The organism is Bacillus solitudinis, assembly GCF_002797395.1.
Taxonomy (GTDB): Bacteria; Bacillota; Bacilli; order Bacillales; family Bacillaceae_D; genus Halalkalibacter_A; species Halalkalibacter_A solitudinis.
This window is the reverse complement of record NZ_KZ454943.1, coordinates 2,302,156-2,359,826: the sequence shown is the minus strand read 5'-3', so window position 1 is coordinate 2,359,826 and position 57,671 is coordinate 2,302,156. Positions and strand designations below refer to the sequence as shown.

Annotated in this window: 42 protein-coding genes, 10 tRNA genes, 4 rRNA genes and 1 riboswitch; of the genes, 8 read left to right on the top strand and 48 right to left on the bottom strand. The window is 40.3% G+C overall.

The genetic code is table 11. The annotated features are described in order from the left end of the window. Positions 1-921: 921 nt before the first annotated feature. The 10 genes from CEF19_RS11390 to CEF19_RS11340 all read right to left on the bottom strand — a co-directional run bounded on the left by CEF19_RS11390 (position 922) and on the right by CEF19_RS11340 (position 16,285). Positions 922-1,149, bottom strand: coding sequence for a hypothetical protein (locus CEF19_RS11390; protein ID WP_100406157.1), 228 nt, complete (start codon positions 1,147-1,149; stop codon positions 922-924). Positions 1,150-1,771: 622 nt separating this feature from the next. Further along, positions 1,772-1,912, bottom strand: a complete 141-nt coding sequence (locus CEF19_RS23140; RefSeq protein WP_157801079.1) for a DUF2521 family protein — start codon at positions 1,910-1,912, stop codon at positions 1,772-1,774. 421 nt (positions 1,913-2,333) lie between these two features. After that, on the bottom strand, positions 2,334-5,078 hold the full coding sequence (locus CEF19_RS23135) for a carbohydrate-binding protein (RefSeq protein ID WP_157800936.1): 2,745 nt from the start codon (positions 5,076-5,078) through the stop codon (positions 2,334-2,336). Positions 5,079-5,535: 457 nt separating this feature from the next. Beyond that, positions 5,536-6,816: a TIM-barrel domain-containing protein gene (locus CEF19_RS11370; protein WP_100406154.1), complete on the bottom strand. Its 1,281-nt coding sequence runs from the start codon at positions 6,814-6,816 to the stop codon at positions 5,536-5,538. A 154-nt stretch (positions 6,817-6,970) separates the two neighbouring features. Then, positions 6,971-8,167, bottom strand: coding sequence for an ROK family transcriptional regulator (locus tag CEF19_RS11365; protein ID WP_157800935.1), 1,197 nt, complete (start codon positions 8,165-8,167; stop codon positions 6,971-6,973). A 190-nt stretch (positions 8,168-8,357) separates the two neighbouring features. Further along, positions 8,358-9,221, bottom strand: coding sequence for a peptidylprolyl isomerase (locus tag CEF19_RS11360; protein WP_157800934.1), 864 nt, complete (start codon positions 9,219-9,221; stop codon positions 8,358-8,360). Between the two features lie 21 nt (positions 9,222-9,242). Next, positions 9,243-10,076: a hypothetical protein gene (locus CEF19_RS11355; protein WP_100406152.1), complete on the bottom strand. Its 834-nt coding sequence runs from the start codon at positions 10,074-10,076 to the stop codon at positions 9,243-9,245. Positions 10,077-10,105: 29 nt separating this feature from the next. Further along, a complete protein-coding gene (locus tag CEF19_RS11350) occupies positions 10,106-11,896 on the bottom strand; it encodes a glycoside hydrolase family 66 protein (RefSeq protein WP_100406151.1) in 1,791 nt (596 codons plus the stop codon). A gap of 114 nt (positions 11,897-12,010) precedes the next feature. After that, complete coding sequence (locus CEF19_RS11345; protein WP_100406150.1) at positions 12,011-13,618, bottom strand: alpha-amylase family glycosyl hydrolase; 1,608 nt, start codon at positions 13,616-13,618, stop codon at positions 12,011-12,013. 117 nt (positions 13,619-13,735) lie between these two features. Further along, positions 13,736-16,285 carry a glycoside hydrolase family 31 protein gene (locus tag CEF19_RS11340; RefSeq protein ID WP_100406149.1) on the bottom strand — a complete coding sequence of 850 codons (2,550 nt, stop codon included), beginning with the start codon at positions 16,283-16,285 and terminating at the stop codon, positions 13,736-13,738. An 808-nt stretch (positions 16,286-17,093) separates the two neighbouring features. Between CEF19_RS11340 and CEF19_RS11335 the strand changes: the two genes are divergently transcribed. Genes CEF19_RS11335 through CEF19_RS11325 form a run of 3 tightly spaced genes read left to right on the top strand, consistent with a single transcriptional unit; the run spans position 17,094 to position 21,603 of the window. Then, positions 17,094-18,749: a cache domain-containing sensor histidine kinase gene (locus CEF19_RS11335; protein ID WP_198510273.1), complete on the top strand. Its 1,656-nt coding sequence runs from the start codon at positions 17,094-17,096 to the stop codon at positions 18,747-18,749. 1 nt (position 18,750) lies between these two features. After that, positions 18,751-20,313, top strand: coding sequence for a response regulator (locus tag CEF19_RS11330; protein WP_100406147.1), 1,563 nt, complete (start codon positions 18,751-18,753; stop codon positions 20,311-20,313). Between the two features lie 18 nt (positions 20,314-20,331). After that, positions 20,332-21,603: an extracellular solute-binding protein gene (locus CEF19_RS11325; RefSeq protein ID WP_157800933.1), complete on the top strand. Its 1,272-nt coding sequence runs from the start codon at positions 20,332-20,334 to the stop codon at positions 21,601-21,603. A 729-nt stretch (positions 21,604-22,332) separates the two neighbouring features. Here the strand turns inward: CEF19_RS11325 and groL are convergent. Beyond that, entirely contained in the window at positions 22,333-23,973 is a 1,641-nt protein-coding gene (gene groL, locus CEF19_RS11320) for a chaperonin GroEL (protein ID WP_100406145.1), read from the bottom strand. A 50-nt stretch (positions 23,974-24,023) separates the two neighbouring features. Beyond that, positions 24,024-24,308: a co-chaperone GroES gene (gene groES, locus CEF19_RS11315; RefSeq protein ID WP_100406144.1), complete on the bottom strand. Its 285-nt coding sequence runs from the start codon at positions 24,306-24,308 to the stop codon at positions 24,024-24,026. Between the two features lie 271 nt (positions 24,309-24,579). On the opposite strand from groES, the gene CEF19_RS11310 reads away from it, so the two are divergent. Together CEF19_RS11310 and CEF19_RS11305 are read left to right on the top strand one after the other, a co-directional pair. Beyond that, positions 24,580-25,305, top strand: a complete 726-nt coding sequence (locus CEF19_RS11310; RefSeq protein ID WP_100406143.1) for a CPBP family intramembrane glutamic endopeptidase — start codon at positions 24,580-24,582, stop codon at positions 25,303-25,305. Then, positions 25,302-25,517: a YdiK family protein gene (locus CEF19_RS11305; RefSeq protein WP_100406142.1), complete on the top strand. Its 216-nt coding sequence runs from the start codon at positions 25,302-25,304 to the stop codon at positions 25,515-25,517. Before CEF19_RS11310 ends, CEF19_RS11305 begins: the two co-directional genes overlap by 4 nt. Positions 25,518-25,595: 78 nt before the next feature. On the opposite strand, the gene thiC is transcribed toward CEF19_RS11305, so the two are convergent. The 8 genes from thiC to CEF19_RS11270 form a co-directional block, all read right to left on the bottom strand. Continuing rightward, entirely contained in the window at positions 25,596-27,377 is a 1,782-nt protein-coding gene (gene thiC / locus CEF19_RS11300; RefSeq protein ID WP_100406141.1) for a phosphomethylpyrimidine synthase ThiC, read from the bottom strand. 131 nt (positions 27,378-27,508) lie between these two features. Continuing rightward, positions 27,509-27,625, bottom strand: a riboswitch (TPP riboswitch). A gap of 70 nt (positions 27,626-27,695) precedes the next feature. Next, positions 27,696-28,031, bottom strand: a complete 336-nt coding sequence (locus CEF19_RS11295) for a hypothetical protein (RefSeq protein ID WP_100406140.1) — start codon at positions 28,029-28,031, stop codon at positions 27,696-27,698. A gap of 71 nt (positions 28,032-28,102) precedes the next feature. Next, entirely contained in the window at positions 28,103-28,210 is a 108-nt protein-coding gene (gene cydS / locus CEF19_RS24265) for a cytochrome bd oxidase small subunit CydS family protein (protein WP_406565349.1), read from the bottom strand. A gap of 1 nt (position 28,211) precedes the next feature. Beyond that, the gene (locus CEF19_RS11290; protein ID WP_100406139.1) at positions 28,212-29,237 is read right to left on the bottom strand and encodes a cytochrome d ubiquinol oxidase subunit II; all 1,026 of its coding nucleotides are present in this window, start codon (positions 29,235-29,237) and stop codon (positions 28,212-28,214) included. Between the two features lie 12 nt (positions 29,238-29,249). Beyond that, positions 29,250-30,581 (bottom strand): cytochrome ubiquinol oxidase subunit I, encoded by a 1,332-nt coding sequence (locus tag CEF19_RS11285; RefSeq protein WP_100406138.1) that lies wholly within the window; start codon positions 30,579-30,581, stop codon positions 29,250-29,252. A 421-nt stretch (positions 30,582-31,002) separates the two neighbouring features. Further along, entirely contained in the window at positions 31,003-31,758 is a 756-nt protein-coding gene (gene tatC, locus CEF19_RS11280) for a twin-arginine translocase subunit TatC (RefSeq protein WP_100406137.1), read from the bottom strand. A gap of 17 nt (positions 31,759-31,775) precedes the next feature. Continuing rightward, positions 31,776-31,967 carry a twin-arginine translocase TatA/TatE family subunit gene (locus CEF19_RS11275; RefSeq protein ID WP_100406136.1) on the bottom strand — a complete coding sequence of 64 codons (192 nt, stop codon included), beginning with the start codon at positions 31,965-31,967 and terminating at the stop codon, positions 31,776-31,778. 19 nt (positions 31,968-31,986) lie between these two features. Further along, complete coding sequence (locus CEF19_RS11270) at positions 31,987-32,625, bottom strand: redox-sensing transcriptional repressor Rex (RefSeq protein WP_100406135.1); 639 nt, start codon at positions 32,623-32,625, stop codon at positions 31,987-31,989. Between the two features lie 184 nt (positions 32,626-32,809). On the opposite strand from CEF19_RS11270, the gene CEF19_RS11265 reads away from it, so the two are divergent. Then, the gene (locus tag CEF19_RS11265) at positions 32,810-34,732 is read left to right on the top strand and encodes an ABC transporter ATP-binding protein (protein WP_100406134.1); all 1,923 of its coding nucleotides are present in this window, start codon (positions 32,810-32,812) and stop codon (positions 34,730-34,732) included. A 28-nt stretch (positions 34,733-34,760) separates the two neighbouring features. On the opposite strand, the gene CEF19_RS11260 is transcribed toward CEF19_RS11265, so the two are convergent. From CEF19_RS11260 to CEF19_RS11220, 9 genes are all read right to left on the bottom strand, one after another. Continuing rightward, positions 34,761-36,911 carry a hypothetical protein gene (locus CEF19_RS11260; RefSeq protein ID WP_100406133.1) on the bottom strand — a complete coding sequence of 717 codons (2,151 nt, stop codon included), beginning with the start codon at positions 36,909-36,911 and terminating at the stop codon, positions 34,761-34,763. 305 nt (positions 36,912-37,216) lie between these two features. Beyond that, positions 37,217-38,233: a tRNA (adenosine(37)-N6)-threonylcarbamoyltransferase complex transferase subunit TsaD gene (gene tsaD / locus CEF19_RS11255; RefSeq protein ID WP_100406132.1), complete on the bottom strand. Its 1,017-nt coding sequence runs from the start codon at positions 38,231-38,233 to the stop codon at positions 37,217-37,219. Next, positions 38,220-38,687, bottom strand: a complete 468-nt coding sequence (gene rimI / locus CEF19_RS11250) for a ribosomal protein S18-alanine N-acetyltransferase (RefSeq protein ID WP_100406131.1) — start codon at positions 38,685-38,687, stop codon at positions 38,220-38,222. Before rimI ends, tsaD begins: the two co-directional genes overlap by 14 nt. Continuing rightward, positions 38,684-39,385 (bottom strand): tRNA (adenosine(37)-N6)-threonylcarbamoyltransferase complex dimerization subunit type 1 TsaB, encoded by a 702-nt coding sequence (gene tsaB / locus CEF19_RS11245; protein ID WP_100406130.1) that lies wholly within the window; start codon positions 39,383-39,385, stop codon positions 38,684-38,686. The genes rimI and tsaB overlap by 4 nt, the downstream gene beginning before the upstream one ends. Beyond that, the gene (gene tsaE, locus CEF19_RS11240; protein WP_100406129.1) at positions 39,382-39,837 is read right to left on the bottom strand and encodes a tRNA (adenosine(37)-N6)-threonylcarbamoyltransferase complex ATPase subunit type 1 TsaE; all 456 of its coding nucleotides are present in this window, start codon (positions 39,835-39,837) and stop codon (positions 39,382-39,384) included. Before tsaE ends, tsaB begins: the two co-directional genes overlap by 4 nt. A gap of 5 nt (positions 39,838-39,842) precedes the next feature. After that, the gene (gene thiL, locus CEF19_RS11235) at positions 39,843-40,832 is read right to left on the bottom strand and encodes a thiamine-phosphate kinase (protein ID WP_100406128.1); all 990 of its coding nucleotides are present in this window, start codon (positions 40,830-40,832) and stop codon (positions 39,843-39,845) included. Positions 40,833-41,053: 221 nt separating this feature from the next. Next, a tRNA-Met gene (locus tag CEF19_RS11230) sits at positions 41,054-41,127 on the bottom strand. Positions 41,128-41,182: 55 nt separating this feature from the next. Beyond that, positions 41,183-41,298, bottom strand: a 5S ribosomal RNA gene (gene rrf / locus CEF19_RS11225). A gap of 81 nt (positions 41,299-41,379) precedes the next feature. Beyond that, entirely contained in the window at positions 41,380-42,531 is a 1,152-nt protein-coding gene (locus CEF19_RS11220; RefSeq protein ID WP_100406127.1) for a trans-sulfuration enzyme family protein, read from the bottom strand. A 145-nt stretch (positions 42,532-42,676) separates the two neighbouring features. Between CEF19_RS11220 and CEF19_RS11215 the strand changes: the two genes are divergently transcribed. Both CEF19_RS11215 and CEF19_RS11210 read left to right on the top strand, forming a co-directional pair. Next, on the top strand, positions 42,677-43,393 hold the full coding sequence (locus CEF19_RS11215) for an MgtC/SapB family protein (RefSeq protein ID WP_100406126.1): 717 nt from the start codon (positions 42,677-42,679) through the stop codon (positions 43,391-43,393). Positions 43,394-43,473: 80 nt separating this feature from the next. Next, positions 43,474-44,076 carry a DedA family protein gene (locus tag CEF19_RS11210; RefSeq protein WP_100406125.1) on the top strand — a complete coding sequence of 201 codons (603 nt, stop codon included), beginning with the start codon at positions 43,474-43,476 and terminating at the stop codon, positions 44,074-44,076. A 137-nt stretch (positions 44,077-44,213) separates the two neighbouring features. Here the strand turns inward: CEF19_RS11210 and CEF19_RS11205 are convergent, their stop codons facing one another. The 19 genes from CEF19_RS11205 to CEF19_RS11115 all read right to left on the bottom strand — a co-directional run bounded on the left by CEF19_RS11205 (position 44,214) and on the right by CEF19_RS11115 (position 57,594). Next, positions 44,214-44,339 carry a hypothetical protein gene (locus CEF19_RS11205; protein WP_264755131.1) on the bottom strand — a complete coding sequence of 42 codons (126 nt, stop codon included), beginning with the start codon at positions 44,337-44,339 and terminating at the stop codon, positions 44,214-44,216. A gap of 354 nt (positions 44,340-44,693) precedes the next feature. After that, positions 44,694-45,884: a cytochrome P450 gene (locus tag CEF19_RS11200; RefSeq protein WP_100406124.1), complete on the bottom strand. Its 1,191-nt coding sequence runs from the start codon at positions 45,882-45,884 to the stop codon at positions 44,694-44,696. Beyond that, on the bottom strand, positions 45,881-46,885 hold the full coding sequence (gene bioB, locus CEF19_RS11195) for a biotin synthase BioB (protein ID WP_100406123.1): 1,005 nt from the start codon (positions 46,883-46,885) through the stop codon (positions 45,881-45,883). The genes CEF19_RS11200 and bioB overlap by 4 nt, the downstream gene beginning before the upstream one ends. A gap of 2 nt (positions 46,886-46,887) precedes the next feature. Continuing rightward, positions 46,888-47,583, bottom strand: a complete 696-nt coding sequence (bioD, locus tag CEF19_RS11190) for a dethiobiotin synthase (protein WP_100406122.1) — start codon at positions 47,581-47,583, stop codon at positions 46,888-46,890. Further along, a complete protein-coding gene (gene bioF, locus CEF19_RS11185) occupies positions 47,580-48,731 on the bottom strand; it encodes an 8-amino-7-oxononanoate synthase (RefSeq protein ID WP_100406121.1) in 1,152 nt (383 codons plus the stop codon). The genes bioD and bioF overlap by 4 nt, the downstream gene beginning before the upstream one ends. After that, positions 48,715-50,082, bottom strand: a complete 1,368-nt coding sequence (bioA, locus tag CEF19_RS11180; protein ID WP_100406120.1) for an adenosylmethionine--8-amino-7-oxononanoate transaminase — start codon at positions 50,080-50,082, stop codon at positions 48,715-48,717. The genes bioF and bioA overlap by 17 nt, the downstream gene beginning before the upstream one ends. After that, positions 50,063-50,845: a 6-carboxyhexanoate--CoA ligase gene (locus CEF19_RS11175; RefSeq protein WP_100406119.1), complete on the bottom strand. Its 783-nt coding sequence runs from the start codon at positions 50,843-50,845 to the stop codon at positions 50,063-50,065. The genes bioA and CEF19_RS11175 overlap by 20 nt, the downstream gene beginning before the upstream one ends. A gap of 696 nt (positions 50,846-51,541) precedes the next feature. Next, positions 51,542-51,657: ribosomal RNA gene (gene rrf / locus CEF19_RS11170) — 5S ribosomal RNA — on the bottom strand. 158 nt (positions 51,658-51,815) lie between these two features. Then, positions 51,816-54,753 (bottom strand): 23S ribosomal RNA (locus CEF19_RS11165). A gap of 190 nt (positions 54,754-54,943) precedes the next feature. Then, a 16S ribosomal RNA gene (locus tag CEF19_RS11160) occupies positions 54,944-56,496 on the bottom strand. The 16S, 23S and 5S rRNA genes sit together here with 9 tRNA genes alongside, the layout of an rRNA operon. Positions 56,497-56,697: 201 nt before the next feature. Further along, positions 56,698-56,774, bottom strand: a tRNA-Ile gene (locus tag CEF19_RS11155). A gap of 51 nt (positions 56,775-56,825) precedes the next feature. After that, positions 56,826-56,899 (bottom strand) — tRNA-Gly (locus CEF19_RS11150). Between the two features lie 18 nt (positions 56,900-56,917). Then, positions 56,918-56,994 (bottom strand) — tRNA-Pro (locus CEF19_RS11145). Between the two features lie 29 nt (positions 56,995-57,023). Continuing rightward, positions 57,024-57,100, bottom strand: a tRNA-Arg gene (locus tag CEF19_RS11140). Positions 57,101-57,105: 5 nt separating this feature from the next. Further along, positions 57,106-57,192 (bottom strand) — tRNA-Leu (locus tag CEF19_RS11135). Between the two features lie 48 nt (positions 57,193-57,240). Continuing rightward, positions 57,241-57,322: transfer RNA gene (locus CEF19_RS11130), tRNA-Leu, on the bottom strand. A gap of 15 nt (positions 57,323-57,337) precedes the next feature. Further along, positions 57,338-57,414, bottom strand: a tRNA-Asp gene (locus tag CEF19_RS11125). A 7-nt stretch (positions 57,415-57,421) separates the two neighbouring features. Beyond that, positions 57,422-57,497 (bottom strand) — tRNA-Val (locus CEF19_RS11120). Positions 57,498-57,519: 22 nt separating this feature from the next. Next, positions 57,520-57,594 (bottom strand) — tRNA-Glu (locus CEF19_RS11115). Between the last annotated feature and the right edge of the window lie 77 nt (positions 57,595-57,671).

The window sequence follows — 57,671 nt, the reverse complement described above, 5'->3', positions numbered from 1 at the left end:
GTTTAAAAAGCACAAGGCTGAACAAGAAAAGTTAAAAGAAATGTTCGGGAATTTCTATTACGATAATGATTATGTATTCGCAAACGTAAACCGACACCCAATCTACCCGATCCTCACAAAGTTTATTGGAACTAGAATTGATAGACTATCAAAGTTTTTAAAATCAACTATGAACCTCTACAACCATAAACATACACACAGCTCTGCTTTTGGCAGAGGCAAGGGCTTCACCGATTCACTGGAACAAATCATGGAAACGCCTTGTCTCCATGTAACACAAGAAATGAAAAAAGAAGCCTCTCAAAAGTTCAGTGAACTTATGAGAAGCCTCCATTAATATCCTCAATGTTAGCAAAATGTTAACATTTCACTCTCACCTTACTAACAAACCCTTATCTATCAAGGGCTTGGGGGGCAGATTACATCATGCCGCCCATAAGTCCTCCGCTTTGTAACATGTTTAACGCAAGTTAACGTATGTTGATTAACTCGCGTCATACAAACGTATATGTAGGATTTGTACTGTAACATCTTTAACGTAAAATAATGGCTTATTACGGTCCTATGTTACCCTTTCGTTACCCATTTTAATCGAGCCTACCATTAGTTTGTAGGCTTTTATTTTGCACCGATACACCGATGCTATGTTACTCTTATAGAATAAGTTAAAGCTTTTAAATTGGCGACACGGTGTCCTCAACTACTTAATCATTTTAAACCATTTCTATAGCCTAATATAGTAGCAAACACTTTTAAGACCGTATTTTTTACGTTCTTTGATTTGTTTATTAAATATGAAGAAACTGCGAAAGAAATAATTTGCGAAAAGTCTTATTTTATAGGGATTTTTTGCTTTTTATAAAAAACGGATAATACATCCTAATATATGTTTCGTGGTCAGAATGTGGTCACGAAATCCGGTTATTTTACTTGTTCTTTAAGAACTTCTTTTAGCAATTCAATAGCACTTTCTTCTGATGGATCGTTTGTACCTAGTTCACCACTGAAAGCTTTAGATAGGATAGATTGTTTTAAGTTATCTAAATTCTTGTTATCGTTTATTAATTGGTATACTGTATCTTCTTTCTCTAACAGAAACTTTATTCTTTTTACAATTTCATGTTGTTCTTCAAACGAAGGGATGGGCATAACTAAATTTCTACTTTGAGAAACCGAGATATTACTTTGTCCAACACACCTCTAGTTTCATTTATAACACCCTTTAGTGTTTCATCATATTGCAAGCAATAGTATATAAACTCGGGTAACACATATTTAATTGGTCTAAATCTAACTATTGCTTGATTCATATTCATCTCAGGGTATTTTATCAGGTATAATAGCAATTTTCTTTAAAGGAGGACCAACAATGTTCATTATTACATCTCTTGAATGCAGTATAGACTTTTTCAACTTCGACTCGTGTATCCATCTAGGTATAAATTGTGGCTTATACGAAAAAGCTACTTTATTGTTAACAATGTTATATACTTTAAGGAATGGTACCTCACCTTTTTCAGATATATCTCTTGAAGGTGTACCACCACAATTAATGTTATAACAAAACATATTAGCTTTTAGAGATATCCAACCCTTGTCATCAATATCTTTTTCATATCGAATTCATTGAACATTGTAGTTATTTCTGATATTTCTCTTTTGCTTTCCTAATAAAATTCGTTCTTCTTGAATTAGCTCGTACCTTTGTTTTGCAGATTCGAAATCTTGGTTTCCCTCTCGCCACTTCGCTGTCAACTCACCACGAAAAGCCTTATCCAAATGGGTGGGAAAGAAAATGAAAAGGAACAACAGGTTTAAAATACTCTTTTATGTTTGCTTGAAGATTCTTTAACGAAAGATGGCGTAATACACTTCGCTCAAATTTCCATTGTTTTCCTCTCCATTTTCTGATAGCACAGTAATAGCAGACATCAACCCCCGCTCCTTTCCTTTGTTTTCTTTTAGTATGACGATTGTAAACTAGAGCACGCTATAGAAAACTTGTCGATATTGTCCAATCATGAACCACAATTATTCAAAAATGTATAACTTGCATTTGTAAACAATGCTTTCTTTTTCATTCAAAACAAATGATACAAAAAATTCCCATTTGGCTTAGATAACCTAAAAGGGATCACGACCAACACAAATCACTATAGGAGCTCAGCAAAAAATCAACTTCTTAAAACACAAAAAAGACTCCCAACCAAAATGGTTGAGAACCTTCTAAACGTATAATATTAACGCTATTTCTTATATTTAAATATAAATATGAAGGAAGTGGGAACAAAACGATTTATACAAAGCCTGATTTATTACTGCTTCTAAAAGCCTTAGTTCTTCTCCAACCAAACTTTGTCGACATGTAGCCATGCATCCGGATCACCTTCTGCATATACACCAATTTTCATTACTTCGTCTCGTGTAAGGCTGATATTATCAATTGTTACTTCAGTCCAATTAGAATGATCCGGGAAGAGAATATTTTTGTATGTTTGACCGCCTTTATCTATATAAAGACCGGCAGAATCAAAAGAACCACTTCGACGGATTTTTGCTTTAAGGGTATACGTTCCCGTTTGTAATGACTCATAGCGGAACAAGTCTGATGTGAATTTAGAAGAACTTGTGATGTCTGTATATGCGTTATTGTTTTCATGTTTAATTTTGGCCAAAGCCATATTAGATACTGTCCATCCCCTGAACTCATCTTGAAAGTTAGAATTTTGTAAAGAGACTCTCGTAACTGTTACATCATCCACCTGAAGAGATGTTCCGCCAGGTGAATCCATATAAAATCCAACATCTATTTTTCCGTTCGTCACATTAACCTTAGTAGATACCTCTTGATATTCCGACGTTTTTGGAATATTTACGTAAACATCGGATTCCCCGTACTCAGTTACTTCCATTCTAGCTGTAACAGGTTCTGTACCTTGACGCTTCACTTTAGCGCTAACATAATAGGTTCCATCGTCTAAACCAGTAATGGTTTGATGTACACTTTGCTTGTAAGCTGATGGAGAGTGAAAAAACAGTTTATACTTTCCGCTATTCACATCATCAGAATCGACGCCATATGCTGCTGATTGATCAGTTGGACGCCACTGTGTCCAATCACTTATATCGCCCGTTTCAAAACCATAATTATTAACTACATTCCCCCAATGAGGCGTAAATTCAATATAATCAAGATTAAAAGCACCTTTATCTGAAGGGGTACGTTCAATCGTAATCAAATTTAATCCTTTCGTTAATGTTAATTCTACATTTTTATTTCCCCAAGAACTCCAGTTTGATGTGGCTGGAAGGGAAACAAATGTATCCTCTGTAATCGTTTGGTTATAACCATCTTTCACATTGACGGTCGCAGAACTTTCTCCACCCGTTCCGTTTGCATATTTGAAGTTGAGCCAATACGACCCAGACTCTGGTGCCTCGACGGCAAAGACAACTTTTGGTCCTTCCCCGTTCGTTTCTGCAGGAGCCTCAAATTTATCAACAAACCCAAAACCCGAATGTCCAGTATGGTTATTATTAAAGTTTGTTCCAATCCAAGAAGCGACTTCTGCTTCATATTTATGACTATTTCGTGGGATCACTTTTAGTAATTTCACATCGTGCGGTTCAATCTCAGCAGAGTAATGATCCATATATCCAAGATCCTTATGAGCCCATAAATCACGGACCGCTGCTTCCCCACTCAATCCTAATTCACTACTAAAATCAATGCTTTTCGTTGTTTTTTGATCGGATCGGTTAAATAACCCGACGACCCATTCGCCATTCGGTAGTTGACCTACCCACCGTTCCGTATCACGGCTTGTTCCCTCCTCATACCCTTCCCCCGGATAGAAAGGATTAGAATTTTTATATATTGGCTTTGCGACAAGACCAAGCTTATTTAATTCAATAACCTCAGAGTTTTGATAAAAGCGCTCATTGTTTGATCCTGTGTCGTTAATGGTGTCATATTGGTCAGCGATAGCAATAGGAGATCCCCCCAATGTGAATAGGGAAATCGTTGTTCTTCTTTCGTTGTCATTAATCGCTTCTGACCCATATTTATTCATCCGGATAAAGTCAGCATCGAGTGTCATTTGACCCCGGCCTCCAATATCAGAAAATCCAGTTAGACCTTGGAAAGGATTTTTCCATTGAGACCACGCATCTTGCCATGTTTGACTGCGTCCACTTATGTGATCCCATCCTCCATGAAACACATCTTCATCAATGCGAATCATATCGCCATACTTTACTTCTACCTCTCCATGATTTTGCAAATACGGCATGACAAGGCTTACGATCAAATCTTCACCAGCAGCTTCGTGAATCCAGCGAAGAGCTGTTTCATATTCGTCCCAATGAGCGTTCCCCACTTGTTTATTTAACCCGCCATCAAAGCCTGTTTGATACCATGACAAGAAATCAATCCTAAGAAAGCTGGCTCCTGCATCTTTAAAATACTGAACATATCCTTTAATATAATCCTCCGCTCCAGGCTTTGTAACATCGACCCAATAAAGAGAATTTTCACCTTGATCCGTTACAAACCGATCACCCGGCAATGTCTCTCCATTCCAATCTGTTGTTGTTGTTTCCGTATTAACAATATCGCTTACTTTTAAATCAGGATTATGAATGACCGTTTTAGAATCGTCATTCACCGCTGCTGGAGTGACCCAAAGTGGATTGTAATAAACTCCATATTTAAGTCCTTTATCATGTACATAGTCACCCCACTCTTTCCATGTGTACTGCCAATTATCGTTATGTTTTAACACATAACCATTGGGTGTTGTCTGTGTTGATCCCTCAATCCATCCATCCAAACTAACCATGTCATATCCATAAGGAAGAAATTCTTCTGCTACCCAATCAATATTATTCTTCCAGCGGTCTTCTGGAATCGCTACATTATTTTCATAAGGATTCTCATACGCCATCCAATACATAGGTCCAGATCCATGACGAGTGTGTTTACTATCTCTAGCCAAAACAGGGTCTATCGAATAAATAAGTACCATAGAAAAACAAATACAAATTAATAAAGATTTGTAGATTTTATTTACCATCATTTTGTCCTCCTGATAATAATTTCACCTATTTGCCATACGACTATTTTTTAGAGTAAAGGTAACAAAAAAATGAATTGGCGTTCCTTTTCATTCAAACATTCTAATGAAAGCGATCATTTTAATTAACAATAAAACAGGTCATTATGTTAAACGCTTTCATTTATGCGTGTTGTCTATAGTCACCTCCTTTAAGAGATTTACGATTGGTAGTTTTATCCTTCGGTGAGTGAAATAAGTGGCAAGTTGCATTACAGTTGTTAAAAAAAGAGCGTATTCTTTTATGCGACAATAGATTTTTTCATATTTTCAATGGAGTTCAAACCAGTGCTCGATATCGACCTATTACTCTTTCAAAAATTCAAAATTAATGATTTCGTTAATCATGATCGAATAATATTTCCTTATGATGACCAAAGCCCGGCCCAATAGCCGGGCTTCTTAACTTGAACATTGTTTCCTATTTTTTAACCGTAGTCCGTATCTTGACTTTGTCTTTGTTCTTGCTAGCTGCCTTCAAATTTCCTTTTTTACTCGTTGTCGTAATCACTTGTGCTTCAGAAGTAGATACCTTTGCCGTTTTCACAAATAACATATCTGTTTCAGTTTCGTAGTACCAAACATCGTTACCTGCTTCTACTGCTTCTTTTGAATCAACGAGTGTTAATTTTTTTCCGTTTCTTTCAACGAATTGAATTTCGTTTTCATCGTCTGCATTTACTTTTATTTCTACAGTCCATGTTCTGTGTTCCATCTGTCCATCAAATTTGCCTTTCATGGCGGCAATTTCAAGAGTGACATTCCCCGCATTAGATACTGTCGTAAACTCTGTATCAGCCGATTGACCGTTTTCATAGTGATAGGTTTGCCCGTCATCTTCATATAAGATAAAGCTGGCAGCTTCTCCATTTTGTTTTGGATAGACTTTCACTGTCATCGCTGATGCAGGTTTTTCATTTGTATAATGTTGAACCTCACGCTGCGGAATAATTGCACCTTCTTTCACAAATACCGGAATCGTAGACAAATCAGCATCATACTCTATCGTTTGCCCTCCCGCAAATGATTCCTGTGTACTCCAGTCATACCATGTCCCTTCTGGAAGATAAATACTTCTCTTAGACATGCCTTCTAATGAAATCGGTGCTACGAGCATATTTGGACCGAACCTCCATTGGTCTTCAATCCCATACACGTTTGTATCCGTAGGGTAATCCATGACAAGCGGTCTCATGAGCGATACATTTCCATCCGTTGTTTGTTTCGCTGCTGAATAAATGTAAGGAAGCAGTCGGTAACGCTGTTCAATGCTTTGTTTGACAATGCTTTCTGCTTCTTTACCAAACGCCCAAGGTTCTCTTGTATTGCTTGGATCATCACATTCGCAATTATGGGCACGGAAGATCGGCATAAAAGCTCCAGCTTGCATCCAACGTGTATAGAGTTCAGCTGTTGGTTTTCCGTTAAATCCACCAATATCCGTTGTGAAGTAAGGCATACCTGACATCGAAGAGCTCAACCCTAATTGCATATTGTGCCTAAAGGACTCCCAGCTTGCATCAACATCTCCGCTCCAAATTGTCGTTAATCCCTTCCTTTCACCTATTTCATCCTTCATAAGTAGTAAATTTCTTTTGTGCAGTTCTTCTTCTAATAAAGAGATAAAATCAGAATTAAGCTTTAATGCCAGGGCTTGAGTATAAGCATAAAGTAAAAATTGATCACTTACCTGCTGAATCATCGGTAACACTCTCCTTGAAAAAAGAATATACTTTCAAACGACATTAAAAATGGAAATTATCCTTACAATGGAAGCATAGGCAACAGAAGGTATATACTTTATTCAGTGAATGAAGTAATTGAACACAAGGATACAACAGCAGTCGTTTCCTTTATTATTTATAAATAGGCACTTTAAATAAATGGCTCACAACCAGCGCGCACGCTCCAATCAACCATACGTCCTCTCCTAGCTGTGAAGTTTCGAATTGAAGTTTACGAGGATGCTTGATGAAAAAATGGACGGCTAATTCTTTATGTAATCCTTTTAGTAGAAAATCATTTTCTCTCAATCCTTCCCCACCTAAAATGATGGCTTCTGGATTAAATAGATGTACCATATTCTTAATACCTAAAGCGAGATTTTCTCCTTGCTTCTCTAGCAGTTCCTGTGCATATTGATCTCCTCTTTCAGCTGCCTTCACAATACTCTCTGGTGTAATCGGGTTAAATGACCCCATTAATGTAGGAACACCAATTGAGACCATTCGTTCAGCCTCATCTACAAGGTACGCATCTGAAGCATATAATTCTAAACAACCTCGCTGCCCGCAATAACAGAGGCGGTCTCCCTGATTAATCGTGATATGCCCTAACTCTCCAGCTCCGCCAAAGTCTCCTCGAAACAATGTATGATCAATGACAATTCCTGCCCCAACACCCGCTCCTACTGTAACACCAATGAAATTTCGATAGTCTCTTCCTGCGCCTATCCATTTCTCCGCAAGAGCGAATACGTTCGCGTCATTATCGATAATCAAAGGGACATCGAAGTGCCTGCCGATCGGCTTTAAATCTCCATGATCCATCTTTAATATCGGTGAATAGACCACTTCATTATTTTCCTGATCTACTAACCCGGGTGTTGCAATTCCAATCCCCACCACTTTTGAATCGCTTTCATTTCTTTTGATGAAGCCTTCTAGTTGTTCAATAATAACGGTTGTTAATTGCATCGCTTCCTTCGAAGTATATGAAAATTGATGTTTGTGTGAAATCTTTCCCTCCAAGTTTGCTAGACACATTTTCACATCTTGTTTCTCTATTTTCATGCCAACAATCACACCATAATCACCATTAAACTTTAATAATACCGGCTTCCTGCCACCATGCGAATCTCCTGTTCCAACCTCTGTAACCAGGTTTTCCTTTATCAGTTCCTCGATAATATTCGTAATCGTTGATAAACCGAGTCCCGTAACTTTGGCGATGTCAGTACGCGAGATGTTTCCTTGAAGGCGAACCAGATCAATTACGAGGGACCGGTTAAGATCTTTAATCAGTTCTTTATTTCCTTTTCTAAATACATTCATGATATCTTCTCTCCTGCCATCAGTTTCATATGTAAAATTTAACATACTTCATTCAGTGAAACAAGATTAAATTTCAGATAATTGAAAATAATTAGAACCATACCGACTGATTTGTTAGAAAAGGAAAAAGACCGCAAAGCTTTTATGACTTTGCAGCCTTTATGACGATCATCAAGGAGAGGGTTGGCTATTATTCCATTTCAGTTTGTTGTGGTGTCTCTAATACATCTTCTAGCTCTTTATCTTTGACAGTAATGTTGGCTTCTTTTTGAAGATCGGAAATCACTGTAGCAATTGGTTTCGCTTTTTCAAATGTCAACTTTTCTTCAATGACACCTTTCTTATCTTTAAACGTGTTTGTTTTCTTATCTGTTACTTTTATAATGTGATAACCGTATTGAGTTTTCACGGGATCACTAATTTCATTCACTTCAAGTGAAAATACTACAGAATCAAATTCAGGGACCATCATCCCTTTCCTAAAGTAGCCAAGGTCGCCTCCATTGTCTTTTGAACTAGGATCGATTGAATATTCACTAGCAAGCCCGGCAAAATCTTCGCCCTTATCAGCCCTTTCCTTCACTTCTTTTGCTGTTTCTTCGTCCGTGACCAAAATGTGACTCGCTTTTATTTCTTCTTTGTATTTATCTTCAAATTCTTTTTTTATTTCTTCCTCTGAAACGTCTACTCCGTCTGTTGTCGCTTTTTGAGCCAATAACTCACGTTTAACAAGCTTTCTAAACGCTTGCTCATCTCCAATTCCATTTTCGACAAGAGCCTGCTTTAAGCCTTCCTCCCCACCGAATTGCTCCTTATATTCGTTGACTTTTGCATCAATCTCTTGATCTGTTACGTTATACTCTTTTTCAAGAAGCATCGTTTCCACCATCTGTTTTAAAACTTTGTCACCGCCGTGAGCCTTTAGTTCGTTGTAAAATTCCTCTTTCGTTATATCACCCGACTCGGACTGAACAATTGTATCAGCACCGGTGTTACAAGCAGTTAAAGAAAGCAGTCCAGCCGTAATTCCAAAGTTCACTAACCATCTTTTCATCCTAAAACACTCCTATTTTATTTAATTCTGTTTGGCACTATAATCGGCATCAATAATTTTATGGATCGGGTGTCCGCATTCAGTCAATATTTCAATTTCAGATCCTACATATAAATCTATCTGCCAATCACCTTCTGGCAAATCAATCTCGATCGTATAGGTACCAGGCCCATATACGTCTGTGATGTTATCAAAGCTCGTCTGTCCCTCATATGGTTTGCCATCTTCTCCAAGGACTGTTCCTTCAGGATACGTGTAGCTAGTAAAGCTAATTTCAATTGGATCCATTTCCTCTGGAACCGTAAATGTTGCGGACCCATTGGTAACTTCAGAATTGAAAAACTGATCAAGAGGGCGCTCGAGTTCAATTGGTTCGTTTCCTGCGAACTCTTCTGTTACTGTGATTGATTCACTCCACAGCACTCCCTTTCCTGGGTGGTTCGAACTTTGATAGGCTTTAAACATATAATTTCCAGCCACGAGCTGATCTGGTGTATATGTTAGTTCCTGTGTTTCAGCAGATTCTAACGCATGAACCACTCCTGTAGCGACAACCTCTCCACCTTTTGGATTTCCTTTTTCTGAATAGTAAACCTCATACGCCACTTCCCCTTGCATGTCCCGTGAGTCCTCACCATTTTTGATCGAGGCAGAAACCCCATAGCAAGTTAGGTTTTCACCAATAAAGGATAAGGAGCTTCTATCCCATCCTGATTTATCCTTTGGTCCTTTTTGGATACTAACTTTAGCATTCTCATTCTGTTTTGTTGCAGCAAATGTTGTATCTTGTGCAAACGGAGCTGCAAGCAATGATGCCGTGATGATACCTACAGTGATTTTCTTTAGCTTTTTCATATGACTCCCTCATTTCCTTTTGGATTATTTCATTTATACTCGATCACAACCATATCCCAATACTTTAGCGCTGGGAGTGTAAAGTAAACTTGGTCCCCTTCTTGCTCAAACTCAAGCTCTAGCGCTGACCCTTGATCTATGTCTGGTGAAGCCAGCCATACTTTCTCTACCTCTTGTTCTGAGTGGATGGTAATCGGTACATCATGAATCCATTCTGGTTCCGTTTGCTCCCCCATTTTATCTTTCCATTCCATCGAAGCGGCTTCGGTGAAATTAATAAAATGCAAAAATTCTTTGTTCTCTTTTTGTTTCGTAAAGTTCCACACTGAACCTATTTCTGCATGACTCGTTATCGAAATGTCATTTGAATAAACTTCTTTCTTTACCTGTTCCACGCCATCACGCAGAAGGTTTTGATAGGCAACTGAAAAATCATAATAGTTGATCAGCTGCTCATGTAGTTCATCGGGTATCTCTAAGTTTTTATTTGGAAAATATTCATTTGCAAGCATATTTTCCCCTAGTTCGATATGAGCCCCGCCTGAGGCAAAAATAACAGCATCTGTAAACAAGACACCTGGTGTATTAAATTGACCTGGTGAATGAGATAGATCATAGTTCATATAAGCAGCTAAGACCGTTTGAAGTTCTTTGTTGCTAAACTCCCAGTTTTCATCGATAATCCGTTTTAAATCCTCATAATAAGGCTGCTCCCATGTTTCGGTATATAAGAAATTTACAGGAGACTGCGCAATTTCGGCTTGTCCATACTGTGATACCGCATTTAACACCAAATCGACACCTAATGCGTGCTTTGCCTTCTCGAGAAAAACAGGATAAGTTTTCCAAAGTTCAATTTCTTCACCAAATGCATTCCAAATTTGTCCACGGTGACCTAACTGATCGACATGCCACCCATCAAATGCTAGATGGTCAAAAACCGCTTGTTCTTTTTCAAAAATAAATTGTTGCCAGCCTGCATTTGAAGGGTCAAATAAGTAGAGCTCGCGCCACTCTTCCGGAAGATGATGCCTATCTTGCTCTTGTTGATTCGGATCCTTAAAAATGCCCCACTCTCGCTTTACTCCTTCGTCTTCATAGTATTCATTTGCACCGAACAATAAATTGTAATTCATCGCCTTCATATTTTTTTCGTGAGCAAGGTCAATATAGGTTTCGACTGTCAGTTTTGAAACTTCTCGATTGGCAATGTCATTCCATGTTGAGGCTACCTCGCCGTTTTCCGTTTTCAGGGGATGATCATGTCTATCTTGCCAATCGTAAAATTGAATGCCATTAATATGAAATCGATTTAACCTATCGATAACAGCACGCTGCTCTTCATCTTCCATCTCATGAAAGTCTGCTAAATATCCGTATCTAGGAAACTTGCTCCAATCAGAGGAAACGTCCACTGCGATATTCAAATGATCGATTTCATCCTCTTCTTCATTTACTAAAGAAACCTCAACCATGTATCCCTTAAAGTCGTCATCACTCGGTGTCCATTCCCACGTAATTTCTTGCTCATCACCGACATGAATCTCCTCTTCATCAACAAGGTCATGTAAATGTTTATAGCGTACGACTAACTTTCCTTTTTTCATTTCTTCATCTAAAGAAAGCTGAAATGTTACGGATTCACCTGGATGATAGGCTGCTTGATCGGTAGAGATATCCACTAGCCCGTTTTCATGTTCACTAACAGAAGGTTCATCGGGCTCGTCAGGTTCAGGTGGTTCCGTTTGAGAACACCCTGCAAAAACCAATATTCCACAAAGTAAAACGAAAAAAAGGGTCACTACTTTTTGATTATTCATCTACATCCCTCAATTCTTGTTAAAAAAAGGGTCTGACCCCGATTACAATCTATTGCATGCCAGGGGTCAGACTCTTAGCTTATGAGACATCTACTTTTCTTGATGCCACAAATATTATTCCAAGATCACGCTTGATTGTCCTGGAAGTGTCAGGTTGATTTTTTTCTGTCCATGATTTCTCTTTACTTTGTCCGTTGCAAATAAAATGTTTGCATGCTTTAATTCATCATCTGATAAGCTTACTTCAACTGTTTCATCAGACAGGTTATGCACAACTAAGTTCGTTTCACCTTCATACGAACGCTTAAAGGCAAGTACTCGTTCATCATTTGTTTCAACTGCTTCGATACCGCCTTTCATTAACGCGCTGCTTGATTGACGAACCTCAATTAGCTCACGGTAATGGCTGAACATAGAATCCGGATCGTTTAGTTGCTCCTCGGCAAATACTGCAGTTTCACCCGTATTATATTTTGTTTCAACCCAAGATGTGCGGTAGTTATCATCTTGTTTAGACCATACAAAAGGTTCACGAAGATAGATGTCAGGATTATCCCCGAACTCGTTCGGTTCGTTCGTTTTATCGCCTAATTGTCCTAGTTCTTCACCATAATAGATAAACGGATTTCCGGATAAGGTAAACAAAATAGACGCAGCTAATTTCGCCTTCTTTTCATCTTCCTTAAATTGTGTCATTGTTCGTACTTCGTCATGATTATTTAAAAAGACCGCATCTGTTGCGCCATCTTCTCTCTTCGTGTCATAAAGAGCAAGCACTCGTTCTTGAAGCTCGGCAATGCCAAGATTTTCTCCTGTCTTAACCGACTTCATAATCAAATCACCGAGGTCAAAGTTAAAAAGAGATTCCATTCCTTCATAATAGTTAGCGACAATCTTTTCTTCTTTCCAAACTTCCCCTACTAGATAAACATCAGGCTTAACCTTCTGCAATTCACTTTCAAATTTCTTCCACCATTCGACGTTCGCTTCATGATCATAATACTCATCAGCGGATCCCTCTTCTGGAAAATAGATATGTGGAGCCGCATCTAAACGGAACCCATCTACACCAAGTTCTAACCAGTGTTTTGCCGCATTGATAATTTCCTCGTGGACTTTCGGGTTATGAAAATTTAAATCTGGTAAAACTGATGGAAGTGTATCATAAAAATGAGCCATGTAATGATCGCCGCTTTCAGCTTGGTGCCACATCTGTTGATCCCAAGGACCTGTTCGGTCTAGATTCGTATCTTCATCAGCCCAAATATAATAATCACGGTATTTACTGTCTGGATCCATTGCTTCAGTGAACCATGGATGTTTAATACTCGTATGGTTGACGACAAAGTCCAAGATTACCTTAATGCCGCGCTTTTCAGCTTCTTCTATTAAATAACGGAAATCATCCATGTCTCCATATTCCGGGTCAATCGAATAGTAATCTGTCGTATCATATTTATGATACGTAGGCGATGGATAAATCGGCATCAGCCAAAGAGCTGTTGCACCTAGTTCCTCAATATAATCCAACTTATCCGCAAGACCACGCAAATCCCCAACTCCATCACCACTTGAATCAGCGAAAGAGCGTACGAGTACTTGGTAATACACATCATTTTCCGTTTGGACACTCTGTTCTACAGGGGGTGCTGCATATACACTATGGACTGTGCTTGTCAGCATGAAACCAGCTAAAACACTTGCTAATAGTTTTTTCTTCATTTCTATTTCCCTCCAATATATAAATATATACGTAAAGTGAAGGTCAGGTGCCCGAAAGACCTAGACATTCTTTGGGCACCTGGCAACTTCAAAGCCACTCTAACAATCTACTATTTGTTACCTGTCGTTTCCGTTAAAGAAAACTTGTACTTTCTGTTTTTCATCAGCAGGGATGTTCACATACAACGTATTTTCTTCTTCGTTATAGAAATATGTTTCTGTTGTTTCTTTTACTGCTTCCTCGCTGTTCACTGCTTTATATTTGCTAGATGCAGCTTGAACTTTGCTTGGTTTTTCTGTGTTGTTTAGTTTCAACGTGTAAGATTTCAACTTAGTATCTTTATAGTTTTGAACTTCTTTTTGTTGTTCAAACGTAACGATGTTTTTATTTTGCTTATTAACAGTAAAGTTCGTCACGTTATATTCGCCATTTTTATAGTCTTGTGAATTGGCGTCATCTTCATAGAATGAGTATGTCGCTTGATCATCCAAGTAAGTGTCAAGTACTAGATTTTCAAGTGGTTTTTCACCCGTATATTGCTGAACTTCACGTGTTGGAATAATCGAATCTTGTTTAACAAAGATCGGTAAATGGTCTAGTTCCGCTTGTACCGTAATTGTCTGATTTCCTTCGTATTCCTCACCTGTCCAGAAGTCAATCCACGTTTCGCCTTTTGGCAAGTATGCTTCAACAGATGTAGCACCTTCTTCTAAAACTGGAGCTACCATGATACTGTCACCAAACATAAATTGCTTATGAATATCATAAGTGTTTTCATCATCTTGGAAATGGTAGACAAGCGGCTGCTGAACGGGTTTACCTGTTTCAGTCGCTTCTTGCATTGCATTATACAAGTAAGGCATTAGCTGATAACGCATTTCAATATATTTACGGCTGATATCTTCTACTTCCGGACCGAATGCCCAAGGTTCTTGTCCTTGTTTAAAGTCTGCCTTTGAATCACTGTCGTAATGGATACGAGCGAACGGAGAGAAAGCCCCGATTTGGATCCAACGCGCAAATAATTCTCCATTTGGACGACCGGCAAATCCACCGATATCTCCACCGACCATTGGAACCCCAGATAAACCGATGTTCATGTTCATTGGAAGAGTCATTTCTAAGTGCTCCCAATTACTCACGTTATCACCAGTCCAAAGAGCAGAATAACGTTGAGAACCAGCGTACATATCACGTGTTAACACAAACGGACGCTCATCAGGCTTGTGCATTTCAAATGCTTTATATGTTGCTTCTGCTTCGTCATGCCCAAACAAATTGTGATATTCTTCGTGTAAAATTTTATTGTCCTCTGTACCGAAATACGCATCGAGCGGCATAGTCCAATAGGATTCTGCTTCAAATACAGCAGGCTCATTCATATCATTCCAAATGCCATCGATTCCCGCATCAAACAGAATGCTATGCTTATCAGCCCACCAGTCTCTTACTTCTTCTTTTGAGAAGTCTGGGAACATCGAATCTCCAGGCCATACTGGACCAACAAATGGCGTTCCATCTGCATTTTTTGCCCAATAATCATTTTCCGTTCCTTCGTCATACATAAAATAGCCTTCTTCTTTTTTCACGGCTGGGTCATTAATCGCAATCGCATGGAACCCTTCCATAGACTTCAATTTATCCAATGCTTGTTTGTAGTCTTCTGTCCATGTAAACAATCTGTACTCTTGCATATAGTCGATATCAAAGTGCATAACATCTAAAGGAATGTTTTTATCACGATAAGTTTGTGCTACTTCTACAATTTCGTCAGCAGTGTATTCCCACTTACTTTGATGCAGACCCATTGTCCATTCTGCTGGAAGGTAATATTTACCAGTTATTTCTGTATATTGATCGACAACATCGCTAATTTCGGGACCATAAATAAAATAGTAGTTTAACTGTCCGCCATCGGCATAGAAATAGTAGTAGTCATCACTTTCACTAGCCATTTCATAATAAGAACGATGGGTATTGTCAAAGAAAATTCCGTATGCTTTTTCATCTTTCAAACCCATAAAAAATGGAATTGACACATACACATATTTTGACTCTTTAGAGTAAGCATAGTTATCCGTATTCCACATCCCCATGCTTTTTCCTCGTTTATTAAGCTCAAGTCCAGTCTGTTCACCGAAGCCGTAGAATGCTTCATCATCTGTTGTTTCTCTGAATACATACGGTTTCCCATCTTCATAACCAGCTGATGAGCCAAATTCAGAGTAGTCCTCGTTAATGACGTTGCCTTCCTTATCTAACATTTTGACACCATAAGGCTCCTTGTTAATGACGACAGTGATTTCATCCGTTTCTAACTTAAATGTTTGCCCTTCATCTGTTGCTTTAAAGTTAGGCGTTTTCCAATTCTTTTTGGCAATCCCCGGTGAGTCCTTTACCTCTTCCCCATCTTCTACAATGGAGACTTGGGCAATATCATCATCCAATAGATTAATATACCCTTCGTATTCAGATCCTAAATCTAATTTCAAACCTGTTTCCGTTTGTTCAATCGTTTGCACGACAAGTTGCTCAAGGTTGTCTTTTTCAAGCGGAATATCTGGGTGTGGTTTATCTACCGCTAATGCTGAATAAGGAGCAATAGAAGTACTAACAAGGGCTGTAACCATTGCGACAGCAAATATCGATTTTTTAAATTTCTTCATAATACACCTCTTTAATTTTAATAGTGCTTGTCTTGCGCAAGACAATTCATTCAACTAAAGTGAACTCGGTCACCTTAGGCTTACTTTCAAATTAACAACTTTATAAAATCTGAACAATCGGAAAAAACTCCTATGAATACTTGAATACGCTCTCAAATAATGAAAAATAATAAAAAATAATGGAAAAATAGATTATGAATAGTCTTAAAACTTACTTGTACCTTGGTATTGGCTTGTTTTGTTCTTTTATTTCCATTTCGGGTATAGACTTTATTTTTACCTAATAGAAAGGTTGGATTTTAGAAGAATATAGACTGAAAGAACTAAAGGACTTTGCTCACCCCCACTTATTCTTGATGAATCACAACCTATTATTTATTGCGTTTCTCATTAAATAAGACACTTCCAAAAGATGTTTTTCCATTAATTAGTAATAGATGCTAGATTATGGTTTTTACTGGTCGTTTTTTCTCAGGGTGTTTTTTAGGGAAATATTTTTCTCTCTTTATTAAAAATAAAACACCTTTCTCAAAATAAAACACCTTATCATATGGTTGTTGAAAAATAATATGTTAATTTAACATAATAGAATGGACAGATTGATGATTTTTAATATTTTCATTAGTAAAATGCATCCCTCAACCTGTAAAATGATGAAAGGAAGAAATAAATAAGGCGGGGTATTATGGTCCGAAAATTTTTATTATCGAGAAGCTTTTCATCCAAAATCATAGTGGCCTTTCTGCTCGTGATTTTAATCCCGACGCTTTTTACTTCTTTGTCTTTCTACTTGGAGTCTAATTCTATCTTGAAGAAGAACGTACGGGAGTCTACCATTCAAATCGCTACATCTACAGCAGAGTCGCTTTCTTTCATTTTAAACGCAGGGATCGATACCTCTGATTTTATTAGCAGCGATCAGACGATCCAGCGTGCTATTTTACAACTGAATAGTAGTACTCTATCCGAACAGAGAAGAAATTCTCAATATATAAATACGTTGTTGAATAATTTTGTCTATTCCAACTCCTTTGTCAAAATTGTTTATGTGTTAACAGAGGAAGATGGTGGCTTTGGAAGCGGTACGTTTGCCCAAACAAACCTTAACAAAATACAGCTTTCTGACCAGGAATGGGTAAAGGAAGCCAAACGAAAGGACGGAGCTTTGGTTTGGCAAGGAATTCAGTATGATCTCTTCCACGGTGGTAGCGTCAATACAGACCTGGTTGTTCCCGTTAGCAGAGTCTTAAAAGATTTTGACACAATGAACAATATCGGACTTGTACAGGTTCATTTGGACGGACGGGCCATTCTTAACACGATTGAACGATTAGAATTAGGGAAGACAGGAAAATTTTCCATTGTTAATACCGAAGGAAGGATTATGGTTGATTCCAACCTCGACTTGATCAATAAAAAGGTATCAAATCCCGATTTATACAGCCATATTGTCGGAGACCACGTAGAATTCGAGTTTGTCACGGAAGGGGTGCCTTATTACGGGGTTAAGCAGCAACTGAGCAACGACTGGATCCTTGTAGGTACCGTCCCCGTTCATGAAATCAGTGGACAGTTGGATCGTCTCCAATCGTGGATCTTTTTTTCCTCTGGTGTCTTCTCCTTAATTGCGATCGCCATCGGGCTGTATATTGCCGGAGAAGTAACCAAGCCTGTAAAACAACTTACCCACAGCATGCTGCGAGTTCAAGAAGGGGACTTAAAAGAAAGAACAGTCGTTAGTTCTTCCGATGAGATCGGCTTTTTAAGCAAACAGTTTAACGAAATGCTTTATGAAATTGAAAATTTGATGCAGCAAGTGGAAAGTGAGCAAAGTGAAAAGTATCATGCAGAGCTTCGGGCTGTTATGCACCGGGTTCACCCACACTTTCTCTTTAACACACTCACCACTCTTCGTTGGCTTATTGATTCAAATCAAAACGAACGAGCTTCTATTGTATTGTCAGCACTGAACCATCTGTTGGAAGCGAATATGGGCAAAAGTGGAAGCATTATAGCGGTAAAAGAGGAACTGGACATTATCGAGAAATATTTAGTCATTTTAGAGCTTCGCTACGAAAAAACATTCCAGCTTGAGCTGGATATTGAACCAGAAACAGAAAAGGTATCTATCCCTCGAATGCTCTTGCAGCCTTTGGTGGAAAATGCCATATTCCATGGCATCGTCCCAAAAAATACGGATGGTCGAATCTCAATAAAGATCTATTTTTATAATGGAGATCTAGAATTTCTTATTAAAGATAACGGACTGGGTATCAGGAAGGATAAGTTGAAGGAATTGAATCATCCAGAAACTGCCTGCCAAAAGGGAAATATCGGTATCGGTCTACGCCATATCTTTGACACACTGCGGTTGTATTATGACCAAAATTGGAATTGGTCTATCTCAAGCGAGCCGGAGCAAGGTGTCACAGTACGCATTTTGTTGAAAAACAAGGAGGAATAACATGTATAGAGTTCTTATCGTGGATGACGAGACTGCCATTCGCAAAGGAATCACTGCCTTTATTGATTGGGAAAAGGAAGGGCTAATCGTTGAAGACCAATACGGCAACGGTGCTGAAGCACTGACTGTTCTTGAAAAACGTTCCTATGATATTCTCATTACGGATATCAAAATGCCATTGATCGACGGCATTGAACTCATGCAGCAAGCACTAGAGCTTCACCCATCGCTTAAAGTGATCCTGATCAGCAATTACAGCGACTTTGAATACGTAAAAGAAGGTCTTAAGCTGGGTGCTGTTGATTATTTGTTAAAACTAACGATGAAAAAGGATGACCTTCTCTCCGTCCTTCGGCAATGTATCTCGATGCTCGAAGAAGAACGAAAAAAAGATTCCAAACTAAACCATTATCAACAAGGAGCCGTCTATCTGGCTCGAAAAAATGTCGAACAGGAAATTAAAAGATTGATCGTACAAGAACAAACCTCCCCTTCATCAACCTCTTGGGCTCCGGCATGGTTGGAAAATTCCTATGCTTGTGTCTATCTTATGCTCGATGGGGCGGAGGAATGGAGAGAAAATCACGGCTATCTTTATGTGCAGCTCCTATTGGAGGAATGGCAGAAAATGTTTTATTTGCAAGTGGAGGAAGGAGCGGCACTGCTTGTGGCCGAAAGCGACATGTTTCTCATTTTACCCGATCACGATGGAGAAGCCCAGCGGCGGCTTCTTCAGTGGAAGCAGGTATTGGAAAAGGAATGGGAGATTTCAACCTCAGCCGGTTTTGTGACAGAACAAGGTATCACCAGCATTGTCAATGGATTTGCCAACAGTCGTTCGGCCTGCCAAAGGCGGTTTTTTGAGGGGCTGGGCGGCTTGTATTGTATGAACAGTTCAGAAACTCATGTCGAAACAGAAAGACATCATGATTGGACGCCATTCTTTGAAATGATTCAGAGTGGCGATCCGGTTTCCTCTGCGATTGAAGTTGCGCTCAAACGCTGGAAGAGCGGGGGGTTAACCCCGGAACAAGTACAGCAAGAGGCCTGTAGTCTTCTTACAGGAGCTTATCAAATCCAAATGAACACGGAGTCACTGCTCACAGAGCAACACGATTTACTTGGCCAGGCGGATACATTGGAACAAATGGTATCAATTCTAATTAGTCAACTTGAGGAAATAGGAACATCTTTTTCCCCAAAATTGACCTATAAAGAAAACGACGATCAGTTGATCACGAAAGCGTTGGATTATATAGCCGCGCATTATACCGAGAACTTGACGCTTCAGAGTGTTGCGGACATTGTTCATCTCAGTAAAAGTTACTTCAGTCTTTATTTCAAAAAACAAACCGGGCGGAACTTTGTTGATTATTTGATCGAGCTGCGTATTAGGGAAGCGAAGCGGCTATTGGTGCAAAGTGAAAATCGAATTTACGATGTAGCAAAGGCCTCGGGCTTTAAAGATGTAAAGTATTTCAGCAAAGTGTTTAAGAAAGGAACCGGATTAACTCCAATGGAGTACAGGGAAAAACAACAGGCGACAAGATCGTCTATTGATTAAGAAAGGATGGTTTACGTTATGGGTTGTCGGTGGATATTCTTTTTATTGATTCTCGTAATGCTTGCCGGGTGTAGAAGTCCATCCATGATCTCTGATCCAAAGAAGGTTGAAACGTTTGGGGATGACGAAAAAACCGTCATTACGTTTTGGCACACATACAACGAAAAAGAGACCAGGTTACTCGATAACGTATTGATCCCTGCTTTTGAGCGCGAGAACCCAAACATTCAGGTAGAGTCTATAGACTTGGCTTTTAATAATGAATTAATTAACACCTTAATCGCACGAACCTCTTCCAAACGTGGTCCTGATGTGGTACGGCTCCAACTCGCCTGGATTCCCGAGTTTTTATATAAAGAGCTTCTTGAACCGTTGGACGGGTTCGGTGATTTCGAACACATCCGAAAAAGGTTTCATACAAATTTAATGAATATAGGTCTCTATCAAAATAAGTATTATTCTTTGCCTCTCAACATTTACACAAAGACTCCCATCTTTAACCGTGAACTGCTCGAGCGTGCGGGCTATTCCAAGCCCCCAAGTACGATGGACGAAGTGCTAAAGCTTGCCCGACGTTATCGATATACGATTGGACTCAGGGGTTTAGGACCATGGGATACGATTCCATACATTTATAGTCTTGGCGGATCCTTTATTAACGAGGAAGCAAACACTGCTTCTGGATATTTAAATAGTGACGAAACCATCCATGCTGTGGAGCAGTTAACAGCTCTTTATAAGGAAAATCTCATTGATCTTCCGCATGACACTCTAGGTGCAGAAGAAAATTGGGAGCGGATAAAGTCTGGAAATATGCTTATGACAGACGATGGTCCTTGGTTCTACAGTTTATTAGATGAATCAGAATTTGATTGTGCTCTAAAGCTAACCGTTCCTGTACCATTCCCACAAAATAATGGCCCTGCTTCGTTAATTGGTGGCGAAAACCTGGTCATTATGAAGGGGAGTAACAGGAAAGCTGAGGCATGGACATTTATGAAATGGATGACAGCAAAGAAAGCACAGTTATTACTCTTGGAGCATACCGAATTAATACCAACCAACCTAGAAGCGGCCAAGACTTCGACAATAACTAGAGATTCTTACCTCTATCCTTATAGAGAAGATGCGAAAAATGCCATCCTGCTCCCTCTAGTTATGAACTGGAGTAAAATCGATGGAGTGTATACGGAGTACATGAATAAAATATTTGAGGGTGATTTGTCGGTTACGGAGGGTTTGGACCGTGCGGCCGCTGAAATAGATAGGCTATTAGCAGAGTCAAATTGAGTCAATGAATTCAGGGTGTTTCGATAAGTTGTGGAGTATTTGAATTGACGAAAAAAAGTGTTTCAAGTTATCTCATTAGTAGAAAAAAAACGGGTTGGGCACCATTGTATCCAGTCCGTTATTTTTTGTATGTTCATCGCGGGGCGGAGGGGGACATCGTATATTCATTTTTTTCTAAGAAAACGTCATTTCTCCAGAAAGAAATAATGTAAGTAGCCCTGATAAATATACATGAAAAATTTATACTGACGACCTTACTGAATTCTTAAGCAAACTGATCCAGGAGTTCTTAAAAATATCTTCACAATTTAGACACTGTTCTAGTTTTTGGTAGATATATATTGCTTGCTTTAGTTGGTATCCAGCAACCTCAATAAGATTGTTAAATTTTATAGAAGGCACAATTTTACCGTTTATGAAGCTACTAGTTTGTTCTCCGCTTTCAATCTCTTTAAGCTTTAAGTTTACGTAGGTTTTAGCGATTGTTTCTAAGCTAAGCTCATCCTTCAGTTTATTCCATAAAATATATAATTATATCTATGCTCATATGACTGCTGATATGGAAGAAAAGGCCTCCCACCAATTTAGCAAACTGATGAAAGACCTTCTCCTATAGTTAGCTTTTTTGTCATAGGTTGCCGTGTTGTTTATAAAATGAGGACAAATCCGAGGACAAGAAAAGCATATTATCATTTTAGACGTTGATATAACAAGGTTTTAAAACCCTAATTACATCATGCCGCCCATTCCACCCATACCGCCCATGCCGCCCATGTCAGGCATGCCGCCACCAGCGTTTTCGTCTGGCTTGTCAGCGATAACAGCTTCCGTTGTTAGGAACATTGCAGATACACTTGCTGCATGTTGAAGAGCAGAACGTGTTACCTTAGCAGGGTCAACGATTCCAGCTTCAACCATGTTTACCCACTCGCCAGTTGCAGCGTTGAACCCAATACCAATTGCTTCGCCTTTTAGCTTTTCAACAATGACCGAACCTTCAAGACCAGCATTATGTGCGATTTGACGTACAGGCTCTTCTAAAGCACGAAGAACGATGTTCACACCAGTTGCTTCATCGCCTTCTGCTTGAACAGCTTGAACTGCCTTGATAACATTAACAAGTGCAGTACCACCACCAGCAACGATACCTTCTTCAACAGCTGCACGAGTTGAGTTAAGAGCATCTTCAATGCGTAGTTTGCGTTCTTTCATTTCTGTTTCTGTAGCTGCCCCAACTTTAAGGACTGCAACACCACCAGAAAGCTTCGCAAGACGCTCTTGAAGTTTCTCTTTGTCAAATTCAGATGTTGTTTCTTCTACTTGTGCTTTTAATTGGTTAACACGAGCAGCAATTTGTGCTGTGTCTCCTGCACCTTCAACGATTGTTGTATGTTCTTTCGTTACAACAACCTTACTAGCGCGACCTAATTGTGTGATTTCTGTCGATTTTAAATCAAGGCCTAAATCTTCAGTAATCACTTCGCCACCTGTTAGAGTTGCGATATCTTCAAGCATTGCTTTACGACGGTCACCGAATCCAGGAGCCTTCACAGCTACTGCATTGAATGTGCCACGAAGTTTATTTACTACTAATGTAGCAAGAGCTTCACCTTCAACATCCTCAGCGATGATAAGAATCGGTCTGCTTTGTTGAACCACTTGCTCAAGAACAGGAAGTACTTCTTGAATGCTTGCGATTTTCTTGTCCGTAATAAGGATATAAGGGTTATCAAGAACCGCTTCCATCTTATCAGAATCTGTTACCATGTACGGTGAAGCATAACCGCGGTCAAATTGCATACCTTCAACAACTTCAAGCTCTGTTGAGAAGCCTTTTGACTCTTCGATTGTAATAACACCATCGTTACCAACACGCTCCATTGCTTCTGCAATGATTTGACCAACCTCATCGTCTCCTGATGAAATTGCCGCAACCTGTGCAATTGATTCTTTACCTTCAATTGGTTTTGCGATATTTTTAAGCTCATTCACCGCTGCTACTGTTGCCTTTTCAATCCCTTTACGAATAACCATAGGGTTTGCACCAGATGTAACGTTCTTTAAGCCTTCACGAATCATCGCTTGTGCAAGAACGGTTGCAGTTGTCGTACCGTCACCAGCAATATCGTTGGTTTTACTTGCAACTTCAGCTACAAGTTTAGCACCCATGTTTTCAAAAGCATCTTCAAGCTCGATTTCTTTTGCAATTGTCACACCATCATTTGTAATAAGTGGCGATCCAAATTTCTTTTCAAGTACAACGTTACGTCCTTTTGGACCTAATGTTACTTTCACCGCGTTTGCAAGTGCGTCCACACCACGTAGCATTGAACGACGTGCGTCTTCACTAAACTTAATATCTTTAGCCATGTTTCCAACCTCCTAAAGTTAAAATATCCTTTGGATCCTCACCAAAGTTATTAGCCAATAATTGCTAAAACGTCGCTTTCGCGAAGGATTAAATATTCTTTTCCATCGTACTTTACTTCTGTACCTGAGTATTTAGAAAAAATAATTGAATCTCCCTCTTTTACTTCTAGAGCAAGACGCTCACCATTATCAGTGACTCGACCTTTTCCAATTGCAACGACTTTACCTTCTTGTGGCTTTTCTTTAGCAGAATCAGGTAATACAATCCCGCTTGCTGTTTTTTCCTCAGACTCAATTTGCTCAATAATAATACGGTCGCCTAATGGTTTTAACAAGGAAAACACCCTCCTTCAAGACCTATGTATTTTTTCTTATTAGCACTCAACCTCAACGAGTGCTAACACAATTCTTATATTAATCATTTCACAATACTTTTGCAAGTATTTTATATTACTTTTTTTAACTTTTTTATATAACATCGCTATTATTGCCATTAATATTTTATTTAATCTCTTTTTATTTCTACTTGGTAAGGCGCATTCCTTCAGTTTTTATACATATGTATGTTAAAATGGAAAACTGAGAAAGCGAAAAGGAGATAACATCTTGACTAAACGATATTGGTGGATTCTCATAACGTATTTATTAACACAATTCTCGATTGTACTTGGCGCTCCTTTATTGCTTAAATTGGGTATTCCTCTTGAACAAATACCTGGTATTTGGAGCTTAGTTGGGTTTTCATTAGGTTTACTCATCATCCTTCTTTTGTTACTTCCTGAGATTACGAACCGGCATTTGGATCGGAATCGGTCTTCTAAAGGAGATGCGGTAAAGTGGTCCATTCTTGGTGTGTTTATGGTCTTTGGTGCCCAATATGCAGCAGCGCTTATAGAAATGTTTTTGCTTGGGATCGAACCAGGGTCTGATAACACAGCCGAAATTGTAGAAATGGCCAAGGCCTTCCCAGCTTTTATAGTAGTGATCGCGATAATTGGTCCTATTCTTGAAGAAATTGTGTTTCGAATGATTATTTTTGGTGCACTCTATAAACGATTTAATTTTTGGATTGCTGGTTTTATAAGCTCAGTTATCTTTGCAGCTGTTCATTTTGATTTCACTCACTTATTCGTCTACACTGCGATGGGATTTGTATTTGCTTTCTTATATGTAAAAACAAAGCGAATCCTTGTTCCAATCATTGCCCATGTAGCGATTAATCTATTTGTCGCTGTTGTTAATGTCTTGCTTGCGGACAAAATGGAAGAGTGGATGGAGCAACTTGAGCAATTAGAGCAAATGTCCATTATTATTATTAGGGGGATTTTATGAGAGCTTCTCCCACAACTATGGCTTTAATGTATTTTTTCATTGGCGCGCTTTTAGTGTATTTTGCTATTCAGAACGTCAGCACCGCAGGCTGGAACTTTTGGTCGTACTTAATTATTGCTTTTGCGACGATTGATTTTATGATCGCTGTCCGTTTTTTTCTGTTGAGACGTGCAATTAAACGAATCCAAAAGAAAAACAAGAAAAAGGATTAAAAGGGGTTGTGTCATAAGGTTTAACCTTATGACACAACCCCTTGTCTTCATATACTTTTTATACTGTCTCTTACCCTTCTATTGATAAATCTTTCCGCCTGATTTCTTAAATTCTTCAGATTTTTCTTTCATTCCTTGTTCAATTGCTTCTTTTGTATCCAATCCATGCTCCTTTGTATAGTTACGTATGTCTTGGGAGATTCTCATACTACAAAATTTCGGTCCACACATCGAACAGAAGTGGGACGTTTTTGCTCCTTCAGCTGGTAATGTTTCATCATGATATTCGATTGCTCGTTCAGGATCTAAGGATAAATTAAATTGGTCTCTCCATCTAAATTCAAAGCGAGCCTTTGATAATGCATCATCCCGTTTTTGAGCACCAGGGTGACCCTTTGCTAAATCAGCTGCATGGGCGGCGATTTTATACGTTATGACACCCTCCCGGACATCCTCACGATTTGGCAAGCCTAAATGTTCTTTGGGTGTCACATAACATAGCATTGCCGTACCGTACCATCCAATCATTGCAGCACCAATAGCTGAGGTAATATGATCATATCCAGGTGCAATATCTGTCGTGAGTGGCCCTAATGTGTAAAATGGTGCCTCTTTACATATCTCCAATTGCTTATCCATGTTTTCCTTTATTAAATGCATTGGCACATGACCTGGTCCTTCGACCATGACTTGTACATCATGCTCCCATGCCAGCTTCGTTAATTCTCCAAGTGTTTCAAGCTCTGCAAATTGCGCTTCATCATTAGCATCTGCTATCGATCCGGGGCGAAGACCATCACCCAATGAAAAGGCAACATCATACGTTTTCATGATTTCGCAAATTTCTTCAAAGTGAGTATAAAGGAAATTTTCTTTATGATGATGTAAACACCACTGGGCGAGAATCGACCCACCCCGTGAAACAATACCAGTTAAACGCTTTGCTGTCAGTGGGACGTATCTCAGCAATACTCCTGCATGAATAGTAAAGTAATCGACCCCTTGTTCAGCTTGTTCAATTAATGTATCTCGATAAACTTCCCATGTTAAATCTTCAGCAACCCCATTCACCTTTTCAAGCGCTTGATAAATTGGAACTGTACCAACTGGAACAGGAGTATTACGAACAATCCATTCACGTGTTGTATGAATGTTTTTTCCGGTTGATAAATCCATCATCGTATCAGCACCCCAACGTGTAGCCCATGTCATTTTTTCAACCTCTTCTTCAATTGAGGAAGTGACAGCCGAGTTCCCAATATTCGCATTTATTTTCACATGGAAATTTCTCCCGATAATCATCGGCTCACTTTCAGGGTGATTAATATTTGAAGGGATAATTGCCCGACCGCGTGCAACTTCATCTCGAACATATTTAGCATCCATATTTTCACGAATCGCTATAAACTCCATTTCAGGGGTAATTATGCCTTTCTTTGCATAATGAAGTTGAGTCACATTATGCCCTTTTTTTGCGCGAAGTGGATTGCGCTTTAATCCCGGAAATTCTGCTTCATTTGCTCTAGGATCATTTTCTAATTTGTATCCATTGTCTTCTGGCTTTATTTCACGCCCTTGGTATTCACCGACATCACCACGTTCTTCAATCCACTGCTTTCGAATCGCGGGTAGACCCTTTGTAATATCAACGGAATGTCCTGTGTCCGTATAAGGTCCACTTGTATCATAAACACGTACTGGTTCATTCACCTCTTCGCCAAAAGATCCAGTTGTGGGACTTAAACCAATTTCACGCATCGGTACTTGAATATCTGACCTTGACCCCTCTACGTATACCTTCTTACTTCCTGAAAAACTAGACATAATGGAAATGTTTTTTTCGCTGATGGTTGATGACATAAAAAAATCTCTCCTTTTTTTGTGTAATTAAAGGACGAGATCGGGGTACATACGAGAAGGATAAAAAAATAAAAAGCCGGGTCCAAATAAATTGGATGGACCCGGCTACTATGTAGAGACATTATTTTTATCAATCGCTACGCTAACTTTCCCACGCTGGTATGATCCAGATCAGGTCCAAAGGGTTAAAAAGCTTCAGACATGCTTTTCTCTCAGTCCCACTACTTGGGACACCCCTAGTTAATACTATGAAGTTGTCTAAATCATTGTAACAAACTCGATTGGAAAATAAAAGAATTTTATGAACTTATTTAGAATCTACCATAACAAAACTTCTTTATCATTCTCATATAATATCTGTTCAGCTTCATCTAAAAAGGTTTTTCTTAGTTCACGATTCTTAGTAATTGTTTGAGTATCCTGATAGGAAAACCTACCAGGGTTATTCTCTATATACTGAATTAAATCACTTACGGCATGTTCTTCAATATTACAGCTAAATGAAGGATTTACTAAACAATCATTCAATACTCTTTGCATGGTTGTTTCATAATCTTCCACAACATCTTCATTCTTACCCAACTCTTCCTGTCTATCAGAAGCCATTAATATAAGAAAAGAAACACCTATAAGCATGAATTTAATTAATCCCATGTTATTCCCCCACCTAGGTAAAATGATAAAGACTCTAGCATTAATTACCCCCTTCTCTTAAGTATTAAACGTTACTTTCTTGAATAAGTTTCTTTCCCTCTCGCTCCCCACCAAAATAAACTAGCTACCGCAAAACAAACAATTAACGGTGGTGCTATCATGATTAAAAAAAACGTCATATTATTTCCCCCTCGTTTCTTTTCCTTGAACATAATTGTTGTTAAACAAGAATAGTCTCATCAGCAAATATAATGATGGGATAAGCAGAAGTAATCCTGCTAAGAATGCTGCAATTAAGGCAATCGCCATTGTTTCATTTGTAAAACCATCATAGATTGTTAAATACGGATATAGTAAATATGGTAGGTGAGAGGCACCATATCCGAAAAAGGCCGCTGCAAATTGCAACATCACTAACACAAAGGCAAGACCCAACTTCTCCTTTTTCCAGATTAAATATACAGCACCAAGAAAAAAGAGAAACGATAAACTAAATAGCCAAGACAATCCAACCATTCGTTCAAAATGAATGGGATTATGCTGATTTAAAGCAAAGAAAACAAGTATGCTAGCTAAGATTGTTGGAAAGCTCCAAAATAGGGCATACCCCCGTAATATCCCAAAAGCATTCATATCCCGAGCTTTATACGCATAATACGTCAAAAAGCAGGCTGAAATATACAGCACACTAACAATAGCTAGGATGACAACTGTCCACGAGTAAAAGCTAGAAAATAATAATTGATAGTCTAAAATAATTTGTTCTGCTCTAACCTGTATGAAACCTCCTTCAGATATCGTTAAGACGACTGATAGGGAGGCAGGAATAAGCAGTCCAGTTGCACCGTAAACAAATTGATACAAACGACTTCTCTTTATTCCATAGTGATGGAAAGCATAATATGAACCGCGAATTGCAAGGAGAACAATTGCGATGCTTCCTGGTATAAGCAACGCAGTTCCATAGTAGTAAGCAGTTGCTGGGAAGAAACCAACGATTCCTATAAAAAAGAATACAAGAAAAACATTCGTCACTTCCCAGACAGGTGATAGATAGCGGTCTATAACTTTATTAATAATATGTTCACGGCCTGTAATTGCCGAATAATAACTAAAGAATCCTGCACCAAAGTCGATTGAAGCTACGATTAAATAGCCATATAAAAAAATCCAGAGTACCGATATACCAATTACTTCATAGCTCATCATTCAACCTCCTTATTCTATGCCTCGATCACGGAGTTCTTGCTCTATAGGGTTTGACTTAAACATTTTTAAGAGAACCGTTACAACTGAAATTGATAAAACTAGATAAAGTAAAACAAACATATAGAGCATCGTATCAACATGTGTCGCTGTTGTAGCTCCTTCTGCAGTTCTCATTAACCCAACTAAAATCCATGGTTGTCTACCAACCTCAGCAAACATCCATCCCATTTCAATGGCCAACATCGCTAAGGGAGCTCCAAGGAAAATTGCCCATAATAGTGGTCGGTTATGTTCGTTCCAGTTCTTTTTTCGTTGCATCACTATAAAAACCATTGAAACAGCAGCTAGAAACATTCCTATTGCTACCATCAAATCAAAAAAATAATGAATAATGAATGGTGGTAAATCTTCCTCAGGAAATTCCTCGAGTCCAATTACCTCAGCAGTTGGATTTCCGTGCGCTAAAATACTAAGTGCATAGGGGATTTCTAATCCGTACTTTACTTCCTTATCAGCCGTTAATATCCCGCCAAGTATGAGTGGAGCTTCCCCTGTCGTTTCAAAGTGCCATTCAGCTGCCGCTAGCTTTTCAGGTTGGTATTCCGCTAAAAATTTGCCTGACAAATCTCCAATAAGTGCCGTAGAAATGGCAAATACTGCGGCCACGGTCATTGTTAAATTGAGCGCTTTTTTATGGTAAACATGATTTCTTCCTCGTAACAGAGCAATCGCTGCAATCGCCGCTAACACAAAAGCCGAGGTTAAATAAGCTGAAGAGAGCACATGGGCAACTTTGGTTGGAGTTGCCGGATTAAACATTGCAGCAAGAGGATTAATATTTGTTAATACCCCATTATTAATATCAAACCCTCGTGGTGTATTCATAAATGAGTTAACCGTTGTAATGAAAAACCCCGAGGCCGATGCACCTATGGCTACGGGAATAAGTAAATAGAAATGATAGATTTTCTTTTTAAACCGATCCCAGGTATATAAGTAAATACCAAGAAAAATAGCTTCAAAGAAAAAAGCAAATGTCTCCATAAACATTGGTAAACTAATAACATGTCCCGCTACCTGCATAAAGTTTGGCCATAGTAAACTAAGCTGTAAACCTATCGCCGTTCCAGTGACAACCCCAACTGCAACGGTTATCACAAATCCACGAGCCCATCTTCTAGCTAGAAGTAAATAATGTTCATCGTTTCGCTTAATCCCGATCCATTCAGCAAGTGCAATCATAAGTGGAATACCCACACCAATCGTTGCAAAAATTATATGAAAAGCCAGTGTTGTTCCTGTTAAAATCCGACTAAATATGACCGGATCATACTCAATCATCGCTTTCCCCTCCTTACATGTATACTTAAAGATTTAGAATAAGAATCTTCTTACAAAGGATATGAACATAATGACAGCTAAGACCACACAAAGTATAATTAGCCTTCTTTCATGAACCTGAAACTTTTTCACTTTGCTCACCTTTTTCATCTTTTATTATTATTAATAGGGTTATTTGTATAAAGAACATCATTGTGAATATTTTCACAATGGTGTGTAAGGCAAACTGCTAACCTTTGCTTTCTTAGTATAGTTGAAACTACTCTTACTGAGTACCATTTTTCCTAACGTTCAAAATTTGTTCACTATTTCACAAGTCGATTGTATTGCCACACTTAAAAACTAAAAAAAAACGTATACTATTAGTTCTTTCTCAGCAAAAAAGGCTTAAGGGTTAATTAAATACCCTCATGCCTTTTTTCTAAACATTCCCTTGTTCTTCCTCGGCTAATTTCTGAGCCTTCTTCACCTTGCGATAGGTTAAGTGTGACACCCAAATACTAAATTCGTATAACAATAATAGGGGGCCGGTTACCATTAGATGAGAAATTAATTCTGGTGGAGTAATAAAGCCAGCGATAACTAATAAAACAAAGTAGGCAACTTTCCTAATACTTGAAAGAAAACCGGGCGTAACAAGCCCTAATCTAGTAAGAAACATCACTACAACCGGTAATTGAAATAAAATACCAAAAGGTAAAGTGATTTGAAATAGAAACGTAAAGTATTCGTTAATTCCATATTGCTCTGTGATACCTAACTGTTCCGCTAGGTTCCCCATAAATTGAATAATAAAAGGGAACAAAATAAAATAAGCAAATGATATTCCAGTTAAGAACAGCAAAAACGCGAGTGGAATATAACCCAACGTTGCCTTTTGTTCATTTTCATGAAGCCCCGGACGAATAAAAGCCCATACCTGATACAAAATAACCGGAAAAATGATAATAAGCGCACTCGCAAACGCAAATGTCATATAAATCCGGATAGGATCTGTCATTTTAAAGGCATTCATCGGTAAATCAGCTGCAGTCGGTGCATTTTGCAAATACATAATAATTGGCTTGGCTAAAAAGAAACCGGCAATGAGTGCTAAAGTAAAAAAGACGACGACGATAATAATCCTTCGTCTCAGTTCCACAATATGATCCATTACCGACATATCACGTGGTTCCATTTAAAGACCCTTCCTATTTACGCGTTGTTGTCCTCGTCTTTTTTTTTCTTTTCGTTTTCGTCTTCGTCTGCTAATCCCTTTGTTGCATTTTTAAATTCACGCAACGTATTCCCTGCGGCTTTCCCTAATTCAGGGAGTTTTTTCGGGCCAAAAATTAATAGAGCGACTAATGCAATAATCACTATACTTCCTGCTCCAAGACCACCCATAGGTAGCACCTCCTTGTCCTTAATCTTTTAATGGATAATGCTTTAAAAAGTAAACGAGAGCCTGTAACTCAACGGATAAATCAATATGGTGAACACGTACAGAATCTGGAACCGATAAACGTGCTGGTGTAAAATTTAAAATTCCTTTAATCCCAGCGTCCACAAGACGGTCAGCAATCTTTTGAGCTACCACAACGGGTACAGTTAAAATAGCCACTGTTACTTCAGGATCAAGCTGTGTTTCTAAATCTGCAAGGTTATAAATTGTTACCCCACCTATTTCAGAGCCTACCTTGGATTCATCAACATCAAAAGCCATGACAATTTGCGTGTTATTATTTTTTGAGAAATTATAATTTAAGAACGCCGTCCCTAAATTCCCAACTCCCACGAGAACAACCTTTGTTAGCTCGTCTTGATCCAATGTCTTCCGAAAAAATGTAAGGAGATAGTTCACATTATAACCATAGCCTTTTTTTCCTAAAGCCCCAAAGTAAGAAAAATCTCGTCTTATCGTTGCTGAATCTACTTTCACCGCTTCACTTAGTTCGGTTGAGGAGACACGCTGTTTCCCAGCCGCATGCAAATTTTCCAAAAAACGATAGTATAAAGGTAATCGTTTTGCAGTGGCTTGAGGTATCTTTGCTTGTTCTGACATTGTCAGTATCCTCCTTCTACCCAATTCTGTCTTGTTAAATCAACCCAAGACAAAATGTAGTTCTATTGTACACCATTTTTCAACCGATGTAATCGATAATACTCACTGTTCAAGAAGTTGTTGAAACCTTTAGAATACGTTACACTAAAACTTGAAAAAGACTGTCTTATAGGAATGATATGTGATGATAATTTTACAATGTGTAAACGTAACAAAATCCTTCGGCGCTGAGCCGATTTTATCTTCTATTAAGTTTGATATTCAAACGCGAGAACGCGTCGCCTTAGTCGGACGAAATGGAGCTGGTAAATCAACACTGCTCAAGATAATTGCTGGACAATTGTCTTTTGATAGCGGTGATATCATTGTACCAAAGGATATTGGGCTTGGCTATCTTGCCCAAGATACTGGTCTCGAATCCTCACTATCGATTTGGGATGAGATGCTAACTGTATTCCAATCACTACGGACGATGGAAAAGCAAATCAGATCGATGGAGCAGCAAATGTCACTTCCGGACATTTTAAATAACACATCAAAATACGAGAAATTGTTAAAAGATTATGACGAAAAACAACTTCAATTCAAAAATCAAGGTGGCTATCAATATGAAGCTGATATTCGGAGTGTTCTCTCAGGACTAAATTTTGCTTCCTTTGATTACAACACAAAAATATCCTCATTAAGTGGTGGCCAAAAAACAAGGCTTGCCCTCGGGAAGTTACTTTTAAAAAAACCAGAATTACTTATTCTTGATGAGCCAACGAATCACCTTGATATTGAAACGTTAACTTGGTTAGAACAGTATTTATTAAGCTATCCTGGAGCCGTGCTTATCGTCTCCCATGATCGGTATTTTTTGGATAAAATAGTATCCCAGGTAGTTGAAATTTCTCGTTACAAATCAACAAAATTCATTGGGAATTATAGCGCTTATTTAGAAGAAAAGGCCCTTCGCTATGAACAAGAACTTAAACAGTATGAAAAACAACAGGGGGAAGTAGCTAAGCTTGAAGATTTTATTCAACGAAATATTGCACGGGCTTCCACGACTAAACGGGCACAAAGTCGTCGTAAGCAACTAGACCGTATGACGATAATGGATCGCCCCTCAGGTTCAGAAAAGTCAGCATCATTCTCATTTGATATAAAAAAGCAAAGCGGTAATGAAGTTCTTCGCGTTGATGATTTGCAGGTAGCCTATGGTGAGGATGTGATATTTAGCAAGCTCCGTTTAGATATAGACCGCGGGGAAAGTGTTGCTTTAGTTGGCCCTAATGGTGCGGGAAAGTCTACATTGTTAAAAGCGATTATTAAGCAACTTACTGCCGAAGGAACCATTCGATATGGAAGTAATGTAACGATAGGCTATTACGACCAAGAACAAGCCAATCTCCAATCCAATAAGCTTGTCCTAAATGAATTATGGGATGAATATAGTCTTACTCCTGAAAAAGAAATTCGGACGATTCTTGGTAATTTTTTATTCAGCGGCGATGATGTCTTAAAACCGGTTTCAACCTTAAGTGGTGGAGAGAAAGCTCGTTTGGCGTTAGCAAAACTTATGATGAAACAAGCAAATTTCCTCATTCTAGATGAGCCGACGAACCATTTGGATTTAGATGCCAAGGAAATATTAGAAGCATCACTTATTGATTACCCTGGTACGATTTTATTCGTCTCTCATGACCGTTATTTTTTAAATCGAATTGCGACAAAAATGGTCGAACTAAATCAAGGGCAGATTACAACCTATTTAGGCGATTATGATTACTATATAGCAAAGAAAGAAGAAACTCGCCAGCGGGAGGAACTAAAGGAACAAGAAGTCACTCCAGTACTCAACCAAGAGAAGAAACAGGATAAACGAACCCTTGATAAAGAGGCAAAGAAACATGAACGACAACGCCTGCGTCGTATCGAAGAAATTGAGATTCTTATTGAAGAATTAGAAATATCACTCACAGAACATGAAAAAGCGTTATGTCTTCCCGAAATTTACTCTGATCACGAAAAAGCACTCTTCCATCAACAGGCAGTTGATGAGGGAAAACTAAATATTGATCAGTTAATGGAAGAGTGGGAAGAGTTACAAGAAGAAGATTAAAGTAAAGTAGCCTATTTCCTTTTGGGATTTAGGCTACTTTATTTTGATAACTTGTGAGTACCCAGTAATAATGAGCTGATACGACACAGAACATTGAAGTAGCTGCTGCAACAACGCCAGAATCATTAAGGACTAATAAGGCAAAGGAAGCAACGACCCCTCCTTGTAAAAAAACACGTTCCTCAAACCCTTCCACACGTAATCTTCTTTTCCATAAGATAACCGCTCCTAATACATAACTCGTAATAAATAGCTGCGTCCAATTTGAGTGTCTAAATATTTTTACATTCATTGCAAGTTTTCGTTGAATGGTATCAATAATATAGAGAAAGTCACCTTCTAAAAGTCTTTCAAAACCAAATCCTATATGAGACTGGCTTCCTGATTGCTGAAGAAAGTATAGCAATAGCAGCGAAAAACCACTAGCTAAAAGTACGACTAGTAGGATGACACTAAACGAAAGTTTGCGTTTAAAAACAAGATAGAGAATAAATAAATAGGCAACACCTGCGGATAATGTAGCTCCTGCATTCGTCCCTAGTGTATTTTTACCAAGCATCACAACTTGAAAACTCATCATACTAATAATAATGAGAACGACTATTGATTTACGGGCCCATTTCAAGACTGGCACTAGACAAGCGAAGGCTGTAATAAGATAGACACCTGCATATTCATTGCCAATCCCGTAATAACGTGCTCCGATAATGGGATCATATCCGAGAAACGAACGTTGCATTAGCGGCGAACCTAAAAATAAATCCACAGTAATCGTCAAAAACAAAAGTATGCCAATTAATACTACTGCCTGCCGACAAAGCTTTTCAAATATGTATCCACAGATAAGGGAACAGGTTGTTAACAAAAAGAGAAAACCTATGACCCCTACCTTGTGAAACCACAGTGTCAAAATTAAAAACCAAAAAGGAGAACTCCATCCTGCAATTAAGATGATTTTTATTAGCTTTATCCACAACATTTGTCCCTTTGCAAGAATGATGCCTACCCCTGCACCCAGCAATAAAACAACTAGACTGGTGATATATATTGATAAAACCGTTCCACGACTTGCAAAAATACTAACCATCTCTTCAATTTCCAAAAAAACAATTTGTTTATCCACAGACTCTAATGGATTTACATCCATCACGTGTCCTATAAGAGAATCTGGAACAGGAAGGTTAAAGCTTGAAATAATTGTTGGGACGACGTCCATATTGCTGACTAGATTAGACTGCCTCGTCGTTTGTGAGCTTAACGCACCCTCCACCTCTTTATTCCAATAAAATACTGGGGCCAACTGTTCTTTTCTATCGTAAGCTTCTTGGTTCATCATCGGTGCTAGAAGCCATACATGGTGAGAGTCTATGTTGATAAGGTTGTGAATAAAGGATTCTAAACGAATAAGCTGTCTTTCATATTCAAAAGCAAACTTTCTAGGTTCCATCAAAGGCTTTTGCTCAAAAAGGCGATACACATCTCCCCATTCCACGACATTAAAACGTTTTTTTTCTTGCTGCTTCCTCATCCCATTTAAAATAATCTCTTCATCCATTTCCATTCCAAAAGCAGCCTCAGGGTTACGTTGTATTGCATTAATAAAGCCATCTGACTCTCCATTTCTATTCATTGTAAAAAGAGATCCATAACGAATTGCCTCATGACGGGTATCACTTTGTCCCCAAACGAATCTCTTAACATTTCCCTCTTGCAAGGTTTGTCCGAGTATCCCCACCTCTGCTCTGTAATCACTTTGCAAATTTTTTTGTTGGAGACGATAAAGATGGGGGTGCATTACGCCAGTATCAGCTCTACTACTCTTGAGTTCGTTCATTAAATCGGTTATAGGAGTACCCTCAACCTCTTCACCAATTTCATAGCTATTCCAATCTTGAATTCCTAATGCCTTCTTACCGGTACTAATCGAAACCATGTTATTCAAATAGGAATACGGGCCGGCAGACCGAACATTCATTGCAGCAAAAGCCGCATCCTCCCATAACGGACGCTTATCCCCATGCATCCACAACCACTCAGCCTCTTGCATTGAAAAACCGGGGACAATCATGACAACAACATTTGTCGAACTTTGTTCAGCTTCCCCAACTTGTGCATAAGCAGAAGGAATAATCATAAAGAAAAATAGTATATATGTAAGCGCAATTATCTTTTTCCACATACTTATCAACCTTTTCGGCATAATTTTCTGACATATCCACATTACCCACAGACTTATACACAGGGAAAAGCGCGTATTATGTAGGATTTTATAACCTATCAACATATATACCTAGTTTATCCACATAAAAAATTAATCACATGCTTAATCCCTCTACGTAAAGCTTTTTGACCACTATCCACAATATCCACACTATTGTGGATAAATCTGTGTATAACCTTTTTGGGTACACCATTCACTAAAGTTTCTACTAAAAAAACCACGTATTGGTATCTTCTGCACCAATGCGTGGTTTTAAACATTTATTATTGCTGTTCTAAATCTAATCCAGGGTTTCCATTCAAATCATACCCAGAGAAATTCTTATAATTAAACTTAATACTAGCAGCCGCCCCAATCATTGCTGCATTATCTGTACACAATGAAAGGGGTGGAATAATTAAATCAATCTCACTTTCAGTAAATTCTTCTTCTAATTTTGCTCTTAAGCCTTTGTTTGCAGCAACTCCACCAGCTAAGAGAAGTTGCTTTACTCCGTAGTGGTCAGTAGCACGTTTCGTTTTCTTAACCAACACTTCAATAACGCTCGCTTGAAAACTTGCAGCAACATTTTCTACCACAATTTCCTCACCACGTTGCTTATAATTATGCAGGGTGTTAATTACAGATGATTTCAAGCCACTGAAGCTAAAATCAAGAGATTCTGGTTCAAGCCAAGCACGCGGTAAATCAATCGTTGCTTCACCCAACGCAGCCAATCGATCAATATGAGGACCGCCCGGATAAGGTAAACCTAATGTCCTAGCTACCTTATCATAAGCTTCTCCAACGGCATCATCCCGTGTCTCACCAATAACTTCGAACTTCCCGTGTTCCTTCATTAAGACAAGCTCAGTATGACCACCAGAAACTACTAGAGCAACTAAAGGAAATTTCAACTCCCGCACTAAGCGATTTGCGTAAATATGCCCCGCGATGTGATGAACACCGATAAGAGGTAGATTATGAGCAAAGGCCAATGATTTCGCCGCGTTTACACCGATCAGAAGCGCACCAACTAGTCCCGGTCCTTCTGTTACAGCGACTGCTGAGATATCATCCATTGACATCTTTGCCTCTTTTAGTGCCTGTTCAATAATGATGGTTATTTGCTCAACATGATGCCTCGATGCGATTTCTGGTACAACGCCACCGAATCGTTTATGACTTTCGATTTGTGAAGATACGACATTACTAACTATTTCTATTCCGTTACGAATAATCGCTGCTGATGTTTCATCACAGCTTGTCTCAATCGCTAGTATGCATTCATTTGTTTTCATCTATTTTCACCCACATAACTATCGCGTCCTCTGAATTATCCGCATAGTAATTTTTCCGAATGCCACCCTCTTGAAAACCTAATTTACGATAAAGCCCCTGGGCAACAACATTACTCACTCTTACTTCGAGAGACAATCTCTTGACCCCCATTAATGCAACAAATGATTTGGCATAGGACAGTAATCTTTCACCGCGCTTATGACCACGGTAATCGGAGTGAATGGCAATATTGGTCACTTGCGCTTCATCCATTACGACCCATAATCCACAATAACCAATGATTTCCCCATTATAATCATAGACTAGATAATGTGCATACTTATTATTTATTAATTCATTTTCAAACACTGAAGCCGTCCACGGCATTGTAAAAGAATCCATTTCTACCCTGACAATTTGGTCAATATCCTCATCAGTCATTAAACGAATACAGGCTTGTCCTTGTTCAATCATTGTTTCTCTCTCTTTTCTTCCTCAGTTTTTAACCATTTTGCTTCTGCTTCTGCTAGTTGCAAATATTTCGGGACAAAGGTATGAATCGATGTCTCCTCTTCTTTCGTTAACCCCAACCTAGCCAATTCACTCGGTCTAGGTAATACCATCGATTCAAGTGCAAAGTTCGCACGATTGCCAAGACGTTCTTCAATCATATCGCGATGAAGGTCAACATCTTGTCCAATGAAGAGTATCTCTCCCTCTGTTGCTTCTAAAATAGTTAGCCAATCGTCTAGCAAAATTAATTGATCGTTCATCATAGTATCACCATTCTTGTAAAGTCCTGTATACACTTGTCCTCTTCGCGCATCGACTAGCGGCGAAGCCATTCCTTGAAAATAAAACCCACTTTGTGCCATTACTTCTAAGCTAGACACTCCTACAATTGGAATATTTAATGACCAGGCTAGGGTTTTAGCTGTGGTGACACCAATCCGAACTCCCGTATAGGAGCCAGGCCCTGATGCGACAACAATTTTTGTTAAATCTACAGGTTTTACATCTACTTCATTCATTAATTCAGTAATGGCAGGCATGAGACGAATTGAATGGTTTTTTTTAATATTTGTTATAACTTCTCCCAGTACACGCTTCCCATCTATCACCGCTATCCCCATAACAAAGGATGACGTATCGATGGCTAATGTCTTACTCATTTTTCTAGCTCCTCACATAACTGTTGATAACGAGTTCCTTTTGGCGAAACGAGCACTTCACGCTTGTTTTCACCCAGATGATGAAGCTCAATGTCAAGTCGCGCTTCCGGCAATTGATCCTTTATCACGCTCGCCCATTCAATAACAGATACACCATCACCATAAAAATACTCTTCAAGCCCAAGTTCCTCTTGGCCATTTTCCATACGATAGACATCCATATGATAAAGCGGCAGACGCCCTTGATATTCTTTAATAATAGTAAAAGTAGGGCTATTTACATTCCTTTTTATGCCTAAACCTTTGGCTAACCCTTTGGCAAAACTTGTTTTTCCTGCACCTAAATCTCCTTCTAATGTTACCACATCTCCAGCTATGAGTAATTCGCCTAGCTTTTTGGCAAACGCCATTGTTTCTTCGGAAGATTCTGTAGTAAACGTCCATCGCTCCATATTTATCACCTACGTCTGAAATGATTAAAACCTTGTTTATGTAATCTCAACCGTTCTTCCCCTGAAACTGAAAAGACCCCAATTTCTCCTTCTTTCACCAATCCAATTTTCGTTAAACTTATCCCGAATTGTGCACAGTTCGCTACAACTGTCGGATAGTCTTTCTTGTCTATGGTCCCAATTAATTGATAATCTTCTCCACCAAACAGTGCCCAGTCAAGCTTTTGCCTTCTTGTACATTTATTCATTGCAACTGGGAAGGGAAGAGTATCCAAGTCAATTTCTAATTGGACTTGACTGGCCTCTGCGATTTCATTCGCTTCACTCGCTACACCATCACTAATATCATTTAAGGCAATTCTTGATTTTGAACATGCAAATATGCGACCAGCTTGTACTTGCGGAAGCGGTTCCTGATGGGAGCGTACAAGGACTTGCTCATTTTCTGTAAAAGGCCCCATTAAACCTTTACCAAATAAAATGTCTAAACCAGCAGCAGCCCCCCCAATTGTACCAGTTACAAAGACGATATCGCCTGGTTTGGCATTACTTCGGAATAACGTTCTTCCCCGTTCGACTCTTCCAATGACCGTTACTGATAAAATTAATGCGTCTTTTGTTGAAACAGTATCTCCACCAATTAAGTCCATTTTATATGTTTTTGCGATGTCACTCATGCCTTTATATAGTTCGATTAATTCATTTTCTGACCAATTCGAAGGGATTGCAATTGAAACTAGATAATAAGCTGGGATAGCCCCCATAGCCGCTAAATCACTAATATTAGCGACAAGCGCTTTTTTTCCAACTTGTAAAGGGGTTAACGTATCACGACGGAAATGAACTCCTTCTACCATTGTATCGACACAAATGACTTCATCATACTCCGAAGACCCTTTGTAGATGGCAGCATCATCACCAACCCCAATAACTAGAGAGGGTTGATAAGTCTCGCTAGGTGTGACACGATTAATAAATGCAAATTCATCCCTCACTGTATCCACATCCCCCTTTCTCTTTAACCCAATTTAAACCTTAGGACACTTTATTCCTAAGGTTATCTTTCTTATAGTTTATCCGATTTCCTAAAAAATGCCCACTATTTATAATGATATCATAAATCGATTTTAGTAAACCTTTCATGTGACAACATCAACTAATTGACATCGTCATCCACATAAAAAAAACCGAAACAAAGCTGTTTCGATTTTCGGTATTGCGGGGGGAGGATTTGAACCTCCGACCTTCGGGTTATGAGCCCGACGAGCTACCAGACTGCTCCACCCCGCGTCGCTATATAATTACTGGTATAATCTAAGGTTGACTATACGTCTTAAAGAAAAAAGCTTGGCAACGTCCTACTCTCACAGGGGGAATCCCCCAACTACCATCGGCGCAAAAGAGCTTAACGACCGTGTTCGGCATGGGAACGGGTGTGACCTCTTCGCTATCGCCACCAAACTACTTTCTGTGACACAAGATATATCTTACCATAGCATTTCAACCAATGCAATAGTTTTCTAAAAAAAAACGTTAGCATTATTAGCTAACGTTTTCGGCGGCTTCAATCGCTTCAATAAATGTCCCAATAATATCCGCATCATCCTCAATTCCGACAGAAACACGAACCAGCTGCTTCCCTATCCCTAATTCCTTTTGTAACGGTTCAGGAAGGGTTCGATGAGACGTACGAAGTGGATAAGAAACCGTAGTTTCAACTCCAGCAAGAGTGGGAGCAATTTTTATCCAATCCAATGAACGAAAAAACGTGTCAATATCAACTTGTTCACTCAATTGCACAGAAACCATCGCTCCATTCCCCTTTTCTGAGACAAAAGTAGGGTGGTACACCTTCTCGACACCTCTATGCTTCTTTAGCGCATTAGCAAGTACTTTTGCGTTATGCGATTGCCGATCCATTCGTAAACTTAACGTCTTTAACCCTCTACAAGCAAGCCATGCTTCAAAGGGACTGAGATTACAGCCGAGCGTTACAATCTTTGTTTTTGCCTTAGTAATGATTTCTTCTGACCCAACTAGAACACCAGCCGAAACATCACTATGGCCCCCAATGTATTTCGTTGCACTGTGCACGACCAAATCCGCTCCTAATAAGATAGGATTTAACAAATACGGGGTTGCAAAGGTATTATCAATAATTGTCGTAAGTTTATGCTCTTTTGCTAATGAAAAAACCGCTCTTAAGTCTTCAACCCTTAGCAATGGATTTGTAATCGACTCAGTATATAGCAGGACGGTTTTCTCTGAAATGGCTGTTCTTACCTTCTCTAGATTTTCAAAGGAAATGAAGCTTACATCAATCCCTAGGTTCGGAAGTTCTTTCGCAAAAAGTTCGTAAGTTCCACCATAAATATCATCAGCCGCTAGGACATGATCTCCTGGACTTGCACAAGCTAAAACTCCAGCAAGAATGGCAGACATCCCAGAAGAAGTCGCAATTCCATCGCAAGCCCCCTCCAAAAGAGCAATACCCTTGCCTAAATCGTCTGTGTTTGGATTACTATAGCGTGAGTATAGATACTCCTTTTCACCTTTGTAATAGCTCTCCATATCATCTAAATCAGTAAAAACAAATGCTGACGTTTGATAAATTGGCTTCGCTTTACTTTGATTTCGGGCATTTTCCTTTTTTTGAAAATGTACGGTTTTCGTATTAAACTGTTTTTCTATCATAATATGTCCTTCCCCTCACTATACCTTAATTATATTCTAACGTAACATTTGCTTGTTTAAAATGGTTAATCTCGTTCTTATTTCATATCCTATAGTAACAACTATAATATGGTATCACATTCCCAACCTACATTTGGAGGGCACCATGGAATATCTAAATTATGAACTTTTAATTAAGCTGAGCTTATCTTTATTTTTTGGTTTAATTATTGGAATAGATCGCCAAATTAAACATAAGCCTTTAGGTTTAAAGACTAGTATGGTTATTTGCGTAGCCAGTTGCTTAGTGACGATCGTATCTGTAGAAGCCTATATTCGGTATGCCACTGAGGGCATTAACAATATTGACCCAATGCGGCTTGCTGCACAAATAATTAGCGGTGTTGGTTTTCTAGGGGCGGGTGTTATTCTTCGTCGGAGTAATGATGTTATTTCAGGATTAACAACAGCCGCGATGATTTGGGCTGCATCAGGGCTCGGCATTGCGATTGGAGCTGGGTTTTTTATTGAAGCATTCTATTCAGTATTGCTCATCTTATTCGCTGTTAATATCATACCGTATCTTTTAAAAATGATTGGACCTTCCTCATTAAGTCAACAAGATGTCGCCGTTCGTATTGTGATGGAGCCAAATCAACAAATGACTGAGTTACTCGAGGCTATAGAGAGAAAAGGTAAAACCCAAAAAGAAAAAAAGCATTCAAATATGACCATTCGAAAATTAAAGCTGAAAGATTTAGATAATGGGAATCAACAAATTGACTTAACCCTCTCGGTCCCAGAAAAACAGTATACTACGGAGATTTACTATTTAATAAAAAAAATAGAGTTCGTCCTCACCGTCGATGTTGAGCACCTCTAACAAATATTTATTTTTGTTTCTTCTTATAGCTTCAATCGTTATACTAATCATAACACTTAATGAAATGGGCAGATGATTGGATGGAACTAGTTAAAGAAATAATTCTTCAATACGGATACTTTGGTATTCTTCTCGCCCTTGTGGGGGGGATCATCGGATTACCGATTCCAGATGAGATTTTGCTAATCACAATCGGTTATTATGCTTATATTGGAAGATTGACTTTGATTACAGCCTTAATTAGTTCATATATTGGAGCAATTATTGGCATTACCGTAAGTTATCTCCTTGGAATAAAATTAGGATTACCCTTCCTATTAAAATACGGTTCAAAGATAAGAATTACTCCCGCCCGAGTGGAACAAGCGCAATATTTATTTCAGAAACACGGACCTTGGCTTCTCGTAATTGGTTACTTCATTCCTGGCGTTCGTCACATCACGGGCTATCTTGCTGGAATTTCCAAGATGAGATTCCACACATTTATGCTTTATTCTTATGTAGGCGCGTTGATTTGGGTTATCTTATTTATATTAATAGGACATGAACTTGGGGTTAAGTGGTTCTTTATAAAACAGTCCTTTGAGACCTATAAGTTCTTAGTTTATTCGGCTTCTAGTGTTCTATTGGTTGCGATTGCTCTACTCTGCTTGTTCTTTTATCGAAACCGAAAAAAAAGGTGAGGAGGCTACTGAAATTGTTCCAGTAGCCTCCCAATTCCCACGCTTTTTTGTAAACTCGGTCACTTGCTAGCGCATCAAACACATCAGCTTATGCTATTATACGACCGTATATATGAATATTTTCTCCTGCTTTACCTTCAGGGTAGGTAGCCAAGTCCCTTCCATTTCTCATGATGCTCATGGGCTATGATTGCTACAGCTTTTAGTATTTTCTTACTAGAATTTCTTAGTAAATTATAGCCAATTGGTGCATGACTTTTCATAATGTTATACTCCTCACTAACTATCTTCTCCAACAAGTTCACGACCCATGTCAGCTATAAGCATTAGAAGAGCGTCTAGGTTCTTTCATTAGTAATTATCGCAACTTAGTCAAAAATAAGCGACAGCATTTGAGCTTTTTGTATGATGGACCCCTTCCCTGTTTACCAATTCTCGCCTACTAAATCCTTGCAACACAAAAAAAGCACAACCCATTTAGGTTGTACTTTATCTCCTGGCAACTTCTTACTCTCACAATGGCTATTTTTTCATTTCATCATGTTGTTCTTTCAGGGAAAAGTATTGTTGATTGTAAATTTTAATCCTACATCTTTTTTTACAGTTACCTTCTTAGCTCATTTCACGACAAGAGGTAATTCTTTTAACGCTCTAAAACCGACTAAGTGCCTCCAATCAACAGTAGCAACATCAAACTCTAGGGCAGGTGTATTTTTTAAAAAGGCTTGAATGGCCAGCTTTGCTTCTACTCTTGCTAAGGTCGATCCTAAGCAAAAGTGTACGCCTGTTCCAAAAGACAAATGTGAATTAGGTTTTCGCGAAACATCAAAAACATGGGGGTCACGAAATCGCCTAGGGTCGCGATTTGCTGCGCCAATTATGACGTATACCTGGTCTCCCTTATTTATGACAGATGAACCAATCTTCACCTTTTCTGATGCGACACGTGCCGTTAATTGTGTTGGACTCTCACACCTTAAACATTCCTCAATTGCCGCTTCAATGAGGGACGGGTTTTCAGATAGTTGATGGAGCTGATTAGGGTTTGTAACTAAACAGTAAATCGAATTGGCTATTAAATTCACTGTTGTTTCATGCCCTGCGATCAAAAGTAACACACAGGTGGATACTAATTCCTCTTCCGATTCATCCAACAATAAACTGATTATATCGTTTTTTGGATCCTGTTTACGCTTACGAATGAGCTTTCGAAAATACGAGACCATTTCCACAATATTTTTATCACCAGTCACTAGTTCTTCTTCGGACCGTGTTAAATCAATGGTTTGAATCAACGTAAGAGCCCACTCACGAAATTGCTCCTTATCTTCTTCAGGTACACCTAATAATTTCGCGATTACCGTACTCGCCAAAGGAAAAGCAAACTCTGAAATAACATTGAGCTTTTTTTGATTTGTGACATGTTTAAGTAATTCATACGCCTGTTCTTCAATATATGGGTAGAGTGCTTCTAGCGCTCTAGAAGTAAACCGCTCACTGACTAACTTACGTAAACGATGATGGTCAGGGGGATTTTTATAGAGCATCATCTCATTTAAAACCTTCTTTAAATTTTGGTATTTTCTCGTTGTCTCCGGCAGTGGAAGACGAGTTTGAAAACGAACGTCCTTTAGCATAAAGCTTGCTTCTTCATATCCAGTTACATACCACCCTGGATAGTTGAAAAAGCTCCCCTTATAAATCGGATTGATTGAGCGAATATCATCATAAAAAGGATATACATTTTTAATAAGATCTTCCGTCGATATTCGTAAGCTATGAATTTTTCTATCGTTAGACAAGCTCATTCCGCAGCTAAACTCGCTTTCATTTCTTCAATACTTTCAATCTCAAATCCTAAGTCTTGGAGCATCTTATGATCAGCAGATTCCGCTTGACCAGCTGTTGTTAAATAGTTTCCAACAAATATTGAATTTGCGGCATAAAGACCAAGTGGCTGCAAGGCACGAAGATTGACTTCGCGTCCACCAGAAATGCGGATTTCTTTTGCTGGGTTGATAAAGCGGAACAGCGCCAATACTTTTAAACAGTATAGGGGGGTTAATTCATCTACACCTTCTAACGGAGTCCCATCAATCGCATGCAAAAAGTTGACTGGAATTGAATCTGCATCAAGCGCTCGTAAGCTTTTCGCCATATCAACGACGTCTTGGGTCGTTTCCTTCATGCCAACAATCACACCTGAACACGGGGAGAGACCAGATTCCTTTGCCATTTCAACGGTGTTAACTCGATCATTATATGTATGAGACGTTGTAATCGAATCATGGTGACTCTTTGATGTATTAAGATTATGATTATAGCGGTCAACACCTGCTTCTTTTAAACGCTTTGCTTGTTCAGGCTTTAAAAGACCCAGACAGGCGCAAACCTTTAATCCATATCTGTCTTTTATTTCTTTCACCGCGTCAACGACTTGCTCAACTTCACGGTTGGATGGACCTCTTCCACTTGCGACAATACAATACGTTCCAATATTTAAATCATGTGCTCTTTTTGCACCTATGAGAAGGGTTTCCTTATTGACCATTCGATACGAATCAATCGTTGCCTCTGAAATGGAAGATTGCGAACAATAACCACAATTTTCCTGACATAATCCTGACTTGGCATTCATAATCATGTTCAGCTTCACTTTGTTTCCATAATAATGCTTACGAATTTGGTAAGCCGCATGCATTAATAACAGTACTTCTTCATCGGGACATTCGAGAATCGAATATGCCTCTTTATTCGTTAACTCTTGTCCTTGTAACACTTTTTCAGAAAGCTCAGCCCATTTCATCACTTTCATCCCTCCAATTCGTTGTAAAAAATTGATAAATTCACATAATCCTTCACTAAGCGCTTCCTATTCTCTGCGTTTAAATCCTTTATTCTCGGCGTGATCCCTAAAATCGGCACTCCACACATGTCTTCGATTACCTTTGGACTGGTCTTTTCCGCCAAATCTGGTGTATCGCTCAAACCATTAATAACAATTCCACATATTGTTAAACCGATTTTTTTCGCGTATTCGATGGTTAAGAATGTATGGTTAATCGTTCCTAAGTTCGGTCTTGCCACAATGACAACAGGGAGATTTAGCGCTTTTATAACGTCACTTACTAAAAAATCTTTCCCTAGTGGTACGGCAATTCCCCCAGCTCCTTCGGCTATAAAAAACGAATGCATATGCCGAATTTGCTCCCAGTGTTGCATAATCTGTTCAAGACCAATGTTTGTTTCTTCAAACACTTGGGCAACACTTGGAGCCAAAGGTTCTTTAAACTGAAAGGGTGTAATTTCTCCAAGGGTTAAGGTCGTTTCAGACATGTGCTTCAGCCAATACGTATCACTGTCGGGATCTTCCCGTTTGACGCCGCTCAACATCGGCTTAAACACGCCAACATCTATTCCTTGATCCTTTAATACACCAGCCATTCCACTAGAAATGACTGTTTTTCCAACGTTCGTATCCGTGCCCGTTATAAAGACGCCTCTCACATCTTCACCTCAAGTCCCTTTATTGATTTAAACGCATGAATGAGCTGAACGATTTCAGCTTCGGAATGATCCGTAGTTACAGTTAAACGAATACGGCTCTCTCCCTCCGGTACAGTTGGCGGACGAATGGCTGGAGCGAAGATGTTATAGTCTTGAAGCTTTTTCGCAAATGAAACGGTTTCTTCAGCCCCACCAATGATGACAGGAATAATCGGGGTTTCCTCCCCTTTGACGTTATATCCTAGGTCTTCTAGAGCCATCTTGATTTTATTTATCTTGCGCTTCAAGGACTTTCTTATTTCGGAATCTTGTTCAATGATTTCAATCGCTGCATAGGAAGCTGCACACATGCTTGGTGAGATTGCTGTTTGAAAAATAAAGGTTCTAGCATGATTGAGTAAAAACTCTCGTAGATGCTTTGAACCAGCAACAAATCCGCCTTCTGTTCCAATGGCTTTACTTAATGTACCAATCATCACATCTGGTTTTACGCCAAAATGTTCACAAGTTCCCCGTCCGCCATTACCTAAAACACCCGTACCATGGGCATCATCAACGATTACGTAAGCATGATAGGATTTTGCTAGTAACATGATTTCATCTAATTGCGCAAGATCACCATCCATACTAAACACACCATCTGTAACAATAAAGCGACGCTGAAAGGATTGAGAGACTCGTAGCTTTTCTTCAAGATCATTCATATTTCCGTGCTGGTAGACAATTGTTTCTGCTTTCGAAAGTCGGCAGCCATCGATAATGCTTGCGTGGTTGAGCTCATCACTTAGAATGACATCTCCGGCTTCAGGTAAAGAAGAAAGAATACCAACATTTGCGAGGTATCCGCTTGAAAATAGTAGAGATGCTTCGGCTTGCTTAAAGGAGGCAATCTTTTTTTCGAGCAGCTCATGCCATTTCGTATTACCGGTTGTTAGCCTAGACCCGGTGCTCCCGGTACCAAACTGATGAAGAATTGTTTCAGCTGCATCAATCAACCGTTCATCACGAGACAAGCCTAAATAATTGTTAGAGGAAAAAATGAGCTTCTTTCGCTGATTCACGTCTATAACAGGCAACGTACGATATAAGCCTTTTTCCTTTATTTTCGTCACTCTTTCCGATAACCATGAATCAAACGTCCTGTCCACTGAGAATGGCCTCCTCTTGTGGTATGACCTCAATAGCTATTTTCATGATATTGACCATTAATTGTAGTTCCCTTTTCGTACTAACAAGTGGTGGCATAAAGACGATAACATTCCCCATAGGTCTTGTTAGCATCCCGAGCTCTCTCATTTTCAACGAAACGCGGTAGCCTATTCGTTTCTCGAGTGGATAAGGTTCTTTTGTCGCCTTATCCTGCACAAGCTCAATCCCACACATCAGCCCAAGCTGTCTAATGTCACCAACATGAGGCAAAGACGCTAGCTCTTCTAGCATTTCTTTAAGTTGCTCTGACTTTTTTGCAACGTTCTTAACAATCGAGTCAGTTTGAAACAACCGTAAATTTTCAAGTGCAACCGCACAGCCTAACTGATTGCCGGTATAGGAGTGTCCATGAAAAAAGGTTTTTAATGTTTCATAATCATCATAAAAGGCCTCATAGATCTTTTCTGACGTAAACGTTACGGCGATCGGTAAATACCCCCCTGTAATGCCTTTGCCTGCTGCCATTAAATCCGGCTGAACTTGCTCATGTTCACAAGCAAACATTTTCCCTGTCCGTCCAAAGCCGGTTGCAACTTCATCGACAATCATCAGCACATCATACTTTGTACAAAGTTCCCGAACTCCTGATAGGAAACCCTTTGGCATGACAATCATACCTGCTGCCCCTTGAACCATAGACTCAATCGAAAGTGCTGCAATTTCGTCATGGCGTTCCATTAATAATTCCTCAAGCCTCTGTAAGCATTCATCACGACAGAGACTCGGGTCTCCGCTATCTGAGCGATAAACGTAAGGATAGGGCACTTTATAACTTTTAAACATTAACGCTCCATAAACATGATGAAAAAGATCAATGGCTCCTAAACTTACTGCCCCAATCGTATCTCCATGATATCCGTTCTGCATCGAGATAAAGATTTGCTTCTCTTGTCTCCCAATATTTTTCCAATATTGAAATGCCATTTTCAAAGCAATTTCCATGGCTTCAGCGCCGCTATCGGAATAAAACACACGCGTTAATTTGTCTGGTGTAATTTCAATCAGCTTTTCCGCAAGCTCAGTTGCCGGAACATTCGTCATTCCTAATAGCGTGGAATGTGCAATTTTCTCTAGCTGATTTTTAATGGCTTCATCTAATTCCTTCTTACGATGACCATGGACATTTAGCCAAACAGATGAAAAACCATCATAGTACTCTTTACCATGAATATCCTTCACTTTAATTCCTTCACCACTTTCAATAATCAGTGGGTCTTGGTCATAATCTTTCATCTGTGTAAAGGGTAACCATAAATGCTTTTTACTTTTTTCAATTAATTTGTGTGTCATTCTCCACCCCCCAATCTAGAAATATTGGCTTTTTTTCAAGGTAATCGATATAGGCTTCTATGTTTTTACAACGATTAACGAAAAAAACACGTCCTCCGCTTTTATCTCCATATTCCTTAAGTTTTGAAATTCGTTGATATCCTAGCTTTTTACTTGCAACATACCCCGTAATATAATCTGGGTCGTCGGACCAACACAATTCCGCAACCGTATCAGAGTGGTTGGCTACTTTTGTTGCTAAGGTCATGGCTTCTTTTACTCTACTAGTGAGTGGAAGCTGATTTTTTTCCGCCCATCTTTCAAAATTTTGCTGCTCCCAATCCATTCGTGACACGCGTATTCCTTTTTTCTCTCTTGTATCTATTCGTTTATCCGAATGAATATCAAAAATAATGGCTCCCCTAAGTCCACCATGCTGTTCAAGCAGAGTGAAAGTTTGGTGAATGACCTTTCTATGAATCCCACATTTTTCTAATAAATTTGCTGCTACAACACGTCCTTCATGAAAACTAGAGACACGGTTTGTTTGACTATGTAATGGAGAAAGATACGTAAGAGATTCCCTTACAAGCTCTACTTGTACTTGCAAAAAATCGGGATTGCCTCTCGAGTGAGTTAGGGCCTTGTCTACTAAAGTGATGACCCTATCTTTTACTTCAGGATAAGGAACGAGCTTTTCTCCCCCTGAAATATGCTTACCACCTTCTTCGTGTTTCCCCCCCTTTGCGGCTCTCATTCTTACACTATAGATGTCATGCTGCATAAACCTTCCCCTTTTCCCTTTCATTTAAAAAATACGATTTAAGGTCAAGTCTATTTGTTAACCTATTTTTAAAAAAGGTTTACATTAATATTAGATATGTTAACCAATTTTGTCAACGAGTTAACGATATATAGAATCAAGGAATACGGAAAAAGCATAACCCATTGGGCTATGCTTTTTCTGCCTAGCAACATCCTGCTTGTTTTATAAAGTACTCTGCTACTCCTCAAATTATAGTCGCTCTTCTATTTGAAGATTATCAATAGAGGGACCATACTCGACATGTACTACCAATTTCAATTCAATTTATATAGATTGTTGCATACGTATCAGCGATCACTCGATCTGCTCGTGGTGTGCTGACTTCACTCAGAACGACCATGACCCTAATTTTTTATAAATTTTAACCTTACAATTAAATTGTGAGCGCATTCTTTTTATTTCGTAATCCTAAAACTTTAAGATATTATCCTAAAATTCCACACGAAAACTTATAAATAAATTGTGTATCTAAATTTATACATAAATCTTTTCTAAATCCTTTTCCACTTACCCACATCTTTCACAAGAACAAGAGGAACACAATCAGCATACCTTTTTAGGGTGACTTTTTGTCTAACTCAGCTTTTTTGCCACAATATAAATCTAACTCTTAGAAAATAAAAAAAGCACAATCCATTTGGATTGTGCTTTATCGCCTGGCAACGTCCTACTCTCACAGGGGGAAGCCCCCAACTACCATTGGCGCAAAAGAGCTTAACGACCGTGTTCGGCATGGGAACGGGTGTGACCTCTTCGCTATCGCCACCAAGCTTACGACCTGATTATACTTCCTAGCTAGCTTGCGACGAGTAGCGCAGCACGCAGGAGTGTAGACCAAGTAGCTTTGTCTTGATGTTAAATCAAGATGTAATTGAAAGAATAATTCTCTCAAAACTAGATAATGTGTAAACATTCATGTCAAGAAATATTGGATAAGTCCTCGACCGATTAGTATCTGTCAGCTCCACGTGTCGCCACGCTTCCACACCAGACCTATCAACCTCATCATCTTTGAGGGGTCTTACTGGATTACTCCATGGGAAATCTCATCTCGAGGGGGGCTTCATGCTTAGATGCTTTCAGCACTTATCCCTTCCACACGTAGCTACCCAGCGATGCTCCTGGCGGAACAACTGGTACACCAGCGGTGTGTCCATCCCGGTCCTCTCGTACTAAGGACAGCTCCTCTCAAATTTCCTGCGCCCGCGACGGATAGGGACCGAACTGTCTCACGACGTTCTGAACCCAGCTCGCGTACCGCTTTAATGGGCGAACAGCCCAACCCTTGGGACCTACTTCAGCCCCAGGATGCGATGAGCCGACATCGAGGTGCCAAACCTCCCCGTCGATGTGGACTCTTGGGGGAGATAAGCCTGTTATCCCCAGGGTAGCTTTTATCCGTTGAGCGATGGCCCTTCCATGCGGAACCACCGGATCACTAAGCCCGACTTTCGTCCCTGCTCGACTTGTAGGTCTCGCAGTCAAGCTCCCTTATGCCTTTGCACTCTACGAATGATTTCCAACCATTCTGAGGGAACCTTTGGGCGCCTCCGTTACTGTTTAGGAGGCGACCGCCCCAGTCAAACTGCCCACCTGACACTGTCCCTGAACCGGATCACGGTCCGAGGTTAGAATGTCAGCACAGTCAGGGTAGTATCCCACCGACGCCTCCACGTAAGCTGGCGCTCACGCTTCCAAGGCTCCTACCTATCCTGTACAAACTGTACCAACATCCAATATCAAGCTACAGTAAAGCTCCATGGGGTCTTTCCGTCCTGTCGCGGGTAACCTGCATCTTCACAGGTACTATAATTTCACCGGGTCTCTCGTTGAGACAGTATCCAAATCGTTACACCATTCGTGCGGGTCGGAACTTACCCGACAAGGAATTTCGCTACCTTAGGACCGTTATAGTTACGGCCGCCGTTTACTGGGGCTTCAATTCAGAGCTTCTCCTAAAAGGATAACCCCTCCTCTTAACCTTCCAGCACCGGGCAGGTGTCAGCCCCTATACTTCGCCTTGCGGCTTCGCAGAGACCTGTGTTTTTGCTAAACAGTCGCTTGGATCTATTCACTGCGGCTCTCTCGGGCTTGCACCCTACTAGAGCACCCCTTCTCCCGAAGTTACGGGGTCATTTTGCCGAGTTCCTTAACGAGAGTTCTCCCGCGCGTCTTAGAATTCTCTTCTCGCCTACCTGTGTCGGTTTGCGGTACGGGCACCTCTCACCTCGCTAGAGGCTTTTCTAGGCAGTGTAGGATCAGGAACTTCGGTACTTAATTTCCCTCGCCATCACAGCTCAGCCTTCGCGAGAAGCGGATTTGCCTACTTCTCAGCCTAACTGCTTGGACGCACATATCCATCAGTGCGCTTACCCTACCTTACTGCGTCCCCCCATTACTCAAACGGTGAGGAGGTGGTACAGGAATTTCAACCTGTTGTCCATCGCCTACGCCTTTCGGCCTCGGCTTAGGTCCCGACTTACCCTGAGCGGACGAGCCTTCCTCAGGAAACCTTGGGCTTTCGACGGAGGGGATTCTCACCCCTCTTTTCGCTACTCATACCGGCATTCTCACTTCTAAGCGCTCCACCAGTCCTCTCGGTCTGACTTCGCTGCACTTAGAACGCTCCCCTACCACTGACACCATACGGTGTCAATCCATAGCTTCGGTGATACGTTTAGCCCCGGTACATTTTCGGCGCAGAGTCACTCGACCAGTGAGCTATTACGCACTCTTTAAATGGTGGCTGCTTCTAAGCCAACATCCTGGTTGTCTGGGCAACTCCACATCCTTTTCCACTTAACGTATACTTTGGGACCTTAGCTGATGGTCTGGGCTGTTTCCCTCTTGACTACGGATCTTAGCACTCGCAGTCTGACTCCCGAGGATAAGTAATTGGCATTCGGAGTTTGACTGAATTCGGTAATCCTGTGGGGACCCCTAGTTCAATCAGTGCTCTACCTCCAATACTCTTACCTCGAGGCTAGCCCTAAAGCTATTTCGGGGAGAACCAGCTATTTCCGAGTTCGATTGGCATTTCACCCCTACCCACACCTCATCCCCGCACTTTTCAACGTGCGTGGGTTCGGGCCTCCATTCAGTGTTACCTGAACTTCACCCTGGACATGGGTAGATCACACGGTTTCGGGTCTACGACCACGTACTATGGCGCCCTATTCAGACTCGCTTTCGCTACGGCTCCGCCTTATCAGCTTAACCTTGCACGGGATCGTAACTCGCCGGTTCATTCTACAAAAGGCACGCTGTCACCCATTAACGGGCTCCAACTAGTTGTAGGCACACGGTTTCAGGATCTGTTTCACTCCCCTTCCGGGGTGCTTTTCACCTTTCCCTCACGGTACTGGTTCACTATCGGTCACTAGGGAGTATTTAGCCTTGGGAGATGGTCCTCCCGGATTCCGACGGGGTTTCACGTGTCCCGCCGTACTCAGGATCCGTCTCGGAGAGAAGGGCATTTCGGTTACAGGATTGTTACCTTCTATGATGGGCCTTTCCAGACCGCTTCACCTATGCTCTTCTTTTCTGACTCCGTATGAGACGTCCTACAACCCCAAGAGGCAAGCCTCTTGGTTTGGGCTGTTTCCGTTTCGCTCGCCGCTACTTAGGAAATCGCATTTGCTTTCTCTTCCTCTGGGTACTTAGATGTTTCAGTTCCCCAGGTCTGCCTCCTCGTATCCTATGTATTCAGATACGGGTATCATCCCATTACGGATGATGGGTTCCCCCATTCGGATATCCTCGGATCAAAGCTTACTTACAGCTCCCCGAGGCGTTTCGTCGTTCGTCACGTCCTTCTTCGGCTCCTAGTGCCAAGGCATTCACCGTGCGCCCTTTCTAACTTAACCAAATTAAAAAAGGTTTTTGTTTAATCGTCTCCGATTAAACATGAATTTTCTTGACTTTCATGTTTACATTTCATTATCTAGTTTTCAAAGAACTATCCTATAGAAAGAACAAAAGTTCCTTCAAAACTGAACAAAAGACCAAAGCGTATATGACCTACGTCATATATCGACTAGAGTAAAAACTCCATAGAAAGGAGGTGATCCAGCCGCACCTTCCGATACGGCTACCTTGTTACGACTTCACCCCAATCATCTGTCCCACCTTAGGCGGCTGGCTCCATAAAGGTTACCCCACCGACTTCGGGTGTTACAAACTCTCGTGGTGTGACGGGCGGTGTGTACAAGGCCCGGGAACGTATTCACCGCGGCATGCTGATCCGCGATTACTAGCAATTCCGGCTTCATGTAGGCGAGTTGCAGCCTACAATCCGAACTGAGAATGGCTTTCTGGGATTGGCTCCACCTCGCGGCTTCGCAACCCTTTGTACCATCCATTGTAGCACGTGTGTAGCCCAGGTCATAAGGGGCATGATGATTTGACGTCATCCCCACCTTCCTCCGGTTTATCACCGGCAGTCACCTTAGAGTGCCCAACTAAATGCTGGCAACTAAGGTCAAGGGTTGCGCTCGTTGCGGGACTTAACCCAACATCTCACGACACGAGCTGACGACAACCATGCACCACCTGTCACTTTGTCCCCCGAAGGGGAAAGCCCTATCTCTAGGGTGGTCAAAGGATGTCAAGACCTGGTAAGGTTCTTCGCGTTGCTTCGAATTAAACCACATGCTCCACTGCTTGTGCGGGCCCCCGTCAATTCCTTTGAGTTTCAGCCTTGCGGCCGTACTCCCCAGGCGGAGTGCTTAATGTGTTAACTTCGGCACTAAGGGCATCGAAACCCCTAACACCTAGCACTCATCGTTTACGGCGTGGACTACCAGGGTATCTAATCCTGTTTGCTCCCCACGCTTTCGCGCCTCAGCGTCAGTTACAGACCAGAGAGTCGCCTTCGCCACTGGTGTTCCTCCACATATCTACGCATTTCACCGCTACACGTGGAATTCCACTCTCCTCTTCTGTACTCAAGTCTCCCAGTTTCCAATGACCCTCCCCGGTTGAGCCGGGGGCTTTCACATCAGACTTAAAAGACCGCCTGCGCGCGCTTTACGCCCAATAATTCCGGACAACGCTTGCCACCTACGTATTACCGCGGCTGCTGGCACGTAGTTAGCCGTGGCTTTCTGGTTAGGTACCGTCAAGGTGCCGCCCTATTTGAACGACACTTGTTCTTCCCTAACAACAGAGCTTTACGATCCGAAAACCTTCATCACTCACGCGGCGTTGCTCCGTCAGACTTTCGTCCATTGCGGAAGATTCCCTACTGCTGCCTCCCGTAGGAGTCTGGGCCGTGTCTCAGTCCCAGTGTGGCCGATCACCCTCTCAGGTCGGCTACGCATCGTCGCCTTGGTAAGCCGTTACCTTACCAACTAGCTAATGCGCCGCGGGCCCATCCCTTAGTGATAGCCGGAGCCATCTTTGAGAACATGCGCATGAACGCTCGTTCTATCATCCGGTATTAGCACCGATTTCTCGATGTTATCCCGGTCTAAGGGGCAGGTTGCCCACGTGTTACTCACCCGTCCGCCGCTAACCTTTAGGAGCAAGCTCCTAAAGGTCCGCTCGACTTGCATGTATTAGGCACGCCGCCAGCGTTCGTCCTGAGCCAGGATCAAACTCTCCATAAAAGTGTTTGAGTTGTTTTACCAACAGGCTCAAAAATATCGCTAACGATATTACATAATAAATTGACGAGATTTGATTTATCGAAATAAAACAATCTCTATTTTTTCGCTTGGCTATTGTTCAGTTTTCAAAGAACTTTTTTGTCGTTTTTAGCGACTTGAATAACTTAACACACATTTTGTTAATGTGTCAATACTTTTTTTTGGTGGGCCTGAGTGGACTCGAACCACCGACCTCACGCTTATCAGGCGTGCGCTCTAACCAGCTGAGCTACAGGCCCCTAGTAAAAGGGCATAAAAAAAGTACTTTCATTAAATTATTTAGTTTTAAATGGAGCGGGTGATGAGAATCGAACTCACATCATCAGCTTGGAAGGCTGAGGTTTTACCACTAAACTACACCCGCATAATATAATAAACATGATGGTCGGGAAGACAGGATTTGAACCTGCGACCCCCTGGTCCCAAACCAGGTGCTCTACCAAGCTGAGCCACTTCCCGATAACTAAAATACATATAAACATAAAAATTGGCGCGCCCTGAGAGATTCGAACTCCCGACCTTTTGATTCGTAGTCAAACACTCTATCCAGCTGAGCTAAGGGCGCATTTTTGGTGCGGTTGAGAGGACTCGAACCTCCACGGGGTTATCCCCCACTAGGCCCTCAACCTAGCGCGTCTGCCATTCCGCCACAACCGCTTAAGCGATTAACTATATATATAACTATCCTTAATTACGTTATTAAGATGCGGGTGAAGGGACTTGAACCCCCACGTCATAAGACACTAGATCCTAAGTCTAGCGCGTCTGCCAATTCCGCCACACCCGCAAATATGATATTAATTGGCGGTCCGGACGGGACTCGAACCCGCGACCTCCTGCGTGACAGGCAGGCATTCTAACCAACTGAACTACCGGACCAACTATATGGTGGAGGATGACGGGTTCGAACCGCCGACCCCCTGCTTGTAAGGCAGGTGCTCTCCCAGCTGAGCTAATCCTCCACACTTAATCTTAAACGAAATTTGGTGACCCGTACGGGAATCGAACCCGTGATACCGCCGTGAAAGGGCGGTGTCTTAACCGCTTGACCAACGGGCCACAATTATGGCGGAGAAGGAGGGATTTGAACCCTCGCGCCGCGTAAACGACCTACACCCTTAGCAGGGGCGCCCCTT

Coding starts and splice junctions, on each gene's coding strand:
- CEF19_RS11290 (WP_100406139.1), bottom strand. CDS start 29,237: ATGAGCTATGAAGTAATTGGTATATCGGTACTCTGGATTTTTTTATAT.
- CEF19_RS11305 (WP_100406142.1), top strand. CDS start 25,302: ATGAGAGCTTCTCCCACAACTATGGCTTTAATGTATTTTTTCATTGGC.
- groL (WP_100406145.1), bottom strand. CDS start 23,973: ATGGCTAAAGATATTAAGTTTAGTGAAGACGCACGTCGTTCAATGCTA.
- CEF19_RS11340 (WP_100406149.1), bottom strand. CDS start 16,285: ATGAAGAAATTTAAAAAATCGATATTTGCTGTCGCAATGGTTACAGCC.
- CEF19_RS11345 (WP_100406150.1), bottom strand. CDS start 13,618: ATGAAGAAAAAACTATTAGCAAGTGTTTTAGCTGGTTTCATGCTGACA.
- CEF19_RS11210 (WP_100406125.1), top strand. CDS start 43,474: ATGGAACTAGTTAAAGAAATAATTCTTCAATACGGATACTTTGGTATT.
- CEF19_RS11390 (WP_100406157.1), bottom strand. CDS start 1,149: ATGCCCATCCCTTCGTTTGAAGAACAACATGAAATTGTAAAAAGAATA.
- tsaB (WP_100406130.1), bottom strand. CDS start 39,385: ATGAGTAAGACATTAGCCATCGATACGTCATCCTTTGTTATGGGGATA.
- tsaD (WP_100406132.1), bottom strand. CDS start 38,233: ATGAAAACAAATGAATGCATACTAGCGATTGAGACAAGCTGTGATGAA.
- CEF19_RS11260 (WP_100406133.1), bottom strand. CDS start 36,911: ATGTGGAAAAAGATAATTGCGCTTACATATATACTATTTTTCTTTATG.
- CEF19_RS11285 (WP_100406138.1), bottom strand. CDS start 30,581: ATGATTGAGTATGATCCGGTCATATTTAGTCGGATTTTAACAGGAACA.
- CEF19_RS11270 (WP_100406135.1), bottom strand. CDS start 32,625: ATGTCAGAACAAGCAAAGATACCTCAAGCCACTGCAAAACGATTACCT.
- CEF19_RS11200 (WP_100406124.1), bottom strand. CDS start 45,884: ATGAGCTTGTCTAACGATAGAAAAATTCATAGCTTACGAATATCGACG.
- CEF19_RS11330 (WP_100406147.1), top strand. CDS start 18,751: ATGTATAGAGTTCTTATCGTGGATGACGAGACTGCCATTCGCAAAGGA.
- CEF19_RS11175 (WP_100406119.1), bottom strand. CDS start 50,845: ATGCAGCATGACATCTATAGTGTAAGAATGAGAGCCGCAAAGGGGGGG.
- CEF19_RS11265 (WP_100406134.1), top strand. CDS start 32,810: ATGATAATTTTACAATGTGTAAACGTAACAAAATCCTTCGGCGCTGAG.
- CEF19_RS11360 (WP_157800934.1), bottom strand. CDS start 9,221: ATGAAAAGATGGTTAGTGAACTTTGGAATTACGGCTGGACTGCTTTCT.
- thiC (WP_100406141.1), bottom strand. CDS start 27,377: ATGTCATCAACCATCAGCGAAAAAAACATTTCCATTATGTCTAGTTTT.
- CEF19_RS11355 (WP_100406152.1), bottom strand. CDS start 10,076: ATGAAAAAGCTAAAGAAAATCACTGTAGGTATCATCACGGCATCATTG.
- CEF19_RS11350 (WP_100406151.1), bottom strand. CDS start 11,896: ATGAATAATCAAAAAGTAGTGACCCTTTTTTTCGTTTTACTTTGTGGA.
- CEF19_RS11325 (WP_157800933.1), top strand. CDS start 20,332: ATGGGTTGTCGGTGGATATTCTTTTTATTGATTCTCGTAATGCTTGCC.
- CEF19_RS23135 (WP_157800936.1), bottom strand. CDS start 5,078: ATGATGGTAAATAAAATCTACAAATCTTTATTAATTTGTATTTGTTTT.
- CEF19_RS11370 (WP_100406154.1), bottom strand. CDS start 6,816: ATGATTCAGCAGGTAAGTGATCAATTTTTACTTTATGCTTATACTCAA.
- tatC (WP_100406137.1), bottom strand. CDS start 31,758: ATGGAACCACGTGATATGTCGGTAATGGATCATATTGTGGAACTGAGA.
- bioA (WP_100406120.1), bottom strand. CDS start 50,082: ATGACACACAAATTAATTGAAAAAAGTAAAAAGCATTTATGGTTACCC.
- rimI (WP_100406131.1), bottom strand. CDS start 38,687: ATGATTGAACAAGGACAAGCCTGTATTCGTTTAATGACTGATGAGGAT.
- CEF19_RS11295 (WP_100406140.1), bottom strand. CDS start 28,031: ATGGGATTAATTAAATTCATGCTTATAGGTGTTTCTTTTCTTATATTA.
- tsaE (WP_100406129.1), bottom strand. CDS start 39,837: ATGGAGCGATGGACGTTTACTACAGAATCTTCCGAAGAAACAATGGCG.
- CEF19_RS11220 (WP_100406127.1), bottom strand. CDS start 42,531: ATGATAGAAAAACAGTTTAATACGAAAACCGTACATTTTCAAAAAAAG.
- CEF19_RS11205 (WP_264755131.1), bottom strand. CDS start 44,339: ATGAAAAGTCATGCACCAATTGGCTATAATTTACTAAGAAATTCTAGT.
- CEF19_RS11365 (WP_157800935.1), bottom strand. CDS start 8,167: ATGAATGTATTTAGAAAAGGAAATAAAGAACTGATTAAAGATCTTAAC.
- cydS (WP_406565349.1), bottom strand. CDS start 28,210: ATGACGTTTTTTTTAATCATGATAGCACCACCGTTAATTGTTTGTTTT.
- CEF19_RS11275 (WP_100406136.1), bottom strand. CDS start 31,967: ATGGGTGGTCTTGGAGCAGGAAGTATAGTGATTATTGCATTAGTCGCT.
- CEF19_RS11215 (WP_100406126.1), top strand. CDS start 42,677: ATGGAATATCTAAATTATGAACTTTTAATTAAGCTGAGCTTATCTTTA.